Here is a 57,671-nt window from a genome sequence, read left to right as displayed (position 1 = left end):
ACTTCAGTTACACTAACATTAGCACTTTCCGATAATTTAAGGAATTGTAGTTTATTCTTAAGGCTATCCATAAAGTTTCTATAATCTAAATAGTACCTTACATCCGAAACATCAGGAGTTACCCATCCTGATGTGTATCCTACATGATACCAAGTAAACCCAGAAACTTTCTGACTTGCAATTAATGTAAGTTCTTTTCCGTTATTTACTTTCCCACCTGATAGATAATTCGTGCCGGGGCCTCTCCGCAAATTCCAGTTATCCCCTTTTATTGTACCTTTACCATTGCGAATACTCCCAAACGCATCTTCACGAATCCAAAGCTTGTATTGTTTATCAGTTTGTGGATTAACTTTCATTTGTAATTCTAGCATTTTATCTAGAGTTAATTCATAAGTTGTATAATTGGTAATTACTTCTTTTGTCTTTTTTAGATATGACTCATGAAACCATACTGTTTTTCCATCTAAGGTTCCACGATACCATATGTTATTTCCTACTTTTTCGGTTAAATTAACTTTAATTTCCTGACCTTTAAACTTTGAAACATCAGCATAGACCAGATCTTTGGATCCTCCCCATGCTTTACTGTAAGCACTTCCTGTACCAATTATCTTGAATAGTTTATCTTTAGAGTCCACGCCTACATGTTCATGTGTTGACATGTCTGATGACTTTACCCAACCAACTACTCCATCTACTCGGCTTGGTTTTTTACTAATTAAATAATAGATTTGATCATTTATTTTTGCTTGTTGCTTTATATAGTATACAGCGTTTGTATAATTACTCGTTTTAAGATTCGATGATTCATCACCGAGTGTTTTATAGATTTTTGCACTACTATGCAAATGACCTAATCTGCTTGTATGACTTTCTTCTTCTTTGGTTAAATAACTTTCATGCAACCAGATTGTTTTTCCGTTAAATTGACCACGGTACCACACATTATTTCCTACAGTTTCTGTCAAATGGACGCTAAATCGCTGACCTTTGTATTTTGACATATCCCGATAAACAAGATCTTTTGATCCACCCCATGCTTTCGTATAAGCACTACCTTTTCCGGTAAAGTAAAAGATTTTATCCTGTTTATCCAGACCCGAATGTTCATGCGTCGACAAGTCAGTCGCTTTTACCCAGCCAACTACTCCATCTACTCGGCTTGGAGCCAAACTAATTAAATAATATGTTTGTCTACTTACTTTTGCTTGTTGTTTAATGTAATACACTTGATTCGTATATTTTTCCCCAGCTGTAAACGCAGTTGATGATTTACCAATCGTTTTATAGATCTTTACTTTCGTATTTCGAATGTGCCCTAGTTTGCTAGTGTTACTTTCACTCTTACTAGTTAGGTAACTTTCATGTAGCCAGATTGTTTTTCCATTAAAATTTCCACGGTACCACGTATTGTTTCCTACCGTTTCGGTCAAATGTATATTAAATTGCTGGCCTTTGTACTTCGACATATCCTGGTAGACAAGATCCTTCGATCCGCCCCATGCTTTTGTATAAGCACTACCTTTTCCGGTAAAATAAAGGGTTTTATTCTTTTTATCTACACCATGATGCGCATGTAATGATAGGTCGTTTTCTTTAACCCAGCCGACTACTCCGTCTATTCGACTTGGCTTCAAACTTATTAAGTAATATGTTTGTCCACCTGCCATTGCTTGTTGCTTAATATAATACACCTGGTTCGTATATTTACTGCCTGCAGTAAAGGCAGTTGAACTATCACCAATAGTTTTATAGATTTTTACACCTGTGCTACGGATGTGGCCCAATTTGCTGGTATGACTTCTCACAATATTACTTGATTGTTTCTTCGTTACATAACTCTCATGCAGCCAGATTGTTTTTCCATTAAAATTACCACGATACCACGTATTATTTCCTACCTTTTCAGTCAAATGTACGTTAAATTTCTGACCTTTATATTTCGACATATCCTGGTAAACAAGATCTTTTGATCCGCCCCACGCTTTGGAGTAAGCACTGCCTTTTCCGGAAAAGTAAAAGGTCTTATCCTGTTTATCCAGACCCAAATGTTCATGCGTCGATAAATCAGTTGCTTTGACCCAACCAACCACTCCGTTCACACTGCCTGGCTCTTCACTTATTAAGTAATACCTTGTTCCATCAATATCAGCTTGTTTTTTAATGTAATAAACGGCATTTGTATATTTATCTCCTGCTGCAAACGAAACATCACTTCCAGGGATATCGTAGATTCGTACACTTGTACTTCTAATGTGTCCAAGTCTACTTGTTTTTACGCCAATATTAGCTGAACTTGTAGTAAGAGATCTTGCTTTCTTACTTTGAATGTCTGCATGTTGTTCCGAATTGTCTCCCTTATCGCTTGAATCTACCTCTTTTTCTGGATCCGAAACAGATGAATCCTTTTTGCCTTCATCATCCTCTTTGGAATCATTTGTTTTATTATCCAATTCAGATCCTGATAAGCTAGATGATTCATTTTCTGTTTCTTCTTTTGTTCCGTCTTCCGCATCAATAGGAGTATCATCATTTATCTTTTGTTCTGAATCATTTTCTGTTTCTTCTTTGATGATCGTTTCGTTATTATTTTCTTTTGACTTTTCCTGATCTGAAATAACATTTTCAACTTGTTGTTCATTTACATTGCTAATCGGTGCAGCTGCTGCAGGTAAACTGTACGATAAAAGCAAATTAAAAATTAAACAGGCTATTAAAAATATTGCTGTTTTTCTCATTTACTCCCTCCTGATGAAATCTACTACCAAGTTATAAAAACTTCTCTCGCCTCCCATTCTTATAAAATAGTTGCTTAAAATAAATTAGTGTTAAAGGCAAATAAATGAAAACCGGATTCATTATTAAATTTAGTTAACATACATATTAATGATCTATTACTATGTATAAAAATTTGCACTGTATAAAATTACTAATCTATTTTATGTTTGAACCTAGTTATTTACAGTTCCTTTTTACTAAGTTCAGTACTATTATACTAATAATAGTACATTTTGGAAATAATATTTCAGCAATTTCCAACACCTTTTTACAAAGATGGTTTATATTCTTTCGTTTTCATAGTATACTATCAGAGAGACTATTTAATTAATTGAAACCTGTTTGTTAAAACAATGTAAACGGAATATGTTATTATAAACAAATAACACACACGGAGGTACAGAAATGAAAAAAGTAATCACATACGGAACATTCGATTTACTTCATACAGGCCATATAAATATATTGCGTCGTGCCAAGGAATACGGTGACTACTTGATCGTTGCTATTTCCTCAGATGAATTTAATGCAATAAAAGGTAAAAAGGCATATTATTCATTTGAACAGCGTAAAGCCATCCTTGAAGCTATACGCTACGTCGATGAAGTTATCCCGGAACACAATTGGGAACAAAAAGTAGAAGACGTTCAAAAGCATCAAGTCGATACGTTTGTAATGGGAGATGACTGGGAAGGAAAATTTGACTTCTTGAAAGACTATTGTAAAGTTGTCTATTTACCACGCACAGTTGGAATATCAACCACAAAAATCAAAAAAGATTTGCAGCTATCGAACAATGGCTAGAGAACTGGTAGTTACGGTGTACCTTTTTGTTTTTCAGGTACTCTTTAATGCCTTTAAATTATTTCCCCAAAAGAAGAAAGCAATTTTTGTTGCTTCATTTGGGGATAATATTTTGTATACGTTAAATGAGTTAAAAAAGCATACAAATGATCCTGTTGTTATTCTCAAAACCTCCCAATGCAAGGTTGACTTTGAACACGATGATAACGTGCTGAATTTCGAACCTATGAATCTATTGCAATGGATTCAAGCGATCTATCATTTGGCTACTGCAGATAAAGTATTTGTCGATAACTATTTTGGCTTTTTAGCAGTGACAGATTTCAAGCCAAATGTTCAATGTGTTCAATTGTGGCATGCTGCAGGTGCCATAAAACGATTTGGGTTAAAAGATCCTTCTGTTGAAAATAGGTCTGAACGAGCTCTTGAGCGTTTTAAAAGCGTTTATCAGCGTTTTACTCATGTAGTTGTGGGCTCTGAAAAAATGGCAGCCATTTTCCGGCAAAGCTTTGGCCTGGCGAATGAAGCAATTTTGCGAAGTGGGATCCCTCGAAGTGATTTTTTCTTTAATATTCAGGAGAAAAAAAATGTTGAGCAGGAGTTGCGGCAAATTTATCCGGTAACGAATCGTAAAAAGGTCATTTTATATGCCCCTACTTATCGGGATGATCAACTAAACAAAGCTGAAATTGCACTTGAAATCGAAAAGCTTTATGAAAAGTTCCATGATGACTATGTTTTATTTCTACGATTGCATCCAGCAGTGAAACATGAATTCCGTAACCAACATTCTGACTTTGTATATGATGTTTCGGATATTTCGGATGTTAATCACTTACTAGTAATTACTGCTATTTTAATAACCGATTATTCCTCTATCCCATTTGAATTTTCTTTATTGGAGCGGCCAATGATTTTCTTTGCTTATGATTTGGATAAATATGAGCGTACAACGGGTTTTTGGGAGGACTATGAAACGCTTGTCCCGGGTCCGGTTGTAGGCAACACGGATGATTTAATTGATGTAATTGAAAATGGCTATTTTGATATGGAGCGTATTAAAAATTTTGCTGCCCAATGGAATCAGTATTCAAGAGGCCGTTCCAGTAAAACACTTATTAACGCGATTTATACAGATGAAGAGCAGTATCAGGTTGTGGATCAAAACTGAAGAAACAAGACATCGTTTATTCGATGTCTTGTTTTATTAAATAGGACAATGTCTTACATTAAAGGTATACCCTGCAAAAACCTAATCCCATTGATTTATCAAGGTCTCAGCATCATTCTTAAGGCTATTATAGGCCTTCTCAGATATCAGTTCATCCTTTAGTTGATGATCAAGTAATAGTTTAAAACTTTCCATGTGTTTAACGACTTTTTCCGCTGACCCCTTTTTCTCATATTGACTTACAGCGGTTAAATGAATAATTAAGGCATGTGCGGCACGATCGTTGGCAAATTCGCCATTATTTTTGAATTGTTCAACAGAATTCCTTATTAGATTCGCACTTTGTGTAATGGTTTCTTTAAAGGTAGCTAATTTATTTGTTAAGGCGGCTGTCAGCGTATAATAGGTCACCGCATTTTTATCTCCACTTATAAAATAGGTTTCTAGCTCATTTTTTGCAGAAATGAGTTCCACCCTTTCCTTTTCTCCACTCGATTCTTCTGGAGTTCTGTTTAATAATTGGTCCACTTCTTTTATGAGCCTTTTCCCTTCAGAAAAATTGTATACTTCCAATTCATATATACTATATCCATAATTTGTTATTCTTTGAGACATAGCGATTTTGATAAATTTAGCATTTAAGTCTTCCAAATTGATTATATCTACTAATTCTTTTCTATCGTCATTATCATAGGCGTAGACTTCTTCATAATCAACGCCATTGTTAGAAGCAAGTATCTTATACTTAGAGGCTCTGGCCGTTTCCCAGATAATCAGGATTGTATCCATATCAACCGTCTTATCTAGTACAAGTTCAACCCACTGATCATTTTTTTCAGCATCGGTCATATTTTTATAATTAGACGCCCATCTCGTACTTGTATCCCCATCTATCATAAAATGTGCTCCCTGTGACTCATTGTACTTCGTTGATGCAGTTGCCTTTTGTTGATAGGCAAGGTTTTCTGAGCCTTTTACTGTTTCTTTAAAGTCCTTTAATTTATCGATCAGTTTCCCTGCCAAAATATCATAGGTGAATATGTCAGGCTCCTCGTTTGATAGATAGACCTTTAATTCATCTTTTGCAGCAATAAGCTCTTTTCTTTCTTTTTCCCCACTTACATTTAGAGGAATTATATCCAATAAATCTTCCGCTTCATTCACAAGCTTATTACCATATTTAAAATCTGCTTTCCCGTAAACTTCCAATTCAAACATGCTGTAACCATATTTTGTAGATCGTTTAGACATCTCTACTTTTACGAATTTCGCATGAACATCCTTTAAATCAATGGTATCTGTTTGGCTCGTTTGTGATTTAGGATCATAATTATATACTTCTTCAAAGTTTTCTCCATCATATGAAGTAAGCAATTTATATTCTTCAGCTCTTGCCTTTTCCCAGTGAATTTTAACTGTGTCTAAATCATAAGAATCATCTAATTCAACCATAATCCACTGATTATCTTTTTCAGCTTCAGTCATGTCTTTGTACTGGGATCCCCATCTTGTACCAAAATTACCGTCTACAACATGATCAGCACTTTGTGTATTGTCATAAGCGGTAGAAGCAGTTACTTTCTGACCTGCTGCCAAGTTCTTTTGCAAACTGTTTTCCAGACCTTTGTTCATCAATTTAATATTATCTAATTTTCCTTTTATCCCTTTACCGATTTTCTCCAATGGCAGAACAAACGTTGATGAGTCACCGGTATGTCCTTCCAGTTTATTGATTTGTTTAGCTGTCGACACTTTCCTTCCGTCTACGAATAGGGTCGTCTCATTTTTATCACCTACAAGAATTACGTGTTGCCAATCATTTTCTTTCAGTTTATTTTCAAAGCTAAACTTATAGTTTTCAAATTTATGCTTACTTCCGGCAGACGTTTGTTCATTTCGTTCGAAGCCTAATTCTCCTGTTTGATCAATGTTTAAATACAGGCTTCCATCTTTCCCTGTAAATAGAGTCGCATCTCCAAGCGAATCTCTATCCAATTTTAAATCAAACGAAATACTATATGGATAGCCAATGCTTAAAACAGGTAATTCTAAATAGTTGCTTCCATCTAATTCCAAAGCATTTCCATCAAGACCATCCGTGATATTTCCCCCAATGATTTGAGCATTGTACCCGTTTTCCGATAAATCTTTAACCGTATCATTATCAACAGATTCAAAATCATAATTTAGAACCATTTCCGTTTTTGATTCGATATATCTTCCTGGATTGGACATAGGTATCTTATCTTGAACGGCTTCAACACGTTCCATAAATTGATCTGAGGTTTGTCCTTCTGTTTTCTCGCCATACCAGGTTTTTTCTGCCACTAACATGACAGCATCTTTGTAACGGTCAAAAATATCATAACTGGATAGACCGCCAGTGTACGCTGTTAAGTCATTCCATAGGGCAAACTCAGCACCTTTTGTCTGAGGGTGGGCATACGGCATGGTTGCACCGCCTTTTCCAGCTTGTCTATTTGCACACCAAAAGTCATTTACTTCCCAGGAGTCATATTTATCTTTTATGTCGAGTCTATCAGGAAATCCAGCATTACCTAAAGGGACAATATATAAATCCCCGCCACAAGTGTTTATAATATCGTAGCCAAGGTCGTACATTTCATTTACATCTGACCAATAACCTGCCCAAATATTCATTGTTGCTTCATTACTAACAGGTGTTTCACCATCAAATCCATTTTTACCAATGGATCCCCACAGCCTTGATTCATATCCCTTATTATTAACATATTTTATAAAATGGTCTGTATACGCTCTCATTTCTTCGGAATATTTTTTATCATATTCATCGGTACCAATGTGAAATTTATTGCTTTGTACTACCCTGTTTTTATCATCGGGTCCATCACCTAGAAATTCATCATATAAAGACTCGACAAATGGATATACCAATTCACGCTTTTCAGGTGTTGTAATATCTAAATAACCTTTCTTTAACATCATATCTGGATTAACAGCCCTGAAGCTTTCTGCATGATAGGGTGTATCTATTTCAGTTACTATATCAATTCCGTACTTCTGCATGTCCTTTTGATAAGCTATATATTCTTCTTGCGTATAATATCCGTCTTCCGCATTTATTTCTGGATATTTTTTACTCTCAACACGGAATCCGGAATAATTTGCACCCCCACGAAAATCATTAATATGCATTTGCATCTCACTCATCTTGAACCATGCCATATATTCAGTCATTTCTTCGACATATTCTAAAGGAATATACATTCTTCCGACATCCAGCATACCCGAACGGACCTCATACTTCGGATAGTCCCTGGCCATTCCTTTAGGTACTTCGTTTTGATTCTTGGATTGTGATAAAATTTGCGTAATTGATGTACCACCGTATAAGATTCCTTTTGATGAAGGGGCACTTATTACAATTTTATCTGTTATATCTAGCGTATAGCCTTCCTCACCTAAATATTGCTGCGACTTATTCTGCGTTAATAGAATGTCTCCGCTATTCGCATCAGAACCCTCAACAATAGCAATGTCTTTATCAATCATATTCTTAAAATAACCTTGAATTAACGAAGCAGTTTCTTTTAAGTTAGGTGAATCAACTATCAATCTTGTACCTTCGGATAGTTTATAACTTCCTGTGTATCCTTTCCACTCTCGTAGACCAGGCACTACATTTGGTACATCGTTATCTCCCTTTTCATGCTGATATTTTCCCTTCGCACTAACAGGAATGTCCTCTGAGGAGGTTGCATAATCTGAGCTATCATTTTTGTTCGTTACTTTATATAGAATGTTGATATTCATATTACTGATAGGTTGGTAATAATTTAGATCCATATCTATAATCTGTTTGTTGTCCGAACCATATAATGAAACCTCATAATTCGGATCAGGGGATTCTGGTAAAACAATTGATTTTCCATCACTGGATATCCTTGGCTTTTCATTATTAATATATTTAAGCACATCCTCGGCACTTTCATACGTTGTCTTATCACTTTCAGCCAAAACTTCAGAACCAGAAAATAAGTTAGTTACTAACAATAATATACTTAGCACACTAATGTAAATCTGTTTTTTCCTTCGCGTATTTTTCATTTGTGCATTCCTCCATAGAAAGTGTTTTTATAGCTTTTTAAATTTGAACACTGCTCATTAATTCGCCTCCCTACGATTGAATTTTATTTTGAAGGAAATAGTTGTCTTCTTACTTTACAACTTTTCCAAGAACACCGATGAATCCCAGTTAACGATTTTTATTATTTTGGTTAAAATGGATTAGACCCTTTAGTTATTAGCTCTAATAAAAAAAGGCATGGAGGAATGAGAGGATGTCAATTCCTCTACTTTACCACCATGCCTGATCTTATCAGTAACATTTGATGCATCATTTAGTTATCAGAAAAATTATAACACTCTTTCATTTACGAGTCAATAAGTGATCTTTTTTTACTTTATTTAAAGGAATTTCGGTTCTTATTTCCAATTTTGAAATCCCGAATTAAGAAGAACGTTTTTCGACATATATTGATTTTGTGATGGAAGCCCCTCTTAAAATTACCCATAAAGAGCTGTCTGATGAATAAATTATTCATCATTCTGCTTTCCTCTATCCCATTCGAAACGAGGGATGACTTTCCAAAAGGATTCACTTGTATTGTCTTGTTTTGTATATCTTTTTGTTTAACTAATGGCGCTGGATTGTCATTCAGATTGTCGTTCCTATTGTGGATCACTGTGTTATCCAGTATGTGATTCGCTTTGTGAGGTGCATTGCTAATCATCCTGTCATTCACATTGCGGAACACGGTATCAGCTCGCTCCTCGTTTTCTTTATCTAGCCTGTCTTCCTTTTTGTCATTCACATGATGAATCGGTTGGTAAACCAAATTTCCACCACCATTGTCGCGCGCATTTCCATTTTGCGTCTCCCTAACCTCCACGTCCGTATCCCGCTTTCTTGTATGCGAAGCAACCGCCTGATTGCCCGTCTGTTCGCCATCAGCCAAAGCCCCGTCAATATCATAATCCTGCAATTGAGAATTCATTGATAAACAGCGGCTTGATTCCCTCCTCGTGATGTTACCTGGATGAATCCCTTTTGCTGCAGCTCATCTCTTGCTCGTTTAAACGAACTTCCTTTCACACCGGACGTAAGCTCAAGCATCGTGGCAGGTACAGGAAATTGCTCTTTCCAGCCACAGCGATTGTTAAAATGCATCAGTGTATTCTATAGAGCAACTGCTGAACCGGAAAGTGAATGAAATACGATATGATGGTAAAATGCATTAAGTTCTTTTATGTAATTCATGTTCCTCTATCCCTTCTATCACCTTGTATAATTCATTTTCTATTACACTTTTTAATATAATCTTCTAGCCGCACTCACGTACACTACGTCTTTTTTGTCGATTTTTCGGGAATCTCGATCGATTTCGTGGCCATCTCGATCGGTTCTCCAGACTACTCGAGCGGTTTCATGCCTCTCTCGATCGGTTCGCCAAACTACTCGATCGGTTATGGACCCGACCAATTTTCCGCTCACTCCGTATGGAAAATAATGACAGGACAAAGGATCTGGCCCCCTGTCCCGCTAGCCGCATCTGTCCGGCTTTTCCTTCCTTATTCCAACAACTCCCTAATCCCAACCCTCTCCAGCCTCTTCTTGGCTGTCTTTCTCCAACTCTTCACTGCATCAACCGTTACTCCTTCCTGTTCTGCAATCTGCTTCAACGGCATGCCCTCGATAATGTGATACTTCACCCATTTCCATTGATTGTCCGTCAGCATGGCTCGCACTTTCTCCCAAAGCATATCATCCTGCAACTCAATCCCATTCATATCAGGAATAGGAAGATTGGTCCGGCAGTCACGATTGCCGTTATCCATTTTTTGTTTTTCATTCTGGATAAACGTTTCTTGATGTTGGTTTTCTCGGTTTTTCTTACGGAGCATATCGATTAAACGATTGCGGATGGTGAAGTTGAAGTAAGTGGACATGACTCCCTGATCAGGTCTGTATTTCTTATAGGCACACCACATGGCGTACAGGCCTTCTACATAAAATTCATTATGCGGATCCTGAATGTGCAGCTTATGGATGTGGTAATGAATACGCCGCTCATTCTGCCTGAAGATTTCCTCAAAGCTCGCCTTTTGTTCATTGCCATTTTCCTTATGCCCCCTTTTAATGTGATTCCTTTCCTCATGACGTTGTTCGTTACAGCTTTTTTCCTCATTACCCTTTTCCTCGTTACGCATCTCTCGCCTCTTTTCCCAAAAGCCAGCTTTCGCAATATGATGCAAAGTCAGATTATCTCCATGTTCATTAGCCGAATCATTCATAATTTGGAAACTAATAGCGGGACAGAGGCCTGCCCCATTTTTAGGTGGGCTAATTGCGTGGCGACAGGTGTGGGAACGATGGAGATAATCTTTAAGGGGATGATGTATGTATGGGAATCAACGATGAATGCAGTTTGCCAATGATACAGCTTATCAGCATTCGCTCCCTATTCCCAAAAGTGACTTTTGATCTATATTTTTAAACTCCTCCCCTACTACTATTATCGAATTAAGTAGTATAAAAGTAGCACGTTTTATTAAAAAAATATATATTTTTCAACAAATATTTATATAAATAAAAAGAGCCGGTTTCCATGATTAACCACATTCAAATAGGCTTATATGTAAGGTCCATTTGCGGAAATTACTTAAGCATATACTCCACACTTCCAATGGCCAAAGGGTTACCCGTCTTTGCAAACGTACGAACGGGCAACCCGTGTTTCCTACACCATCAACCGATCCAGCTTACTCCATCCCAGTCTACATAACGCTTCCATTTCCTCAATTCCTTCCTCAATCTCCGTTTTGCCGTTTTCGCCCAACTATGGACAGATGCAACGGAAACACCTTCCTGTTCTGCTATTTCCTGATTCGAAAGACCCATTAAAATATTAAACTTCAGCCATTTCCATTGATTGACAGTTAGCAGAGCTCGCACCTGCTGCCATAGTTTAGCTTCATTTAGCATAATCCTTGGATCATCATGAATCGGCATATTTACATTGCAACGGCGATTTCCGCTTACTTGTTTTTTCATTTCTTCTTGGTGAAACATCTCATCGTGACGTTGTTGGCATGCCTTCTTTCGTAGTAAATCGATTAAACGATTGTGAATCGCATTATGGAGGTGAGTGGAAAGTTGTGCTTTATCCGGTTGGTATGTCTTATACGCTTCCCATAAAGCACATAAACCTTCCTGGTAAAATTCCCGGTGCGGGTCAAAGATGTTTAACTTGTGGATGTGGTAATAAATTCTTCCCTCATGTTTTCGTAAAACTTCCTCAAAAGATTCCCCAGTAAGAATATTCATTACAGCCTCACTCTTTCCTCAAGGCCGGCCTTGCTATAATTGCGCGCTTACCTCTATTATGGCAGATCGTGTCAAGTCGTCCGAAAAACCGGAATGGCGCGCATTAATTGTCGAAAGCCCACGAAACAGTTATCAAAAATTGTCGAATTAACTTGAGTGATGGCATGTTTTGCTATTTGTGTCGAATTATGCTGCTAGAAAATACGGATTGATAATTGTGACAGATTTATGACATTATGGCAGGGCGCGGATGTGGATCTAATCCTTGGTACACTTCCAGATGAAATCAAAGGATCTCTAGCAAAATTTCTGTATGATAGGCGACATCTATCCCCACTTTTTAAGGAAATTCATGGATAATCAACGCGCGTGATTCAATTTATTTTACTTCTTCCATGCAAACTTAACTTATATTCCATACTACATAAAAAAAGCCATATAACATATGGATTAAAGGGTATACGAAAGTTGTGACCAATAATGTGACTATCCCTTCCTCAAGTCCTCAAATATTATCCCTATACTTTATCGTCAGCAGCTGTATCTTCATATCCTCCACCTGCTCGTTCAAATTGTTCACGGTTTTATTGATTTGCTGATCGACGTCCTCTGTCAAATTCTGATTGTGACCCTTAAATTTCTTCGTTTTCTCCAGCATCGCTTCAACGATTTTCCCTTTTTGGTCTTCGTTAACAATTATGGAATCAACTAAATTGAAAAAAGCTTTATCATAGTCGTTGATGCTGTTGGTATAATTCTTAAGAATTCCCTTCTTATCGGAAAGGTCTTCACTGTCCAGTATTTTTTCTGTAACGGTAATTGAATGCTCATCACCTTTCATTTTAAAGCCCTCCAACAACATCAAATAAATTTGCTATCTTTTCTTCTTCCTCAAATAAATCTTCTATTGCCGTTCGATAGTTTTCGAGATGGGTATATCCTTTTTCCACACTTTCATTTAAACTGTTTATCCTGTCATCGATGGCAGCATGATCAATCGGAAAAAATGCTTCATGCACATTGATGCCGATGATTGATTTATCCAAACGGGAAAAATAAACATGTTTTCTGAGAAGATATGTATACGTTCTCGGGTTTGATTCCATATCAAAGATTTTATTCATTACTGCTGTCCTTTTTTCTTTGTAGCATTGAACAATTTCTCTTTCGATCGCTACTTGCAGTCTCTTAATCTCCGATAATTTATCCTCCAGCACTCCTTTTCCCTCATCATACATACGTAAAGCGGCCGAAATATTTACCTGGATTTTCTCTTTCCCACTGGTAGTGAGGATCATATCTGTACCTAAATAAGATTTGTTTCCTTCTCCCATTGCCTCAAGGATCCCCTGTATTTGGTGCCCACTTCCAATCATTTTCAGCAACTTTTGAAATTCCTTATTGTTAAGCTTACTCAAGCTTTCCTTAATTGCCTCAGCACGATCCTTAATATTCAAATAAGTGCCAATATCCCCGCCAAGCTGTGCAGAAAAATTGTGCATATTGCGTATATCTACCAATGTCGAAATAGATTTTTGCATCCCATCCAGCTCTTTCTGAATGTTCATAAGTTCGGTGACGATTAAATTCTTTTGATCAACACTGATATATCTGGCATCTACAAATCGCTGAAAGATCACATCAGCATTCGTTGTGACCGTTTTTATTTGTGTGAGTAGTCCAGGAAGCTTATCGTTTACATCACGAATCATCGTATCAATCTCGGACTGGTTTGTCGCATATATCTTTGTCACACTCCAAATTCCATCAAATTGGTTAACGACATCCATGTTTACGCCTAACAAATCCTGAATAGCAGCATTTGCCCCACCATTTTGGGAAGAGACAGTGTATTGAATAGCAAGCTCCTGCAAATCCTTCACAACGTCATCCGGAATGTCATCCATGATGGAACGAAGCCCTGGATAGCCCGGAATAGTATCAATAGGTCTCACATCACCAAGAGTGAAGAATCCGCGTACACCGCTGACGGCGTATAGTGGATCATCTTCGGAAATAATTTGGTGGATGTTTTTGGCTTTGCCTTTGTAGTGATTTTCTGCGAATGCTCGTAGTTTTTCTGGATCGATGTTGTAAATAGCATCGGGGTCTGTAGTCGAAATAGAAAATTTCTCTTCTACTCTTTTTTTTAATTCGTTATCTGCATTAAAAAGCTGATAATAATTTGTCTGTGCTCCATTTACACTGTATACTTCATCGAAAGTATCGTATAGTAAATAGGCAGTTGTATTATTGTTATGCGCTAATGAATGTGATAAACCAATAATAGGCGTGGAATTTTCTTTTTTTTCTTTTTCAACTTCTTGAATATTAAAATGGTTCTTCACATCTTTTACAAATTCGTCAGTATCTTTAGCCTGACTAATGTTTTGTCCTGCTAACATCGCTTCCAAATTATATTTCCAATCCTCCATACCCTGGCTACCCTGGGATATAATATAAACTTCCTTAATATCATTTTCCCTGGAATTAAAATAAATTGCCGTGCCGTCATACCCCGAATCGTTACCTATTTTGGCTTCTTTTGATGTACGTACCTTAATATTTGCAGTCAACTCCTTTCCCGTTTCTTCTAAGTATATCCTCTTTACCTTCTCTTTAAATTCCTCTTCAGGTAAGTCCCCGTATTCTAACTGGATTAACCTTAACCTCATTTCAGGTGAATTTATAATTGCATCATTCATTAACCAGTCACTTCCTATCTTTATTCACGAACTGGATTGATTTCATCCATTTAATAACACGTTCTTTTTCCTTTTCTTTTCTTTCCGTACATTTTTCTTCGGAATCTATACATCTTGTATTATAAATAACTTCAATTCCGCCATTATTTACTTCATTTTGTACATAACCTGCAAAAGTATAAAATTCCCCATCCAAACCTGCATCAGTAAAATAGAGCAATTGCTTATCACCATCACTATTCATTTTTTTGAATTCAACATCTGTTCCCAGTCTATCTTCCAGCTGTTCTAAATGAATTTCTATATCATCTGCTTTAGGATGAGAATAATAGTTAATAGTAATCGAAGAACCAGTGCCATCTTCATTTTCAATACCAATTAGATATCCTTCTTTTTTCTCTTTTATTATTCCATACCCTTTTTCACCAACTATCCCACCAGCTGGAAAATCCATCTTATATGCCCCTGTCCCCGATAAAAACGGGTAATAGCCTGGTCTTGTTTCCTCCGTGGATTGTAAAAAGTCGCGGGTAAATTCGTCATTAAATGCTCTTACATCCGGCAGGTCTTCCGGATTCATTTCGGATGGTTTTGCATTTGGTTTATCATTATCCATTTGACAGCCTCCCAGCAGTATAATCGATATGGATAACAAGACATGGATCCAATATTTCACATTTTCAGCCTCCAATATCCTTCTCGTTGTCTAGCTATCATTTCTGCACATACTTGGTTTTAGTATACATAGTGGAGCGTCAGAAGTGTAGTTTCGGAGTGAATATTCATAAAAATAATTCTATTGTCATAGGTTTTTTGATCTAGGTGCAAATGAACCCCCGGTGATATATTCATTTACGAACGGATTGCTTTTATTCCTTACATCAATCGATACCGATCTATCATCATTTTTCTCAAGGGATCTACATGATTTACCGGAGGATCTTATTCAGTTAATTGATACGGTTAAAACCCTAAGTCCTGAAGCTCGATGAATTTAAATGAATTTCTTAAATTAGTAAAGGGCAGGTAAAAGATAAAGGATTATCTGGGGAATTATTGTGACGAATTGGGATGGTTTTGTTGGTTGGGTTTTTTTACGGTTCCTTTTCCACTGTTCGCATTCCGTCTATGCTAGTCATGATGTTTTTATTCAGGTTTAGCTCATTATTGGAACAACTGCTTCGGTCAAAGCGAAAGGCATAGCCTCTCACAGACTCTACCTTTCAAACCACTCCCCTCTTGAGAGCACATTCAGGAGGTTACAGGCACCTCCCTACTATTTTTTTGTCAAAAATTCACTTCCAGCAATACCCGGTGTAGTCATCTCACGCGGGTCCAAAATGATATCTAATTCTTTTTCTGGTAAAAGCTCATGCTTCGTGCAGATTTCTTTGATCGTCAATCCTGTTTCTGTTGCTTGCTTGACTACTTTTGCAGCTGCTTCGTATCCCAGATGTGGATTCAAAGCTGTAATGATGCCATAACTTTCTTCCACATATTCGCGACACCGCTCTACATTGGCTTCCATTCCATTAATAGCATAACGGGTAAATACATCCAAACCGTTGTTCATGATTTTTAATGATTGCAGCAAGTTAAAAATGATGACTGGTCCCATCACATTTAATTCAAATTGTCCTGCTTCAGAAGCCATGCAGATCGATTGATCATTGCCTGCGACTTGAAATGCGACCTGATTCACCACTTCAATCATGACCGGGTTTACTTTTCCTGGCATAATGGACGAGCCAGGCTGTTTGGCAGGAAGCTTGATTTCCCGAAGCCCAGTCATCGGACCGGACGCCATCATGCGAATATCATTGCAAATTTTAGACAAGTTCATTGCCGACACTTTTAATACCGCTGATAGAGTTGTATATCCATCCGTATTCTGTGTCCCGTCGACTAAATCCTTTGCCAAATGCAACTTTATACCAAGCTGTGCAGATAATTGTGTGACGGCCTTTTCTACATATTCGGGTTTGGCATTAAGGCCTGTCCCAACAGCAGTGGCGCCCAAATTAACCGACAGCATTTCCTCTGCAGCCTGCTTAATCCTGCGAATATCCCGACCGACGACCTCAGAATAGGCGCCGAATTCCTGGCTTAACCGGATAGGAACCGCATCCTGCAAGTGGGTCCGTCCCATTTTCAACACGCTCTGGAATTCTGCTTCTTTCTTCATCAGTTCTATTTTTAACGTCGTCATAGTCGTGATCAGTTCCTGCGCCATTCGGTAAGAAGCAATTTTTAAAGCCGTTGGTATTGTATCATTCGTAGATTGGGACATGTTGACATGCGTATTTGGAGAACAGAAATCATAATCTCCTTTCTCCCGTCCCAATTTTTCCAAGGCAATATTGGCCAAAACTTCATTCATATTCATATTAATGGAAGTACCTGCTCCACCCTGAATAGAATCAACGACAAATTGATCTGCATACTTCCCGTCAATTACTTCATCAGCGGCGCTTACAATGGCCTCACCAATCTTTTCCGGCAACATGCTTGTACACATATTAGCGAGTGCCGCCGCTTTTTTCACCTCGGCAAGCGCCAGAATCAACTCTTTATGAATGGGGATTTCGGTGATAGGAAAATTTTCAAGAGCACGTAAGGTTTGTGCTCCATAATAAACATCTTGAGAAACAGCTTTTTGACCTAAAGAATCTTTTTCAATTCTAAAATATGTTCTTTCCACTATATGCACTTCCTGTATAAATACTAATCTATTATTTTTATTACATTTTCAAAGACGAATTATCCCTACTCCATCCTCTATGTCCATATTTGTTCCGTATGGTTGGCTCAATTTCTGCAAGTTTTTTAAAATACGATTACTATTCTCATCCGAAAGTGCTGGCCAGCCTCTCTTATACCTTGGCAGGCCAAACCCAAGTTCTATTGGATGAAGACGAATACCCGTTATATTCTTCCCCTTCATATCCCATTCTGCAATAACAGATTCCCATACATAAGGATTAACCCCCAGACCTTTTGTATTATTATCGCTTCTTTGGTCAAGAGCATCAGCTACATTATGTTGATGGCTTAAATGATATTTTTCATAAAAATCCGCTGGAAGAGCTGATACTGCCTCATTATGAAAAATGAAATTCCCCAAGCTATAAAAAATAGGTTTCTCCCGGTATAGCTCAATTCCTCGCAATATATGTGGACCATGACCAATAACAGCGTCTGCGCCACTATCAATGCAATTCCTTGCTGCCATCTCTAAAAACTGCGCGGGCAATGCTTTATTTTCCTCTTTCATTTCATGTGAATGAATACTAACAATCACAACATCAGCCTGTCGACGTGCCTCAAGTATAGCGTTTTCTAATCGCTTCATATCAGATGGAAGAGGTTCCGTTTCTTTTCGTCGTGTTTCCCCTGTTTTAAAACGTAACGGACCAAACGAAAATTCATCTTCCTTCTCAACCTCAAACCCTTCTTTAACCGCCAAATTATGATCGGCATTGATGAACGTGCTATCCGCAATTTCTTGAAGTTGTTTCATCTCTGGTTTAGTAACAAAGTGTGTCGTGCTATATCGCAATGGATTAACTCCAGGTCTTCCAATCATATCAGGCCGCTGTTCTCCTGCCCGCCATGATTCGTGGAAGGTAGAAGTTGCACTAATTAAAGCAACTCTGCCAGAAAGGGTTTCAAGATATGCTGGTGAGCTGGCTTCTGCCAGATTTTCTCCGACCCCACCATGAACGAAGCCATGTTCATTTAAATACCTTTTGGTTGCCAACAAACCACCATGTGAATAATCCATCGTATGGTTATTTGCCCATGCATATAAATTAAACCCATATGCCTTCAAATCATGTAATACATCCGGCGATGCCATTGCCCAAGTTCCACCGCTTACAGCTGACGGATAACCTTCCATATGATGCGTTGTTATCTCAAGGTTTGTGAAACGCACATCTGCATGTTGCAGCAATCGAGAAATTCCTTGGAAAGAAAGCCCCGAATGCGAAGGTAACTTTCGAGTAATAAAGCTATCGCCAGTTGCTACAATCGTCATTTTTTCTTTTTCCAACACCATACACCTCTTTTCTTTTTCATAAACGCCCATGTATAAGAGCGGACAGAGGGTATCTATTTTCTGTATCCCTTTCCCTACAGTGGGCGTTTCCTGCGCGAATGTTAATCAATCGCCCTTGAACCTTCAATCAACCGGTTTAATCCATTGACCCTGGTGTTCATGAACAATTTCGCCATTTTTCATAACAGTTTTGCCGCGAACGATCGTCGCTAGCGGTTTCCCAAATCCCTGGAAACCATCAAACGCGGTAACTTTACTTTTACTATGCAAATGCTCTCTTTTTATTTCAAACGGCTGCTTAAGATCGACAATCGTTATATCGGCGTCTGAACCAATTTGAAGCGAACCCTTCTTTGGATAAATATCAAATTGTTTAGCAGGGTTCGTAGACAACAATGCTACCATTTGTTGAAGCGTAATTTTCCCTTCATTTACGGCATTTAGCATTAGCGGAACCGTCGTTTCCACCCCGCACATACCAGCCGGAATCGACCACAAATCACCATCTTTTTCTTCTTCTGTATGTGGTGCATGATCAGAGCAAACAATCGAAATAGTACCATCTTGAATGCGTTCCCAAAGTTTATCCTGGTCTGTTTTATACTTCACAGGCGGATAAACCTTCATCATCGGCCCAATAGCTTGATAGTCATCAGCATTCAAAAAGAGAAAATGGGGACAGGTCTCAGACGTAATATTTTCTCCCTTTTCCTGTGCGTCTTTAACCGCATCCACTCCCTTCTCAGATGTAATATGAAGTATATGCAATCGTGCTCCTGTATCTTTAGCAAAAGCAATTCCAGTTTGGATGGTGGTCAATTCAGCAAGGTCCGGTCTTCCCTCAACAAGTGCCTCATAATCTTTGCGCCCATCGTTTTGAACTTCATTGGTCAACTGATGAATTAATTCATTATTTTCTGCATGGATAGCCAAAACTTTGCCTGTTTTTGCAACCTCTCTAAATAGTTTATAAACCTCACCATCATCAAGCGGAGGAATAATGTCTTTCATGTCAGGACTATAATTATAAACCAATTCGTACGTATCCCGTTTGATAGCATACCCCCAGAAAAATTTAAATCCGATGACACCCGATTCATAAAGGGGCTGAATGCTATCTAAATTTAAGTCTCCTAAACAAATTCCCCAAACGCCAAAATCTACGTTTGCTTTTTTTGAAAGATTTTGAACTTGATTCTCCAAGTTTTCCACATTATTGATAGGGGGATTCGTATTAGGCATCTCAAATACGAGCGTGATGCCACCAGCAGCTGCTGCTAACGTAGAGTGGTGAAAGTCCTCCTTATGCGTTGATCCCGGATCCCTCGAATGAATATGCGTGTCCATTAATCCAGGCAATACATAACATCCGGCAGCATCCGTCGTTTCATCAGCCTCCCCAGGTAATTCCTCAGACGTAATTGCGGCAATTTTTCCATCCTTGATATAAATAGTACCATCGTAACATTCATCTGAAGTTGTAATTTTCCCATTTTTTATAATATGATCCCACTCTGCCATTCCTAATACCCTCTTTCTTTTTATTAGATATAATCCTCTTCCCATTGATTTGTAACAATCACTCCGCCAATAAGCTCACCGAGACTATTTAGTTGATGTTCTTCCATATAGGTTTGAATGCCCTCTATAATATCGATCATTGCTGTTGGGGATACGAAATTTGCTGTTCCTACTTGCACTGCTGATGCGCCAGCCAGCATCATTTCAATCGCATCTTCAGACGTCATGACACCGCCGCATCCGATAATGGGAAGCCGGGATACTTCACGAACCTGATATATTTGCCTGACAATGATCGGTTTAATCGCAGGTCCCGATAATCCACCCATAATATTTCCGATTTTGGGGCGACGGGTATGAATATCAATTGCCATTGCCAAAGGTGTATTTGCAACAACCAAGGAATTTGCTCCAGCACTTTCTGCAGCTAAAGCAATCGATTGAATATCCGTAACATTTGGCGTCAGTTTTACAAGCAGTGGTTTATCTGTTACCTCTCTCACCCTATCAACCAATTGATAGGTAACCTCATCACTCATTCCAAATGCCTGACCATTATTTTTTAAATTAGGACACGATATATTTAATTCAAGCGCGGCCACGCTTGGAATCGATGCAATAATGCTGGACATTTCAGCAAATTCACCAATGGACTCGGCAGAAATACTGGATATTAATGGTGCACTGTATTGTTCGTAATACGGAATTGTTTCTTCTAAATAGTAATTTAGCCCCTTGCTTTGAATACCAATCGAATTAATCATTCCACCCTTGGTTTCACATGCCCGAGGGTTTCTGTTACCCCTTTGCGGGTATTTTGTTATACTTTTAGGTATAAGTGCACCAAGGAGATTAAAATCAATAACTGTGTCCATCCCTTCGCCGAAAGCTCCCGAAGCAGGCATAACAGGATTTGCTATTTTCACTCCGCCAATATCTACTTCCATCTTCAACTCCTTTTTCATCATTGGAAAACCACCTCCTCAAGCGGAAAAACAGGGCCATCTTCACAAGATCTAACGGTATGTATCACGCCTTGCCTTTTCACGTCACACACACACGAGTAGCAAACCCCCATCCCGCATGCCATGTATTCCTCTAACGCAACCTGGCTGGTGATTCCATTTGCTTTTGTCATTTTCTGCAAGAGCATAGACAACCGTTTTGATCCACAGGTGTATGCTGCATCGATATGATGCGTCTCTATCAAGTCATGCATTATTTCACGCACATTTTCGACATCACTTGTTCCATCTTCCTCTGTGACACAATAAACGTTTTTACAATATTTCTCCATTGTCTTCGTGGCTAATAAGTCATCCTGCTTTCTTGCACTTAAAATCGCATATATGTCAATATTCATTTGAGCCGCTTTTTGAGAAAGCGCTGCAAGTGTGGCAATGCCTACACCCCTCGCTAAAAGCAACATCTTTTTGCAATCTTTTTTTATCGAGAAAGGAACCCCTGCCGGCCCGAGTATGTTGACTTTTTCGCCTGGCTGATACGTTGTTAACTGCTTCGTCCCAGCCCCTTCAACCTTATAAAGAAACTCTAACGCGTCATCATTGATCAAGTAAATGCTAAATGGCCTTCTTAGTAAAGGATAATACGTCTGATGAACAGTAGATTTTATATTAAAGAATTGACCCGGTTCTATGTCTTCCTCAATGATGGACGAATCTAATATCATATGCCAATAACGGCTGCTTACTTGTCGATTCGATAATACGGTTAAATTATAGTCCTTCATGCTATACCTCCACTATTTTGGAATTGCGTTTCGATTCGCTGACAGTGCCCATTTTAATACTTCTTTTTCCAATACATCACAAGCGATTCCAATGGCATCAAGCGAGGAAAATTCATCTTTGTGATGACTTAAACCATTCCGACAAGGAATAAAAATCAATCCTGTTGGACAAATCCTCGCCATATTCATCGCGTCATGGCCTGCCCCACTCGCCATTTCCCGATAGGAAACACTCAATTGTTCACATGTCTGCAAAATAGAAGAAGTAACATGTTGTTTTAATATGACGGGCTCATCGTTCGTCAATAATTCAGAATGTACCGAGAGCCCTCTTTTACGTTCTACATTTTTAATGGCATCCTTTACATATTTCATCACCTTTTGCTTGGATTCCATGTCAACGCTCCGTATATCAATTTTCATCTCCGCTGTATCCGGAACAACATTCATGGCACCGGGGGCAATGGTACAGTCTCCTACTGTAGCAACTGTTCCATTGTCCGCCTCCGCTTTCGCCGCTCTTTCCACAGCCAAGCCAATTTCGGAAGCGCCCAAAAACGCATCGTTTCGAAAATCCATAGGTGTAGTACCGGAATGTGACGCTTTTCCTTTGACTGTCACCTTTAAACGGGTTGGTGCTGCAATTCCTGTTACAACCCCAATATCCAATTGTTCCCTCTCTAATACAGGCCCTTGCTCAATATGAACTTCAAAAAATGCTTTAATCGTTTCATTTTTTCTAGATGCTTCTTCCACTTGACTTAAATTTAACCCCGCATGAAAAAAGGCATCTTCTAAATTTATGCCGTTTTTATCCTTTAAGTTTTCAACGTTACGGGGTTTAAAATTTCCAGCCATACTCTTACTTCCAATTGTAGCCAAACCAAACCTTGATGACTCTTCAGCAGCAAAACTAATGATCTCAATTGGATGATTGGTTTGTATTTGTTGCTCATTTAGACGACGGATTAATTCAATTGCAGCAACAACACCAACCGTCCCGTCATATTTTCCGCCATTGATAACAGTATCAAGATGTGAACCAGTCAAAACAGGGGGTAATGTTGGATTTACTCCTTCTCTTCGTGCAATCATATTTCCAGCATGATCCATTCGCACACGTAAATTTTCACTTTCACATAGTTCTTTAAAAAGTTCTTTCGCTTTACGTTCGCTCTTTGTATATGCCAACCGATTCATGCCATCTTCTGAGTAACCTATCTTGTTGAATTGATGTAGCGTTTGTTCAATCCGACGAATACTCATCGTGCATATCCCCCCAAAAATTACATATTCTTTTTATTGTTATACTTCATTTCTTACCTCCATTATATGAAAACGTTTTTAAAATTTCTTTGTCTTTTAGTACATGTTTTTTTTGATTTTATTGTCCGTAACAACAACTCTATATCGACAATTCATTTATTTTCAATCCTAGATACAACATCATTTTTCCGTCTGTATCATGCAATGAATATCCCGTTATAGAGGCGATTTTCTGAATTCTGTATTTTAGTGTATTCACGTGAATATATAGCGAACGAGACGTTTCTTTCAGGTTTTCATTATGTTTAAAATAAGCTTTCAATGTTTCCATGAGCTTTAAATGATGGGATTCATCGTATTTGATTAGTCTATCTACTGTTTTATTGAAAAAGTCGGTTAGCTCTTTACTTCCAATCAGCTCTCCAAGCAGTCGGTAAACACCTAAATCGTCATAGAAAGCAATCGTTACAGGGGTTATTAAATAACTTCCTAATTTCAGTGCGTGCTCTGCTTGAATAAAACTTTTACGTAATCCTGTTATTCCCGTGTGTGTTTGTCCAATACCCATATTAGCTACAAATCGCCGTTCCACATAAGCATCCAAATAATTACATAAGACGTTGCATTGATCCTTCCACTCGTTATCATTAACGGGAAAAATCACACATACATAGTCACGAATATTACCTATGATGGCATCAGGCCATTTTTGCCGAATAATATAGTCCACCCGGCTAATTTTTGTCGCATCTACTTCTTTGTTTCCTGTTTTCAATAGAATACAGGTGTACAATTTTTCATTATCAAATTGATATTTTTTCCCCTTTTCTATGATGTCCTGGAAGTTCATGGCGTTATTGAAAAGCAATTCCTGAATGAAGTCATTTTTATATTGTTGTTCCACATCATGTTTTACTTTAAGCCTTAAAAACTCAAGAGATAAAAACACAGACGCTTGTTCCAATATCGATAGATATAATTGTAGGTTTTCAGTTTGATATCCCCAGCTTGTGACGTAACCATACATCACGCCATCTAACAAGATGGGTGCAACAATACATGACACTTCTTTCCCATTACGCTGACGCTTTAAGCGAATAGGATGTTTGATTAGCTCCAGTTCTCTCGTTTCTTCTTCCATTATAGGCATTATCTCGAAATGTGGATTTGGAAGTTTTATAAAAGGTAACCAGCTTTCTATCGTAACCACACTTCTAGTAAGAAATTCTAATGCCTTAATAAAATCAGTGACTTTCCCACCATTTATGGAAACTTCTCGCAGAATCTTGTTCGCTTGTTCCATATCATCCTGAAGTAATGCTTTATCGTTAAAAATAGCACTCATAACGGGAGATAATATATCCAGATAACTAATCTTTTCAGGTATTTCTATGATTGGAAGACCATACTTCTCCGCTTCTTCCAATATAAATGCAGGAATTTCACCTAAAAAATGATATGGTTTGATTGCTAAAGCAGAGGTATTAACAGCAGAGAGTTGCTGGATAAACCGCCGTTGTTCAAATGGCTCATGTTTAGCAAAAAAACTGGTGATCAAGAGTTCTTTCCCCTTCAACCAGCGTGTGATATCAGGCACTTCCATAATCGTTACATTATCAATTGTCTTCGATAAACCTTCTTTCCCTGTTAAAATACGGCATTCTTTTAAACCACCTATTTTCATTGCACTTTCTAATGTTATTCCCATCTATTTCACCCCATTTTTATATACTTGGTTTTAAAGAACAAAGGCGCAAGCGCCCGGTTAGCGGCGTATATGCTGGACTGAGCCGTAGGAGATAAAGGAAACACGGTGAGCTGGAAGCGAACCGATGTTGACTTATCGTACGAAGGTGAAGGAAGCATACTAGCCGCTGGGCGCTGGAGCCGGACGTGGCCTACCCTGACATGAGTAGAATAGAGCCAGGATTTTTATACTTTCTTACCTTTTGAAGAAAGACGTTGTGTTATCCTAACGGTTTCATTTATGGTGAATGAAACCGTTGACAACAGATGATAAAGTAATAAGCATATCATATCGTATTATGTTTCTATAGACAATATTTCGACTTTTATTTTGTTTCTATCGACAATACTATTACGCATGATTTATGGTAAAATCAGTTTATCTTTTTACAGGTTCAAGAAAATTGGAAGCCCTTTCTATATTCTAAAAGATGGTAATCTAATGTTTTATTCCATAACTATAATCAGTAATAGGGTGCACCATTTTTATTCGAAAGGCGTTGGGGGAGGATGAATTACACATATTTATTTTTCATGAAATGATAGAGAAGGAACTCGTTCGGTAAATGTGTAGGAGCTCCCTCTGGTTCAGAATATAATTCAAAAGAGGAGGATTTTTATGTCGCTAGTGATGGAATCGCAAGAAACGCAAGATGTGCAGCCGGAATCTAAAAAGTACCAATGGCAGACGTTATGGGCATCTGGTGTCGGGTACATGCTTGATGGTTTGGATCTGATGGTTTTGTCTTTCACACTTCCGCTTATTATTGCCGGCCTATCTTTGAGTACGGTAGAGGGAGGAGCACTATCGACCATTACCATGCTTGGAGCGGTTGTTGGCGGGATTATTTTTGGTATATTAGCTGATATATATGGTAGAGTCAGAGTTTTTTCATGGACAGTTCTCATTTTTTCTATATTCACCGGTCTTTGTGCGCTGGCAGTTGGTTTTTGGGACTTTGCTGCCTATCGTTTTTTAGCGGGACTTGGTTTAGGAGGGGAATTCGGCATAGGCATGACTCTTGTTACCGAAACCTGGCCTAAGAAAAAACGATCTCGTGCAACTTCAGGTGTGGCAGTAGGGTATCAGGTAGGGATTATACTTGCGTCATTAGCTACGGCAATTATTGCTCCCTATTTTGGTTGGCGCGGCGTTTTTCTATTCGGGGTACTACCGGCAATATTTGCCTTCTGGGTCCGAAAAGGAATGAAGGAACCCGAATTGTGGAAGCAAAGTAAAGCAAAAAGAAAAGATACAGGCAATAAAGTACCCATAAAACAAATTTTCGATTCCCCTAAAAAAGTGAGTATCACAATTGGGCTTATCATTATTTGCGGCGTCCAAAACTTTGGCTTTTATGGGGTCATGACCTGGGTTCCAACTGCACTAGCGCAAGAGGTTGGTTTTTCGTTTAGCGGTACGACTATTTGGACAGTTGTAACCACCATTGGTATGGTTCTTGGTATATTGGTGTTCGGTGTTCTTGCTGATAAATTAGGACGCAAGCCCTCATTTATCCTATTTCAAGTTTGTAGTGCTCTTGGTATTTGGATTTACTTTCAATTTTCCGTTCCATTATTATTAATTCTGTTTGGTGCGCTGCTGGGGTTTCTTGTAAATGGTATGATGGGCGGTTATGGTGCGGTCATATCAGAGCATTATACAACAGAGGTTCGGTCTACAGCCCAAAACTTCGTATGGAATGTTGGACGTGCTTTAGGCGGACTTGGACCATTAGCCATTGGTGCCATGGCAATGCATGGTACCATAAGTTCCGCTTTAGGTTTGATTTCCGGGGTCTATATCATTGCTGCACTAGCCATGTTATTTTTAGTACCGGAAACGAAAGGTAAGGAAATAAGCTAAACAAGTTTATTTACCTTTATTTTTGCAATGTATTACAATGAAGTAAGCGCATAAAATCATATAACTTATTTAATATGCGTTATTCTTTTTATATGCCAGGCAGATGTATTTTGATGTAAATGTAAAATCACGAAGGCCTGTCTCCCCAAGTTTCTATCTCAAAGCCGTGAAAGCGGGAATGAGCTGGATGCCTGGGATAGACGAATATGTGCTTTCTCAAGGTAGTGAAATGAGAGCAAACTATACGTTACTTAAGGGGACATGAAAATGTTCCCTTAAGTATGAAGATACAGTTTACCAATGTATAAAGTAAGCTATAGAGGATACGAAAAATTACAGAGGGAGAAAGAGAATGACTTTATTTCTATCCGAGAAGAGCGTTGTATCATTATTACCAATGAAAAAGGCCATTGAAGCTGTAAAATATGGACTTATGGAGCTTGGCCTTAATCGAGCACAAAATCAGCCAAGAGCCCGTGTGGCAATTGAAAATACCACACTTAACACCATGTCAGCCTCCATACCTGAAGCAAATATTATGGGAGTTAAAAATTATACATTTACGACAATGGCTAAAGATCCCATTGCATATTTCCTCCTTTTTTCAGGTGAGGGAGATCTGCTATGCTTGATGGAAGCAGATGAATTAGGAAGAATTCGTACGGGTGCTGTAACTGGTTTGGCTACGGATTATTTAGCAGTTCCACATTCCAAGGTGGCCGCGTTACTTGGGACAGGCTTTCAAGCTGAAACGCAACTAAAAGCGATCTGCGAGGTAAGAGATTTAGATCGCGTCTATGTCTGGAGCCGTCATCCAAAATCAGTTAACGATTTCTGCCACAGACTCCAACCCCAGGTTAGTGCAGAATTAAAACCAGCAGAAAATATTGAACGTGCAGTAAAAGATGCAGATATTATTACAACGGCAACAAGTGCACCCCAACCTATTTTATCAGGAGATTTAATAAACAAAGGCGTGCATCTGAATGCAATAGGAAATAACAGAGTATATGAGCGTGAAATCGACGGTGAAGCCGTGAATCGAGCGGATCTCATTATAACAGATTCAATCGAACAGTCGAAAATGGAATCTGGTGATTTGGTTATTGCCAATAAAGAAGGCATTGCTGTATGGAATCGCGTGAGTGAACTGACAGATTTAATCGTTGGAAAATCCATTCAACGAACTTCCGCTAATCAAATCACGATGTTTAAATCAAACGGCCTAGCCATAGAGGATGTCGCTGCAGCTTATTTTGTGTATAAAGAAGCTTTGCGGCTAAATATCGGGATCGACGTGGATATATAATAAATGGAATGGTTCATGATTATGTATAAGAATTCGCTTTCATCCCAGTTTTTTTGAACACGAACAAAAAAGACTTTTATTACCATATTTTTACAATAATCCGATCTTCTCCCTCAGTTAGAGTAAGCCTTTCCTTAAACCACTTAATAAAAATTTAATATACTGCTACAGGGATTCCTTACCTCCTAGCAAAGGGTGTGCACACACTAACACACAAAAAAACGGAAAGGAGGTGTAATTTCCCTTCTTTCCGTTTTGCATTCTTCTATACTGGTATTCAATTGTACATCAATATAGAAGAAAATAAAGGAATTCAAGAAGTTCTGTCGAATGTTATTGGGTAGATAACTCAATACCCATTGAGGTGGACAAAATGAAAAATATTTTCCAAAAGGATAATCTGATCCCGAAATTCAAGCCGTCAAATCAGCCATGAAAGATACAAAAGATCTTAGGATGTTCAAACGGTATCAATCCATTTTATGCATTTGAAAGGTAAACTTATTCCAGATTCCGCGCGGGTACATTGTCCACAAGATTTTTCTGTGTTAGATGACAATATCCTTCCTTATTAGGTGTGAAATAATTTTGGGTTGTGGGGGTGGGCGCGGAATATGGATAGTAAATATTGATCCAGGTTTAACAGAAAAAATAAAAGAACCTTAACCTATCTTTAGATACGATAGCAAGGCCCTATTTTTAATATCAAAAGAATATATCCAATTATTTGATACAGCTATATTTTTCTAGCTAGTAATAAGTTCAACTAAATGTTTGTACCTTTTTATGTGAACCAATTTCATTGCCAATTCTAACACCTTCTGCAATCGCTTCATACATTGAACGAGGGGCGACACAATCCCCAATAGTATGAACGGGAATCTGAGTTTGTAAAGAATCTGCTATTTCGAATCTCGATGTTCGATAGCCAGCAAAAACACATATATCAAATTCGGAAATATAGCGGAATTCGTTTGACCAAACATCTTGGAGGACAATCTCCCCATTCTCGGTCCCAATTAGGCGTTGATTGGGTGTGCACAAAATATTGTACTCTCTTAATCGTTTATACATGCTAGGCTTATTCGTATTATCCACATCGTCAAGGACTGTCTCCCCAAGTGTCGAAAGTTCTACATGGTTAGCCCCCGCTTTTTTGACAATATTGGAGGTGTAACACCCACGCATGCCACTAGGATCATAAACAAAAACATCTTTATCAGTAAAAAAAGTGGGATTCGCATCTAATACTTCAACATCCGTAATGGACGGTACAGCAATTCCTGCCGCTTCACGGGGGACGATTGTTCGTGCACCAGTAGCTACTATGATACAGTCCGGGTGCATTTTCATGAAAATATCTTGAGTTGCTTCCACATTACAATAAACATTTACACCCAAGCGATGTAATTCAGATATCAGCCATTCCATGTGCAACCCAAAATGACCGCGATCAGGCTGTAACGCACCATATGCCGCCTGGCCTCCGAGCTTTGCTTCTGCCTCAAACAAGATGACCTCATGCCCTCGTTCCGCTGCAACCCGAGCTGCTTCCATTCCGGCTGGTCCACCACCTACAACAACGACACGCTGAAAGTACACCATTTCCGCATAGTCATGAAGATGATCATTGGCAACGCCTGGGTTGACTGTGCAACCGAGTGACAATCCTGCCGCGGTTCTTCCAATGCAGCCTTGATTCGTACCGATACATGGCCGAATTTGCTTATCTTTCCCTTCATAAGATAGAACAGGCATATTCGGATCTGCAATAATGGCCCTAGTCATTGCAACGAGATCACAATCCCCCTCTGTTAGTGACTGTTCTGCATGTATTGGTTTAACAATCCTTCCGGCTGCAAGAACAGGCACAGAAAGGTGGGGCCTCATTTTCTTAGCTAAATGATTGAAGCACCGCACCGGATAGGAATCAGGTGGGATTGTTTTATCTTGGGCACCCAAAATCGCTCCAGTTCCACCACTTATATTAAAAAGGTCAATACAATTGATAGCATCTAATCGTTGAGCAATTTCGAACATATCTTCTTGATCCAGACCTAGCACATCTGTCATCGGATCACCTGACATACGAAAACTAATGATAAAATTATCAGAAACGACTTTGCGGATAGCCTTTACAACTTCAACTGAAAATCGCATACGCCCGATAATATCCCTACCATACTCATCGTCACGTTGATTAAGGACTGGGCTCATGCAAAAAGAATAGAAAAGGTAAAAGCATTTCGCACGTATATTACGAACAACTGGGAGCGAATTTTCGACTGGCGAGAAGTAGTAGAAAATCCACCGAAGGACGCAGAAGCTTGGGAGCGATGGAATCCAATCAACGGCACATTTCTTTCCACATGAAAAAGAGAGGCATGCATTGGAGTTCAGAAGGAGGAGAAGCCATGGTTAAAGTGAAAACAAGGAATCCTAAACGAAACATTGCGGAACGTGTATGTAAAACATCAACACAGAAGTGCTAGAAAGCAACGAGAAGTGAAAAGGATGTACGTAATCCAACCCGTCCATTAGTGGGGGTTAAACAGGGCGCTATAGGCCTATATACGGCTCATTCTACAGCCATGGGTCATTTAGTTAAAAGCTTTAAATAAATAATACCCTGATTTTGTGGTAACGTTCTTGGGTTGTAGAACGTTACCACAAAATCAGGGCCAGCAAGCGACAGCGCGGTAGCCGAACAAAGTGTACAAAATGATGATGCCTGGAATATTGGTATGAAAGCAACGTCGAGAAAAGCTTGACACATGCTCGATCTGCAACATTTTTTGCAAATCTCATTTCATGCGTTACAATAACTATTGATCTTCCTTCCTTAGCCAAATCCTTAATAACATGCAATACCTCTCCTACTAGTTTAGGATCAAGGGCAGATGTTGGCCCGTCAAATAAAATGAGTTTTGGGTTCATTCCTAACGCCCTAGAAAATTGCAATCCGTTGTTGCTGTCCACCTGATAAAACTCCTGGGTGGGGATTGTTTTTATCGAGTAAACCGACTTTTTCCAGTAATGCCTCTCCTTCCTTTATCGCTCATAACGGAATAAAACCATTTGTGCTAGAGTGAGAACAACAGTAACACATTCGGCAAATTCAATAATCGAGATTAAACTTAGATACTGTTATTAGCCATCATAATCAGACTACGTATAAAACGATAAGCTTCTAAGATTGTTCCGGCCCTATATTCAATTGATAAAGGATCTTTCCTTTTTACGATAGGCAGAATCTCAGCTGCATCAGCCAAGCCAGAATGTAAAAATGACATTTCCACAAGAATTGGGCCATCCAAAGTAAAGGGTTCAATACTATTTTTTTCATTCAAACTTGCGCTGGTTTCCATTTTAATTAATTGATACACTAGCTCTTGGCTCTTATTTACAGCAGTTGTTCTATTTATTGTTTCTTTTACAACTGTTGTATGAATGTTTGGAATCAATTCAGCAGCTTCTTCGCTTAATCGATTACATCCACTAACCATGACAACGGGTACCCCAAAATAACCAGCTACTGCAGCATTCAAACCAAATTCTCCGTACGCTTTCCCGTTAATTTTTATATTTCGAACAACACGCCCATTGAATGTATGATTTAAGATACCATCTGAACCCATTCTGGTATGATAACCAATGAATATAGCAGCATCATATGTTTCGTCTAATCCTTCAACCATTGCAAACTTTTTTGGTGCACCACTAATCAACTCAGCTTTTGAATGTAGATGTTCCAGCAAAATATTTCTCATTGTTCCGTGGGAGTCATTGACTACTATGCTTGTAGCTCCGGCTTCTAAAGCTCCTTCAATACATGCATTCACTTCTTTGGTCATATACATTCTGGCTCGATCATGCTCCCTTCCATCCCGAGCAGTATGTTCGCTATGTACTACTCCTGAGACCCCTTCAATATCTGCAGAAATATATATTTTCAGCTTACTCCCTCCTTAATAATGTATGAATAGCACATATTATTTAATAGATATTTTTGAATCAGTGCTTGTCATTTTACTGTATCCTTCCAAGAACTTTTCGCCATCAAGTGAAATGGTAGAACCGGCTCTTCCTTGCCTTACCATAATTAAGCCCAACTCTTGAAGAATCTCTAACCTCATACGCAATTGTTGCTCCGATAGGGCTAATCCCATCTTTTCCAATTTACCTTTCAAAACTTTCCTCCCGAAGGACACACGCTGTTGCTTATCTCCGTAAAATGACCTAAGTATCGCTATACTTTCATCGAGATATCCGTGCATTTCTATTTTATCTATCACACTTTGAATCTCGTCAGCAGTTGCAAACAAGTTAAAATTTTCCTGTCCTACGTTGGAACGCAAAAAGATCGGAAGGTATGCACTATCAATATAATTACCGTTCAATGACACCATATATGTAATTAAGTTATAAAGTTCCCTTACGTTGCCTTTCCAATTATAACTTCTGAAAAACGCCAATACCTCATCCGCAATTTCAATATCCACTTTTTTGATTCTTTGTTTTATATTGTTAATTAAATAAGGTAAATCATCCATTCGCTCCGATAGTGAAGGAATATGAAGATCATAATCTGAAATTAAATGGTAAAAATCATCATTTAAATCTTCACTTTTAAATAGATCTTCACAGGAAACACTGCTGGTAAAAATAACACGACAATCAACTTTTATTTCACCGCCGTCTGTTGAACGGACAAAATATCCATTTTTCAACGAATGAAGGATTCTTTCTTTGACAGATGGATGCAAGCAATCAATTTTTTCAATACATAAAGTACCATTTTTAGCGATTTCAAATAAACCAAATGATATAGACCCTTCTGTCATGGAACCAAACAGCACTTTCTCAGCAACATTAAAATCAATTGACGAACAATCAATCGATATAAATGGCTGATCCCTAAAAATGGATTCATTATGGATTGCTTGGGCAAACATACTTTTTCCAGTCCCAGGCTTTCCTTCAATGTAAATATATTTTACACTAATATCTCTTGCGTACACCTTAGCACATCGAATAGCTTCTTTCATAGAACTGCTGACAGAAATGATATCCTCAAAACTATATTGTGCAATATTTCGGATATCCTTTCCTCCATGCATACTGTATTGCTCATATCCAGCCAATGATACACATGATTTGAAATAACGTTTGGATACATGCGCTTTCGAAAAATTGAGTTGCAATAAATCAATTATCTCTCCAAATGTACTAATGTCCAAAAGTCTCGGACCGATATCAATCACATTTGTCAATCCATTGGGTAGAAGATGTTTTTCTCCTGGAGTCACTATATAGTCTATTTTTTCAGGCAAACTCACTTCTGGTGTATATGCAATATATTCGTGCTCAAATATAATTTCCCTTAACGATTCAACTGTTTCACGCGCATTTAATGTATTATCGTTTACCACCAAAATTTTTTTACCAGGTGGAAGTTTTAATAATTTATGAGTATTTGTATAATTAATATCTCGTTTTGCCACAATGCACGTGCAATCATGTGGAATAAACCGTTCAACTAGACCCTTGATACGATTATTTGAAATAACAACTACATCTCCATGGTCGACTGTATTCTTTTGAAGATCCTTTACTGTTACGCAATGAATAGTAATTTTATCTCCTAAAACTTCTTTAACTTGGTTGGTAATAGTAGCTAGATATTCCTCTTGAATTGCAATGATTATTAATTTTCTTTCTAACATTCTATATTACTCCCTAGTAGACTATTTTAATTTATTCATTTATCAAATGGCATGCCGCATAATGTCCCACGCCTATCTTTGTAAACTCAGGTACACTTTTCTTACATATCTCCATTGCAAAAGGGCACCTTGTATGAAAAGTGCATCCATTAGGAGGGTTCGCCGGGCTCGGTATATCCCCTTTAAGAACGATACGCTCCCTTTTTAATTTTGGGTTAGGAATGGGAACTGCGGATAACAACGATTTTGTATATGGATGCTGAGGATTTTTATAAAGTTCTGTTTTATCAGCAATCTCCACAATTTTTCCTAAATACATAACCCCTACACGATCACTGATATGTTCAACTACGCTTAAATCGTGAGCGATAAATAAATACGTTAAATCAAATTCCTTTTGAAGTCGCTTTAATAAATTTAAAATCTGTGCTTGGATCGACACATCCAATGCTGAAACAGGTTCATCGGCAATAATCAATTTTGGATTAACTGCTAACGCTCGTGCAATGCCAATACGCTGGCGCTGACCACCACTAAATTCATGTGGATAGCGTTCAGCGTGATAAGAATTCAATCCAACTACCTCCAATAATTCCTTGACACGGCTCAAGCTCTTTTTTTTATCGTATCCATGAATGATTAAGGGTTCGTTAATAATATTTTTCACTTTCATTCTTGGATTCAATGAAGCATATGGATCCTGAAAAATCATTTGAAAATCTTTTCTTATCCGACGCAACTGCTCCTCATTCAACTCGGATAACTTATTGTTTTCAAAGTATATTTCACCGTCAGATGGCTCAAGCAACCGTGTTAACAATCTACCAGTGGTAGACTTTCCGCACCCACTTTCTCCAACTAAACCGAATGTTTCTCCTTTTTTAATAGAAAACGATACATCGTCAACGGCCTTGACAAATGATTTCTTCGTTCCCAATATACCTTTTTTCACCGGAAAATATTTTTTTAATTGTTTTATCTCTACCAATGGAGTGGTCATAATTCAACCTCCACTTGTTTATTTTGAAATAAAAGACACCTAACCAAGTGGTCATTTTCAGTTTCGATTAAATTTGGATCGATTTCCCAGCATTTTTCCATAGCGAATTTACAGCGCGGTGCAAACTTGCACCCATTTGGCATATTATATGGTGTAGGAACATTCCCGGGTATAGAATCTAATTCTTCAGCATTTTCACCTAATTTCGGTACAGAACCTATTAATCCTTTTGTATAGGGATGTTTCGGATCCTCAAACAAAGTAATAACATCGGTTTCCTCGACTACCTTTCCCGCATACATGACAACTACTCTATCACACATTTCTGCAACAACACCTAAGTCGTGAGTGATGAGCATAATTGCTGTTTCGCTTGTCTCCCTTAATTCTTGCATAAGCTCGAGAATTTGGGCTTGTATGGTTACATCAAGGGCAGTAGTTGGTTCATCGGCAATCAATAACTTTGGACTACAAGCCATAGCCATAGCGATCATGACTCGTTGTCGCATCCCGCCAGATAATTGATAAGGAAATTCATTCATCAGCTGTTTAGCTCGTGGAAGTCCAACAAGCTCTAACATCCTAATTGCATGTTTATGTGCTCTTTTTTTGTCGTATTTTAGGTGCAAGCGTATCGCCTCTTCCAATTGCTTTCCTATTTTATATACTGGATTTAAAGAGGTCATCGGCTCTTGAAAAATCATGGCTATATCATTTCCACGTATACCTCGCATTTCCTTTTCGCTAATTTCCAATATATTTTTATTCTCAAATTCAATGGATCCGCCTACTACCTGACCAGGGGTATCTTGTAACAATCGCATGATAGATAGAGAGGTTACACTTTTCCCACAGCCTGATTCACCAACAATTCCAACAGTTTCCCCTTTGTTAACGGTAATTGTCACACCATCAACTGCTATAACTACACCATCATCCCCGAAAAAATGCGTTTTTAAATCTGTGATTTTGAGTAACGGTTCGGTCATTAATATTCTCCTTTCTACTCGTAAATAAGGCAAGTCTAATTTTCACCTACATCTTCATTCCTTTATCTTTGGATCGAGTGCATCCCTTAAACCATCTCCTAAAAGGTTGAAAGCTAATACTGTTATAAAAATAGCTAACCCTGGAAATATAGTTACATGTGGAGCCGTATTCAAATAATCTCTTCCATTACTTAACATTGCTCCCCACTCCGGTGATGGAGGTTGTGCCCCTAAACCCAGAAAACTTAAACTTGCCGCCGTTAGAATAGCAGTACCTATTCTCATCGTAATATAAACAATAATACTGGAAACTGTACCTGGAAAAATATGTTTCCAAATAATCCTTGCATTTACCGCTCCAATAGACTTCGTAGCTTCTACATATACAGTTGATTTGATTGATATAGCACTACTCCGTACAATTCTCGCAAAAGAAGGGATATTAAAAATAGCTACAGCAATAATAACGTTTTCTAGTCCGGGACCTAATATGGCAATAATACCAATTGCAAGTAAAATTCCTGGAAAGGCAAACAATACATCGCATATCCTCATAATGATACTATCGAGCCATTTACCGTAAAATCCACTAATTAGGCCCAGGAATGTCCCCACAACAGCACCAAGAAACACTGATAAAAGGCCGACAAAAAGTGAAATTCTTGCTCCCCCAATGATTCTGCTAAATATATCTCTCCCATAGGTGTCTGTCCCAGCCAGATGTTCTAACGATGGTCCTTGCAAAACATTAGCATAATCAGGTTGATCAATTGTATAAGGCGCAATTGCTGGCCCGATAGCCGCAACACCCAGTAAAAGAACAATAAAAACTCCAGACACTAACGCAAGACGTTGCTTCCTAAATTTTCTCCAAAACCCCCTAAGCGGAGTGCTTTTTTTGACTTCCGGCGAGGACAAAGTCTGATCCGTAGTTAATTCTGCCGCTTGCGACATGATAATTCCTCCCTTTCTTAATCGTAACGAATTTGTGGATTAAGAAATCCGTAGAGTAGGTCCACAACTAGATTGATCACGATAAATTCCAAAGCGAACAACAACATTTCTGCTTGTATAACAGGATAATCTCGAAAGGCGACTGAATCGATTAGCAACCTGCCCAAGCCTGGCCAGCTAAAAACAGTTTCAATAACAATGGAACCTCCCAGCAGGAAACCGAATTGTAATCCAGTCATCGTAACTACTGGTATCATTGCATTCTTCAAACCATGGCCCCAAACGACTTTATTGTTTTTCAAACCCTTTGCTCTTCCCGTTCGAATGTAATCTTCTCTCAAGATGTCCATAAGGGAGGATCTTGTAAACCTGGCAATTACCGCCGCGACCCCTGCACCTAGTGTAACAGACGGTAATATGTAACTTTTCCAAGACTCCAATCCTCCCGTTGGAAGCCATCCCAACATAACAGCAAAGATTTGAATCAGAACCAAGCCTAACCAAAATGAAGGAACAGAAATCCCCGAAACAGCTCCAAACATCCCTAGGTAATCTTGCCATTTGTTTCGTTTTGTTGCCGAAATGACGCCAATCAATAAACCAAATATGATAGCAAACACCATACTCCAAACGGTCAACCAAAATGTAGGCATAAACCGCATGGCAATTTCATCATAAACGGGTCGGCTTGTTTTCAGAGAAACACCGAAATCCCCTTTAAAAATCCCGTCAACAAAGTTCAAATATTGTACATGAATCGGTTTATCAAGACCGAGCTGTTCACGAACATTCTCCACATCCTCTATGGTTGCATCTTGACCTGCAACCAATCTTGCTGGATCTCCGGGAATCATATGTACAAATAAAAAGATAAAAATAGATACGATAAACAGGATTGGAATGATTCCAATAACTCGTTTAATAAAGAACCTAAACATCAAACCCCTCCCCGAAAATAAAGTATTGGACGCCTTGTCACTTTACACAAAGCTTCACAGCGCCCAGAACAGATATTTATTGAACAATTTTCATGTTTTCAAGACTTAAAGAACCATCAGGCAATAGATAAATACCTTCTAAATAATTTTTCTTGCCAAAAATCGTATCATCCACAGCTAAAAATGCCCAAGGCACATCATCCCATAATTTTTTCTGAGCATCTGCATATGCCTGTTCTCTTTTTCCTTCATCTGCTGTAGCCAATGCATCTTCAATCAAATTATTTACTTCTTCTTCATCATAATAAGCGGTATTATATGAATTTGGTGGAAACGCACTCTTTCCCCCAAGAAGTGGGCGAATACCCCAGTCCGCATCACCAGTTGATGGAGACCATCCCCCGTAATACATCTCTAGCTTGGCATCATCTGGGTTTTCTACCGACCAAATGCTGTCTGATAACGTACCGGATTCCATAGGAACTACTTCAACCTTTATATTAATTTGATCAAGCTGTTGTTGGATAAATTCCATGGCCTTCGTACTTGCTGAGTTATTTCCTCCCCATAAAGTTGTTTCGAATCCTTCCTCATAACCAGCCTCTTTCATAAGTTTCTTTGCTTTTTCAAGATCAAATTTATACGGATCTTGCTTTGAATAAAATTTTGTGTTGGGAGCAATTACAGAATCCATTGGCTCCGCATATCCATTTACTACCACATTGATAAACGCTTCTTTGTTAATCGCATAGTTAATAGCCTGACGAACTTTAATATCGTTAAAAGGTTTTTTCATCGTGTTCATTGCCATGTATCTAGTAACGATAGATGGTGAATTTTCGACAACAATACCATCTTTGTTATTAATGCTTTTAGCCTGTTCGGTAGGAACCGGATAAATGAAATCGGCTTCTCCGGTTTGTAACATCGCAATTCGCGAACCATTTTCTGGAGTAGGTTTAAATGTGATAGAATCAACCTCATCACCACTTGTATTCCAGTATTCTTCATTTTTTGTAGCCGTTAAATAATCCCCCGGCTGCCATTCTTTGAACACGTATGGTCCGGTACCAACAGGATGTTGAGAAACATCGTTACCATACTCCTTAAGAGCCTTTGGGCTAATCATCATACCAGCCGGATGTGCAAAAGTATTAATCATTGCACCAAACGGTTCTGAGAGAGTAACCTTTACTGTATATTCATCAACTACCTTTGTTTCTTTGATGATTTGAAATAGGCTAGCACGAATTAATTTACTATCGGGATCTGAAAGCCGATCAAGATTAGCTTTGACAGCCTCTGCATTAAAAGGGGTTCCGTCATGGAACTTAACGCCTTCTTGTAGCTTAAATGTAAACTCTGTCGCTTCATCATTGGCCGAATACTCCTTTGCCAACACGGGAATTACATTCATATCCTTATCAAAACCAACTAAACCTTCCATCATGGTTTTTTGAGCAGAATAGGAAAGCGTGTCATTCGTATCATGAGGATCCATGCTGATAAAGTTATCAGCAACTGCAATCGTGATGTCCTTACCTTCCTTTTTTACTATTTTTTGCGATTTTCCATTGTCTTTTCCCGAATCCGTGTTACCAGAACTGGAGTTTGAACAACCAATCAATGCAATAGCCAAAATAAACAAGAACAGAACCAAAATTGTTTTCTTCATATTATTCCCTCCAAAGTTTAATTGATTTTGAGCTATTCTTAAGACAATTGATTTAGAGTTAACTATAAACCGATTATTCTCGATTACTAAACGTCAAAATATTAAGTTAATTACGGTTCTACGTATAGAACGAATTCTATTAAGCATTTACTGTCTTATTTAATTGGAATATAGGATTAAGTTCCCCAATCACTTCATCTCTTGTATTAAAAAGTTTTGGATAATGCCATTTTTTTAATTGGTCAAGCTGGTTATTGTTTAAAAGACCCAGTTGAGCTAGCACCTCTACAGCAGCAGGACTGGAGGCCCTCCCATTACCATCCAGCACCTTGACAGCAATCCCCAAACCAGTTTCCTTGTCACCGATACAATACACACCCTCTGCACCCGCTTTTCCAAAAAATCTTCCTTTTCCGGCACGCATAAAATCAGTACAGAATCGGTTTGTACCGCCAACCATTTCTGGTGCTGATACCATTGCATTAGTAATACACTCCACGGCATATTTCCGCTTATCGTCAAAAATGTTCGGTTTCGCCATTCGTGCGAATCCATATGCAAGGTTTTTTATTGGCAATGCATGGACTGGAACGCCACAACCATCTACTCCGATCGCTATTTCACTTTTGGGATAATCACACACTTCACTGATAACAGAGAGAATTCTTTGCTGTACCGGATGTTCCAATTCGTAATACTTTTCTGTAGATTCTCCCATGTATTTTGCTGTCACCAACATTCCCGAATGTTTTCCAGAACAGTTGTTGTACAGCGATGTAATTTCTTTGCCCTCAAGAATTAATTTTCTATATGTATCTTCCCAACGCGGATTATGTATTCCACACCTTAAATATGAATCGTCAAGGCCCGCTCTTTTTAATATGGAAATAACCCGATCAGTATGCATAGGTTCCCCATTATGAGAGGCAGTACAGAGTGCCAAATCTGCATCACTAAAATAATAGTAATCTGCAGCACCTGTTTCAACCAATGGTATGGCTTGAAGTGGTTTCATAGATGAGCGTGCGTAAATTTTATGTTCTGGATCTCCCAAGTGATATAACAGATCACCCTTAGAATCAACGACTGCAATATTCATATGATGGTAACTTTCGACTTCTTTCCCTCTTTTTGCTTCAATTAGATCTCTATTTTCCATTTCTTCTCTCCCTTTTTAATTTTTTGATAATAACAAAATAATAAACTATATTGGAACCAATTTCAACCTATTAATTCAAAAAACTATTAAAAATAAATAAATAGGTTGAAATACGCGAGATTATTCGTATGTTTCAACCTGAAAGTTTAATGGTTAGATGGACTTTCGTTTATATTGATTGAAAAAACTAATAATAATAAAGTGTTTTACAGTAACACTAGTCATATCGAAACAATAATGGAATGATCACGATTCGCAAAAGTTCTAAAAAAGATGTACAAGCATATGAAACTATTAGGTGTATAGATATGAACGAATGCGATGAGCTAATTGAAAGGGTTGAAAGACATTACGCAAAATATAATACAGTTAGAATAAGCAATGATTGAAAGTATTTTTAACCAGAGAATAGAAATGTTAATTGATCTTAGGGATGTGTTTGTCGCTACTATAATTAGCAACCTATCCCATGCATGTCACCAATTACGCATAGTAAGTCACCCTTCAATGTCACTATATTTTTGAATGAATGGAAAAAGACCTACAGTTTATTAAGTAGTTGATTAACTGTAGGTTTCTTGTTCGTAATTCATATATTCAGCAATTTTGAAAGCGTTAGTTTTTCAGTGTCTTCTACCAGTCCACGTGTACTACCAAGATAAAGAAATGGATTGCATCCATAATACTAGTGAGCCACTATTGAATTATGATTGTGGCTCACTCCTGTCTCAATTGGATTCTTTTCCTGTCCGGAAGCGGATTAAAAAGCCGGCATAGGTGGGTCTAACCTATGATTTTTCAGCGGGTACACTGTGGCGGAGAAGCCTGTGCCTGTTACTGCTATTTTAGTCAAATTAACTTAGTATTAAGCTGACCTTCAATCCTACTGCCACCATACTAAATTTTATTAATAGGGAATAAATTTGTGGGAGCACTTCACCCTAATTTAGACTCAACAAATGACTTTGCCAAAACCTCTAATTCTTCCCATTTATTTTGGTTAATTAATTCAGATTGGACTAACGAGCCCCCAACTCCTACTGCAATAGAGCCTGTCTCAAAAAAACTTTTAATATTATTTAGCGAGATACCACCTGTTGGCATAACTTGTATTTCACCTAGTGGACCTTTAATATCCTTAATGAATTTTGGACCTAATACACTGGCCGGGAAGACTTTAATAATATCAGCTCCCCAAATATAACCTTGATAGATTTCAGTTGGCGTAAACGCACCTGGGATCATAATTTTCCCCTCACGTTTGGTATATTCAATTGTATCTCTATCTAAAGTCGGGGCAAAAATGAAATCTGCTCCGGCCACAATTGCTTCTTTCGCCTGCTTTTGATTTAATACTGTCCCGGCACCTACTACAGTTTGCTCTCCATATTTACTTTTTAACTCACTTATTTTCTCCAATGAATTCTTAGAATTCATTGTTATCTCTATACCTGTAACACCACCCGCCACCAATGAATCAACTAATGGTGTCACCTTATCTGGGTCTATCTTTCTAACCACAGCCACAATTCCTGAAGAAACCAATTTATTTAGAGTAGAATTAGCCATTTTATACCTACTTTCCCGAAAATCTATTGTTGACTCTAGTAACTAACGAGTTACCTTTTTTTCTGAATTACCAGGATCTATCTCTTCCCAGTATGGATAGCCTTCAAAGTCCCCCTCTACATTTAAAGCACATGCACCAACATTGTTACCTAATCTAACGGAATCATAGCAATTCCAACCTCTTAACAATCCGGAAATAAAACCAGCAGCAAAGCCGTCTCCAGCTCCAACCGTGTCCACAACGTTCTCCACGGTATACCCTGGCACATAACCGCTATCTTTTTTAGTTGAAAAATAGGCACCCTTTGATCCTAATTTGACAACTACTACACTTGTTCCTCGTTCTAGAAAAAATTGAGCAATCTTTTCCGGGCTTTCATACCCAGTTAACAATTTACCTTCTTCAATACCCGGCATTACAATGTCACAATCCTTTGCAATATCAACTAACTCTCTTATTGCTTCTTCTTCAGTCCATAGCTTCAAACGGATATTCGGATCAAACACCACGCATTGTTCATTGTTATTCTTAGCTGAGTTTATAGCTCTTTTAACTGCCGCTTTACCCGAAAAGCTTAATGCTGCAGTGATACCTGTTAGGTGAATGAACTTAGCCTGCCGAAAATATGAAGTGTTTACATCGTCTGGACCCAACGTACTGGCCGCAGAGTTTTGTCGATAATAATAAATATTAGGATCTTTTCCAACTGTTCTTTCTTTAAAAAATACTCCAGTGGGATTATCATCAACAAATACGACTTGTGAAGTATCTACTCCTTCTCCACGAATCACATTTCGAACATATAATCCAAATTCATCATTTCCCAATTTACTTACCCAACCAACTTGATGACCTAGTCTTGATAATGCTACTGCAACATTTGATTCGGCCCCACCAATCATTTTATTAAAGCGATTTATATAGCGTAGAGGGCCATAAGAATCTGGTGAAAGCAACACCATACTTTCCCCTAACGTTATTACATCCATATTTAATCCCTCAATCCTCTTTTATTAAACATCTGTAAATAAGTCAGCCATGAAACGACCATCAAGTGTCGGGGGATTTTTGATACCTAATAAATTAGCAATCGTTCTTCCTACATCACTCATCAAGTAGGGTCCTGCTGTATTTGAACTTCGTTTATAACCTGCCTTGCTTGTTGCTCCAGTTATTACAAAAATCCCTGAGTTAGAGGAATGTGCTGTTCTAGCGCTTGGAATTTGCGGACCATGGTTAGCTCCTGGACTCGAAACCTTAGCAACAACGTCTTTTTTGTTGGTTCCCCACACAAAGCCCTGACTATATGCAAATATAACGTCTCCCATGTCAGATCCCCAATAGCCTATAATGGATGCGTGTTGTTTTTTCAATGTTAATGCACTGACATGTTGTCGATATCCATTTTCTTCATAGATCCATGTAGAAAGCGCCTCAAAAATAGCATTCTGTACTGACTCATACTCTTTTCTTGGAACTGCCCCTGTTGAATCTCTCCCCTCGAGGTTCACAAAAATTTCTAAACCACCTCTTTCATCTTTAAGGTAAGCCTTTGATTTCTCCAATATTGGATTACCACTTTCATCTAGTTCACAAAGACCACATTCTGCCAAGCGTAAATATACATCACAGAAATACTTATTTGGTACATCTCCATGATCAGATGCTAAAATTAATGTTGTATCATCATTTTTTTCCTTCATTAACCTTCCAATTGTACTATCTAAAATAATGTAACTCTTCCTCATATTTTCCTCATATAACTTCGAATCCTCTTCCTTATAAAACGACGAAGCCGGATCATATTGTCCTAGGCTTGTATGATGAGTTTCATCATTTAAACGAAAGACAGTTGCAAATAAATCAAATTCATTATTATTTAATAGCTCCAAAGCAGTATCTGCTAACCATTTCGCTTGATATTCTGCTTCTTCAAAGCTTGTCTCATGATATAGCTCTTCTGGAGATGCCTTGATTGTCCATGATTGAATGAATGGCCCGTAGGTATCTATTAAATGTTTTTCCAAATTCGCATCATTAGACAGATTTGCAGTTTGTAGAATTTGAGTTTGAATAATATCCAATTCTCTACGTTCAAAATCATAATTTACTAACTTGAATCTAACCGATCCTTCTACACTATCGCTTAAACGTACTGTAACCCAATTGGTCCACTCATCAACCATCAAATCGACTTTTGTAGCACCATCTACAGTTAATATGACTTGCTTATCATCTACTAGGTCAATAGAAACCATTTTTTCTGATCCATTTTTTAACTGAATAGCAAAGGTTAACTTTTCATCATTTTTATTGATAGGCGATCGATTATTTTTTTCATGATGTGCTAAAGAAGAAGTTGGCGGCCACCCTAATGACTCCTTGACTTCCTTTACCGGCCATTTATCTAATTTCGTGCTAAACACCCTTGGTGAGGCTATTTCAAAAGGTGCTGATTCTTTACCTCCATAAAATGGCGCAAAATTAAAATGGTCAGTTCCTCCAGTTGAAACAGACTGGGGGAAATGTACTAACGCACACTTTTTGTTCATGGAATCAGCAATACCTAATAAATTATTCTTATTACTCTTTGGAAAAGATTGCCCCTTCCAAGCGTTACCTGGTGACTGCCCTGTCAGGAACGACACCCAATTCACGTCTCCCCATGTTGATATATAAGGTAATAATTCTGTTGCCGCCCCTTCCTCCATCATTTTGGAAATATTCGGCAGGCACCCTTCTTCTGCAAATTTATATACCAGTTCTGGGATTAGACCATCCACCCCAAAAACAAGTACTTTTTGATCATTCATTTTATAGCCTCCTATTTAAATACATTGATCTCATATTCTTCAATGACATCCCTATTAATATCTACCCCGATACCGGGTTTTTGGGGAATATGTACCTTTCCATTCTCCATATGAATTGCGTTAAATATTAGTTCTTCTCGGAATGGATGATCTGATTGGTCATATTCAAGATATAACCCAGCAGGATTTAGCGACAGTGGTGTCGGCGGCAACGTTGCGATATATTGCATGGAGGCAGCCAACCCAATACCGGAACCCCATACGTGTGGGATCACCTCTGTATTCCATGCCTGTGCCATAGAAGCAATTTTTTTACATTCCGTAAACCCACCAGATGAACATAGATCCGGTTGTAAAATGTCCAGTACCTTTTGAGAGACCCAATGACGATAGCCCATTTTTCCAAAAATGTTTTCTCCGGCAGCAATAAAGGTACTAGTTAAATTTTTAATCTCTTTATATCCTTCAATATCCTCCGGTGCCAAGGGTTCTTCAAAAAAGTTAATATTTGCATCCTCTAGTTCAAATAATAGTCTTCTGGCTTGTGACGAATTATAAGCACAATTTGCATCGAGCATCATCTTTGGCTCATTACCTACAGCCTCTCGAATCGCGTAAATATATTCTAAATCGTCTTCCACTCCAAATCCTGTTTTTAATTTGAAAGCATTAAACCCTTTTGAAAGGTGCATTTTCGCTTCTTTGATTCCTGCCTCGGGATAATTCAAATTTTCTTTTCGGTAAAAACCAGTAGCATAAGGTGTAATTTCATCACGGAAGTTCCCACCTAATAATTTGCTTACCGGTTTGTTTAAAGATCTTCCAATTACATCCCATAAGGCAATGTCTACACCACTAATTGCATTAACAGCAGAACCGCCCCCAAATGGTCTCGTTAAATTGTACATTTCTTCCCAAAGCACTTCTACATCAAAAGGATCTCGCCCTAGCAAATGCGGTTTAAAACAACGGTCTACAAAGGAAGCCGCTATTTCAGGGGGCTGCAGCCCATGACAGAGGGATTCTCCCCATCCCACTACCCCTTCATCTGTAACGATCTCAACGATCATTGCGCTCCTTTTCTTAACCCAGCCTTGTGAGAAAGCAAAAGGTTCTTCCAAGGGTTTACTTAATACATGAGTAAAAACATCTGTGATTTTCATTAATTACTCCCCCGATTATTTTTGTTTACGTATTTTCGAAAAATACGGTTTTATAATAGGTAAAAGGATAGAAATTACCGCTATCAAAATAAATACTAGAGCAATAGGTTTTGTTAAAAAGATCATATAACTGCCATCTGAAATAGCAAGTGACTGTCTAAATGAAGTCTCAGCAATTGGCCCTAACACTATCCCTAATAACATTGGTGTAATAGGAAATCCAAACTTCGGTAAAATGAAGCCGATCAAACCAAATACCAACATCACTTTCACGTCAAACATTGTATTGTTTACGGCAAAAGAGCCTATAAAGCAAAGAATTATTAAGATCGGAAGCAATAAATTGATTGGGACAAGCTTAATTTTCGCAAAAACTTTTGTTGCAAAAGTCCCCTGTATAAACATGAAAATATTAACTAGTATTAACCCAAACATAATTGTGTACATTACGTCAGCATAGTTAACAAATAATTCTGGTCCTGGAGCTAATCCTTGCATCATAAGCGCACCTAACATAACTGCCGTTACAGTATCACCTGGTATCCCTAAAGTGAGCAATGGGATTAAAGTAGCTCCAGTTACACCGTTATTTCCAGCTTCAGAAGCGGCAATGCCATCTAGCGACCCTTTCCCAAATTCATCCTTGTTTTTAGATGCTCTTCTAGCCTCATTGTAGCTTAAAAAAGCGGCAATAGCTGGCCCCGTACCAGGAATGGCGCCAATAAAAGTACCGATTGCACTTGATTTAAGCATTGTCTTCTTGAATCTTCTGATAAGGGTTTTAAAAGAAGTAACTGTTTTCTCTACATTACTTATTTGATCCTTTTTGTTGATATGAGCAGTTTGTGATTTTTTAATAATTTCAGATATCGCAAACAGTCCAATTAATGCAGGTATTAAATTGATACCCCCCATTAAATAATTATTACCAAATGAAAAGCGCGGGAGACCACCAATTGGATCCAGTCCAATAGTCGAAATAAGAATCCCTAGGATACCCATAATGACACCTTTTCTCAGGTTGTTACTACTTACACTAATGATCATAGTTAATCCAAAAAGTGCCAATGCAAAGAACTCTGGGGGTCCAAATTCTAAAGCAACTTTAGACAACTGTGGCGCAATTAAAAGTAGCGCCAGCGCACTAAATATCCCTCCAACAACCGATGCAAGCAATGCCATCCTTAATGCTACAGATGCCTTTCCTTGTTCAGCAAGCGCATACCCATCAATAACTGTAGCTGCAGAGGCTGGAGTCCCAGGTGTATTGATCAAGATTGCTGAAGCGGAACCACCATAGGTTCCCGCACAATAAATACCTAATAAAAATAGCATTGCTGTTGTGGGCTCCAACGCATAAGTAACTGGTAGCATTAAAGCAACCCCCATCGTGGCAGTCAATCCAGGTAAAGAACCAAAGATAAACCCTAAAAATACTCCTAGTATAATAAATAGTAGGTTTTGAAATTCAAATATAGCTAAAAAACTATTCAATAACACATCTCCCATATTGCTCACCCCTTTTATGTCTTATCTATGGTAGATTAATATACATAATATCCTCAAAAATAAATTTAACTAGAAAAATCAACCCTAACATGACTAAATACAAATACCATTTTCTTACGGAGAGTATCCACATAATCAGAAACATACAAATTATCGATGCTGGTATAAAATGAATGATATCAATGATATAAGCGTAGACTATCGTTATTGCAAAGACTAAGATACTCGCCAATATCTTCCCGGGCTCACCTGTTGTCTTGGTCACTTCAGCATCTTTTTTAATAAAAGTTCCAATAAAAGAAAGCCCACTGACTAGAATAATGACAATTGCCAGCATATTAGGGAAAAGCTCAGGTCCAAAGTTTGTGGAATTTTGACTTGTCTGTATTTGTGTAGGAATAATGACTTTCCATAACAAAATACCTCCGATTAGAAATACCAACCATGTATATCTTTCTCTTTGATTTTTAGTTGCCATATTCAAATCACCCATTTTATTCAGTATGTAGAGGGTGCTAGTGTCTTTACACCCCCTAAAAATTTTTTATTTCTTATTTCTTTGAAAGTCCCATTTTGTCAATTACATCACCATGTTCTTTATATTGCTTCTCTAACCTTTCCGATATTTCCTCTCCACTAATTTCCTCAGGGGTTAAATTAGCGGTTTTGAGGAAATCTTTATATTTTTGGCTTTCCATTGCTTTTTCAACAATTTCTGTTAATTTATTCAACTCCTTATCAGAAGTTTCTTTTGATACAAGTAAAAATTTCCAAACACTCATATCAATTGGAAACCCTTTTTCTTTAAAAGTAGGTACGTCAGGTAGGTCCTCATAACGTTCTGGTGAGAAGACACCTAAAATGCGCAAGTCGCCTGAATCAACATGTTGCATAATTGCGCCTGGGTGAGCTGCTACAGTATCAACATGTCCACCGAGTAGAGCGCTTACAGCAGGGTTTTGTCCCTCATACGCAACACTTTCCGCCTCAATTCCTGCTTGATCGAGAAATGCAGCTTGAGCTAAATCTGGCAGTCCACCAGCACCTGAGTGTGCATAAGTAATCCTTTCACCTTTATCCGCAATTAAATCATCCAAAGTCTCCCAAGGCGAATCGGAATTTACTAATAATACAATTGGTTCATAAGTTAAACCCTTAACTGGACGGAAATCGTCAATAGAATACTGTACATCTTGCATATGAGGTTGGGTAGTGAAAACACCTACTGCATCAAACAGAATCTTGTGAGCATCAGGTTGCTGTGTCGCCATCTCTGATGTTGCAATTGTTCCACCCGCTCCTTCCTTATTAACCACCACTACATTCTGATCAGTAACATCACTCATAGCTTCTGCTAAGGCCCTTGCAGTTTGGTCACTACTACCACCAGCAGACCACGGAACTGTGATTTCAATAGTCTTTGATGGAAAGTCATCATTACTGCTAGAAGAATTTGAACTACAACCAAATAATGAAATAATTAAAACAACTAAAAGTAGAATAAATTTCTTATTCATCCCTAAAACCTCCATTTTTTTTATTGTAATGAGTCATTTTATTTTCGGATCAAATTTACTATTAAAAAGATTAGTCTTATTTTTACTGAACCACCACCTTAATGTGTTCCTCATTAAGGAACACTGTTCCGAATAACAAGCAAAAAAATAAATTTGTAACTGCCCGATATTTTTCTAAGTCTGTCCTTCTATTGGCATCGCTTTCAGTTGAAAGTAAGGAAACTTCCCAATGACTCTGATATTTTTTGTGAATAAGCTAAAACTTCACTAATTATATAATTAAATTTATTGGAGTCTAACCTCATTATTGGGGTAGATACACTAATTGCCGCTATTATAGTGCCTCTACTATCCATAATTGGGGCTGCAGCACATTTTACTCCTAATTCATGCTCTTGATCATCTATTGCATATCCTCTATTTCGTATGATGTCCAGTTGAGCATAGAGATCTTCCTTTGTAATTAAAGTATTCTCTGTAAACTTGCGCATCGATTTTTCAGTTATTATTTTTTCAACTTCATCAATTGGTAAATGAGCTAAAAACACCTTACCTACTCCAGTACAATGCATAGGCGCCCTTTTTCCAACCCTTGAATACATCCGAATAGTTTCAGGGCTTTCCACCTTATCAATATAGACCATTTCATTAAGTTCCATTACCACCAAATGTACAGTTTCCCCAGTCTTGAAAGAAAGTTCATTTAATAGCGGGGAAGCATTTTTTCGAACATCTAAATTTTCACTAACCACATCACCAAGTTCCAAACACTTTAATCCTAATTGATACTTATCCGTTAACGGATCTTGTTTCACGAAACCAGCCTTAAACAATGACATTAGCAACCTATGTACGGTGCTTTTAGACACCCCTAAGGTTACAGATAGTTCAGTTATCCCTAGTCCATTTGGGTTCTCTTTCAATTTTTCTAATATATATATCGCGCGATCAACAGATTGAACTGTTGTGACATTGGACATAGTCAACATTACCCCCAGTCAAATAATAATTTTAAGAGCAAAATATATAAATAATGATTTATATGAAATATTCTTTGATTTTAAAATTAACACTATTTGCTGTAAAATAAAAGTAACGAATAGTTATAAGGTATAACTAAATATTATATTCTTTTTTTAATTTTGTTCGTATTAAATACAACCAAGGGAGAGAATAACAACATGAACATAGAAACCTTAAGAATGTTTTGTTTGGTAGTAGACATAGGCAGTATTAGCCAAGCTGCTAAACTATCTTACCTTTCCCAACCTGCAGTTACAAAGCAAATCCGTCAATTGGAAGCTATATATGGGGCGACATTATTTAATAGAAAAGAAGGGCGACTATCCTTAAATGAAAATGGCGAAACACTATATCCTATTGCGAAGTCTATTGTATCCGATTTCAAACATTCAAAAGAAGCTGTTTTAGATAACATTAGAAATTCAGATTTACAATTAAAAGTGGGAGCTAGTTTTACCATCGGTGAATACCTACTACCTAAGTTATTAGGTAAATTCAAAAAACTACACACGGATACAAAAATTACACTTATTGTTGAAAATACCCCAAATGTATTAGAGGCTTTATCTAATGATGTAATAGACCTTGCACTAGTAGAAGGCATTGTAGGAAACAATAATTTCAATGTAGAACCTATTGAAGAGGATCAATTAGTTCTCATACACCCGCTAGACCATAAATGGACAACCAGAACAGAAATTGACATAAATGAATTATCACAGGAAAAAATGATTTGGCGAGAGCCTACATCAGGCACAAGGCTGATCATAGAAAACCTATTAAAAGGACAAGGGATCTTGGATAAAATAGAAAACTATATGGAATTAGGAAGTACCCAAGCAATCAAAAGTGCGGTCGAGGCTGGGCTTGGAATTAGTATTGTTTCAAGACTTGCTGTGGAAAGGGATTTAGATCAGAACATATTTCGTGAAATTAAAATTAAGGATACGTACTTCAAAAGAAATTTATGGCTAGTTAGAAAGAATAGCAGATTTTGTAGAAAAAGCGTAGAAGATTTCATATCCCTGCTAAAAAATATAGAAACAACCTAACTAGGTTGAACGTATACCTTTTGGTTATAACCTATCACTAAAATTCAATATGCAAGCTTTTAAAGTTTTGTTAATTTGGGATTATATGAATTTTAGTGGAGGTATTAACTATGGAAATAACAACGGGACTTTTACTTCTTTTAATTGGGCTTTTTGCTGGTGGATATGGAACAATCGTAGGTGCAGGTGGAGGGTTTATTTTTGTACCTGCACTATTAATTATTTTAAGTATAGATCCATTAACAGCTGCTGCATCAGGCTTGGTAATCGTATTTATCAACACATTAACTGGGGTTTTTGGATATGGAAAACAAAAGATCATAAATTATAAAGTTGGAATTAATATTGTAATCGGAGCAGTACCCGGTTCCCTTTTTGGTGTATGGTTTCTTCAATACATTTCTACTGATTCCATTGTATTTTATTGGGTTTTTGCAAGCTTATTAGTAGTGTTTGGTTTGATATTATTCTTTAAAGACTCATCATCAAATAATAAAAAAACTACTAATAAAAATGGATTTTCTTTAAAACCAGAAGCAAAGTGGTTAATTCCGTTAGGCCTAATTATGGGGATCATCTCGAGCTTCCTAGGCATTGGCGGAGGGTGGCTGTTAGTACCTATTCTCATATTCACATTTAAAGTACCAACCCATGAAGCAACTGCAACATCCATATTTTCATTAAGTATTTACTCGTCTGTTGGCGTTGCCTCACACATCTTTTATCATAATGTTGAATGGTCTATTGTTTATTGGGGCGGAGTTGGTGTCATACTTGGAGCACAATTAGGTGTACTAGTGGCGAAAAGATTGCCAGATAAGGTGATTATTAGGATGTTATCTATTTTATTATGTATTGTAGGGTTGAGAATGTATTTTGGTTAGAAGGTTGAAATTTAATACAACTCTATTTGCTAGGCATGATAGACATAACTAATCACCCTATTTACTATTCCATTTCTACTTGATAACCCTTACTTTTTACAGTTGGAGAAATGGTCAATACTTGGCTATAACGATATTTCGGAGTTGAGTAATCATTTTGATTGGGTCGTACATAAAAGCAAAGATAAATTGAAAAACCTGCGTTATTTGTAAACATTGCAGGTTTTTCTATTTTTAGCACGGGAAAGCTAGTAGTAAAAAATAGAGGCGGTAGGTGCCTGTCCCCTCGTCTCTACGAATGGGATATGCTAGTCATCTGAATCGGTCAATTGATGACGGGAGACTTTCACTCCATTGTATTTCTTGCTTTGACGGCTGCTCCAGACAAGTTCCTGTCCCTATGTCCCCCACAATACTGGCAACTGTACATAGGATAGGTGGTTCACTTGATGATAAATCCGTTGTGTTGCCTTAACCACTTCCACATCCCCTGCAGGATCTTCTCCCGTATTTGTGTTAGGAAAAATAAAATTCTCTGCGCTAGATGTAATGGTTAAACGTATCCGATGTCCCTTTTCAAAGGTGTTGGCAATCTTCGACGTGCGAATAACGTATTTCTCTATTTTATTCGGCTCAAGCATGACCTCCTTATCAAAACCTCGACGATAACGAGCTCGCAAAACACCTTCAACAAGTTTCACAGAATTACCGGCAGGATCAACATCTGTTAAACGAACGATCCAATCCTTATCCTTGGCAGAACTGGACGCATAAAAATTCACTAAAACATCTCCGGCAATTGTTATCGGGGCATCCAGTGGCTGGGAATCATAAATAATGACATCCTCTCGCTTTTCCACCTCACGATAATTCGCAGGAACACCGATTTCATTTTCTGACATATCGATTAAATGAGGAGCTGGGTTCATGGGATCGTATATATATTCATCATAGCCATCCGTAATATTGGGATCAAACAGTAACTCGCCATCCCCATTCGCACTGTTAGCATTACCATTGCTGCTTAGATAAGCATGGAGCCAGTCAACATTTTCAGGTGACCATTGTTTAGCGGTTGCCCATTGATTTTCGCCGGTAATATAGTATTCAATCGGGGATGCAGTGTCTATGCCATTATCCATTGACTTCAACTTTCGATCAAACCATTGCTGAAAGTAGTAGTCCATATCATAACGCAATGCATTATCTCCAAATGCAACACCTTGAATATCACGGGTTGTGTTTGCTTTGTGCATCCATGGCCCAAGAATAACTTTTTTGTCTTGATACCCATAATCAGAAACGGTATCCAACGCTTCAGTCGTTCCCATTCCATTATCATCGTACCAGCCTGATACAATCATGGCAGGTACATGAATGCTCTTATTATGCCGATGCCAATCTTGTCTTTTCCAAAAATCATCATTCACTGCATGGGACATCCATTCATTCCAAAATGACACATCTTTTCCTAATGCTCTTTTCGGAATATCCTTTAATGGCCGTATTTTTAATACTTCATCCCAATCGGAACGTACCATCTTTTCTGGTTTAAATTCTTTTCCCACCATAGCAAAGGACCAAGCCAGCATACCGGAAACAACGATCCCCCTTTTCTTGGAATATCAATAAACGGGCTGCCAGCGGTAACGATACTGATCAAAGCCTTTAAATGAGGGTTGCCACTAGCTGCAGCTGCCCACTGAACATAACCACCATAGGAGGCACCGATCATTCCGATATTTCCGTTACACCAAAGCTGATCAGCCATCCAATTTAAAGTATCATCCCCATCCTCTATTTCCGAATACATAGGAATCCATTCGCCTTCCGAATCCTGTCTTCCCCGTGTATCCTGAATAACAACTGCATACCCACGTTGGATAAAATGGACATAGGAATTTGCAAATTCCATCCTTCCATATGGTGTCCGTACTAAAATAGCCGGTTTGGATTCTTTGCCTTCTATCGGCAGCCAAACATCGGTAGCCAGTTTAACCCCATCCCGCATTGCTACCCTATAATGACCGTGATGAACTACATTATATTCTGCTTTTGCTATTTTTTCATTTCCCCAAAGCTTCACAGGGGTATAAGCCTCGTATCCTTCCTTAACCTTTTGAAACCATTTTGACCGGGCGGCAATGGCTGGAAATGCAAACATGATAATTAATGTTGGGGCTCCGATAACATAATCCGCGGCATTGGCAGCAGCAAAAGTTGTTGGAGCAGCATTTAACTCATATCCGATAGCCGTTAAATTGGCACTTCCGCCAGTATACGTACCGATAAAACATACCGGCAATTTTCCATCCCTCGTCTACTTTAAGGGTTCAGGGCATTGAACAAAAACATTGATTTTAAAGGATTTTCAAGAAATATGAATAACTATAATCTATCAAAAAAAATTAAAAAAATGCAATTTCAATGCAATAAATGCAAATCATTTTATAAAGTTATTACTATAAAAATTTGATATCTCTTGAAAAGACGTTTCAATCGAAGCGTCTTTTTTATGGGAAAATGGAAACTAATTATATAGGAGCTCTTTGCTTATCATCCATAAAATATACTTCATGTAATCTAGGCGTCATCTAACCGATAGATGGCGTTTTTTTTACGTGTAAAATTAGAGGTGGGAAAATGATTGAAGAAAAATATGATACAAGTTTAAAAATTGGAAGTCTCTTTGATGGTATAGGGGTCTTCCCTCTCGCAGCTTCCAGTTATGGAATTACACCTATATGGGCAAGTGAAGTTGAAAAAGCACCTATCTCCATTACCAAACGGCATTTCCCTAATATGTTTCATCTCGGTGACATTACAAAAATAGATGGCGGGAAAATTCCTCCTGTCCATGTTATTACGTTCGGTTCCCCTTGTCAGAACTTATCCAATATCGGAAAACGTGAAGGCCTCGCAGGAAAACAATCCAGTTTATTTTACCAAGCCCTACGAATCATTGAAGAAATGAGGTGCGCAACTAATGGATTATATCCAGTTATCGCTGTTTGGGAAAACGTCATGGGAGCTTTTTCATCAAATAACCGGATGGATTTTAAAGCCGTGCTGGAATCTTTCACAAATACCGAAATTCCAATGCCTGCTTCTGGAGTATGGGCAAACGCAGGAATGGTCCGAGGGAACAACATTGATATGTGCTGGCGATTGTTGGACGCCCGATATTGGGGAAGGCCCCCTCTCGCTCAAAGAAGAAGACGTATCTTCCTCGTGGCAGATTTTAGAGGAAAACGTGCCAGAGAAATATTATTTAAAGCCCGCAATCTGCAATCGATTCCTGCGTCTGGCGGAAAAGACAGGCTGTCCTCCCCCATCACCAGTGGAATACCTGTTAAAGAAACAAGGAGGAACATACCCATCATCCACCCCTTTCAAGAAAGACGTATGCGAAGTGCCGCAAAAGATAAAAACGAAACAGGATTCATTGGAAGTTTCGGAAAGACAGGAGACCCTTTTCCAACTTTGCTTGCAGGAACCGTAAATTACTTTTCTTTTTGGTATGAAGGAAAAGAAAAAGAAGGTCTTATCCGTCAGCTTACACCATTGGAATGTGAACGTCTGATGGGATTACCTGAAGGATGGACAGCTTATGGAGATCAAGATAAAGCGATTAGTGATTATGCAAGATATAAAGCAATTGGAAATTCGATTGCTGTACCATGTGCCGAATATATTATGGCTGGTATTGCAGATAGTTTATAGGAAATCATTCTCTTTGTTTGTTGGATTATTCTTATCTGACAAGCTTTTTTTAATGGTGTAAAAGCAGGAAAGGAGAAAGGTTTATGATGTCTCTGAAGGAACAAGAAATATATGAAGAAAAGGTAATGGAGTGGATTGATGACCATTTTGTGCTGAATGAGGTTGAGATTGAAGAGTATCCGTTTTTTCTTCATGGGAAATTAGTGCGTGATAAAAGAGGGGAATCCATGATTGTTTTTTGGTGTGTAATATACGGACGTGTTGATTATCGTTTTTAATTATAAAAGGAGAATGATTATGAATGTCACAACTTTTATTTGTTTACTTGATGATAATGTAAAGGCAGAAATAGAAAAGGATTTAAGAGCAGCAGGTCATTCAGAAGAAGATGTACAAAGAGGGTTGGATAGCCGTCTTTGCGATTTAGAAGATACAATAGATATTCAAAAATACAAGGAAATGCTTCAAAATAGTTAATCTATGTAGCTTAAGGATTCTTTTATAGAATCCTTTCTTTCTGTATAAAAGAATATAGAGAACAAGTAATAAGTAATTGGTTAAGAAAGTGAAGGTAAAGGAGGTCATTTAACATGATTATTTATTATTCACGTTCTCCTCCGCTTGTATAGTTTTTGTTATGTATTTAAGAAATAAACTAATAAAGAAAAGAGGTAAACATTATGGAATTAAAATATGTGATTCCGAATATGGAAAAAACATTTGGTAATTTAGAGTATGCAGGAGAAGGAAAAGTTGAACAACGACGGATTAATGGACGGATGACCACATTATCTCGAAGCTATAATCTGTATTCAGATATTCAGCGGGCAGATGATATTGAGGTTGTTCTACCGAATGAAGCTGGAGAAAAATTCTTTGAACACGAAGATAAAGTCAAATTAGTTAATGCACGTATTACTGCAGAAGGCTATAAAATCGGGGATCGTGGTTTTACAAACTATATACTACATGCTGACAACATCGTTAAGGCTTAACATGGTTAAAATATAAGGAGGAATATCACATGAGATTAGCACAAGGCATTGTGATTGATAAAGAAAAAACATTTGGATTATTAAAGTTTTCTGCATTACGACGGGAAGTATTTTTACAAAATGAAGATGGTACCGTATCAACGGAGGTAAAGGAACGCACCTATGATTTAAAGTCCAGGGAACAAGGGCGCATGATCCAAGTAAGTCTTCCTGCTTCTGTTCCATTAAAGAAATTTGACTATAATGCAGAAGTAGAAATTATGAACCCTATTGCTGATACGGTCGCCAACGCTACTTTTCGTGGTGCGGATGTCGATTGGTATATAAAAGCCGATGACATCGTGTTAAAAGGAAAAGCAACTTCAACTATTGGAGAAAAGCCATCAAAAGCACCAGCTATTAAGGATAAATAAGAATGAAACCTTTCAAAAAACGAGGGAAACGTATTAGAGAAAAAGACGCTTCTCTCGTTTTTCAATTTGTGTTTATATCGCTGGTTGGTATATGGCTTCTATTCTTTCTCCCTTTTCACTTATCCTCCCTCAATAAATTTCGGTTTTCTTAAAATATCGCTGTTTTTCTCCGATTTTCTCCTACTAATGTTGAAGCATTTTGATAAAGTCAGGAGTATA

At 38.0% G+C, this 57,671-nt stretch carries 44 protein-coding genes and 3 pseudogenes (1 of these 47 running past the window's edge); 12 read left to right on the top strand and 35 right to left on the bottom strand.

Going from position 1 to position 57,671, the window contains the following annotated elements; translation table 11 throughout:
- On the bottom strand, nt 1–2,741 hold the 5' portion of the coding sequence (locus IEX12_RS03485) for an N-acetylglucosaminidase (protein ID WP_188724664.1). It extends 496 nt beyond the left edge of the window; 2,741 of the gene's 3,237 nt are visible here — the first part of the coding sequence; the start codon lies at nt 2,739–2,741; its stop codon lies off the left edge, out of view.
- 445 nt (nt 2,742–3,186) lie between these two features.
- Here IEX12_RS03485 and tagD point away from each other — a divergent pair, with 445 nt between their 5' ends.
- Both tagD and IEX12_RS03475 read left to right on the top strand, forming a co-directional pair.
- Complete coding sequence (gene tagD, locus IEX12_RS03480) at nt 3,187–3,585, top strand: glycerol-3-phosphate cytidylyltransferase (RefSeq protein WP_188724663.1); 399 nt, start codon at nt 3,187–3,189, stop codon at nt 3,583–3,585.
- The gene (locus IEX12_RS03475) at nt 3,578–4,756 is read left to right on the top strand and encodes a CDP-glycerol glycerophosphotransferase family protein (protein WP_188724662.1); all 1,179 of its coding nucleotides are present in this window, start codon (nt 3,578–3,580) and stop codon (nt 4,754–4,756) included. The genes tagD and IEX12_RS03475 overlap by 8 nt, the downstream gene beginning before the upstream one ends.
- An 81-nt stretch (nt 4,757–4,837) precedes the next feature.
- Here the strand turns inward: IEX12_RS03475 and IEX12_RS03470 are convergent, their stop codons facing one another.
- The 15 genes from IEX12_RS03470 to IEX12_RS03400 form a co-directional block, all read right to left on the bottom strand.
- Entirely contained in the window at nt 4,838–8,845 is a 4,008-nt protein-coding gene (locus tag IEX12_RS03470) for a discoidin domain-containing protein (protein ID WP_188724661.1), read from the bottom strand.
- A 356-nt stretch (nt 8,846–9,201) separates the two neighbouring features.
- Nucleotides 9,202–9,795 carry a hypothetical protein gene (locus IEX12_RS03465; protein WP_155555593.1) on the bottom strand — a complete coding sequence of 198 codons (594 nt, stop codon included), beginning with the start codon at nt 9,793–9,795 and terminating at the stop codon, nt 9,202–9,204.
- The gene (locus tag IEX12_RS03460; protein WP_155555592.1) at nt 9,792–9,968 is read right to left on the bottom strand and encodes a hypothetical protein; all 177 of its coding nucleotides are present in this window, start codon (nt 9,966–9,968) and stop codon (nt 9,792–9,794) included. Before IEX12_RS03460 ends, IEX12_RS03465 begins: the two co-directional genes overlap by 4 nt.
- A gap of 401 nt (nt 9,969–10,369) precedes the next feature.
- Nucleotides 10,370–11,008, bottom strand: a complete 639-nt coding sequence (locus IEX12_RS03455; protein WP_188724660.1) for a sigma-70 family RNA polymerase sigma factor — start codon at nt 11,006–11,008, stop codon at nt 10,370–10,372.
- A 538-nt stretch (nt 11,009–11,546) separates the two neighbouring features.
- The gene (locus tag IEX12_RS03450) at nt 11,547–12,125 is read right to left on the bottom strand and encodes a sigma-70 family RNA polymerase sigma factor (RefSeq protein WP_188724659.1); all 579 of its coding nucleotides are present in this window, start codon (nt 12,123–12,125) and stop codon (nt 11,547–11,549) included.
- A gap of 505 nt (nt 12,126–12,630) precedes the next feature.
- On the bottom strand, nt 12,631–12,966 hold the full coding sequence (locus tag IEX12_RS03445; RefSeq protein WP_102414550.1) for a hypothetical protein: 336 nt from the start codon (nt 12,964–12,966) through the stop codon (nt 12,631–12,633).
- 1 nt (nt 12,967) lies between these two features.
- The gene (locus IEX12_RS03440; RefSeq protein WP_102414549.1) at nt 12,968–14,830 is read right to left on the bottom strand and encodes a DUF6792 domain-containing protein; all 1,863 of its coding nucleotides are present in this window, start codon (nt 14,828–14,830) and stop codon (nt 12,968–12,970) included.
- A 7-nt stretch (nt 14,831–14,837) separates the two neighbouring features.
- A complete protein-coding gene (locus IEX12_RS03435) occupies nt 14,838–15,446 on the bottom strand; it encodes a YvcA-related protein (protein WP_102414548.1) in 609 nt (202 codons plus the stop codon).
- 660 nt (nt 15,447–16,106) lie between these two features.
- Nucleotides 16,107–17,531, bottom strand: a complete 1,425-nt coding sequence (locus tag IEX12_RS03430; protein ID WP_102414547.1) for an aspartate ammonia-lyase — start codon at nt 17,529–17,531, stop codon at nt 16,107–16,109.
- Between the two features lie 48 nt (nt 17,532–17,579).
- The gene (locus IEX12_RS03425; protein ID WP_188724719.1) at nt 17,580–18,869 is read right to left on the bottom strand and encodes a CapA family protein; all 1,290 of its coding nucleotides are present in this window, start codon (nt 18,867–18,869) and stop codon (nt 17,580–17,582) included.
- A 144-nt stretch (nt 18,870–19,013) separates the two neighbouring features.
- Nucleotides 19,014–20,411 carry an allantoinase AllB gene (gene allB / locus IEX12_RS03420; protein ID WP_188724658.1) on the bottom strand — a complete coding sequence of 466 codons (1,398 nt, stop codon included), beginning with the start codon at nt 20,409–20,411 and terminating at the stop codon, nt 19,014–19,016.
- Nucleotides 20,412–20,434: 23 nt separating this feature from the next.
- Complete coding sequence (locus IEX12_RS03415; RefSeq protein WP_188724657.1) at nt 20,435–21,379, bottom strand: dihydroorotate dehydrogenase; 945 nt, start codon at nt 21,377–21,379, stop codon at nt 20,435–20,437.
- Nucleotides 21,376–22,161: a dihydroorotate dehydrogenase electron transfer subunit gene (locus IEX12_RS03410; protein ID WP_188724656.1), complete on the bottom strand. Its 786-nt coding sequence runs from the start codon at nt 22,159–22,161 to the stop codon at nt 21,376–21,378. The genes IEX12_RS03415 and IEX12_RS03410 overlap by 4 nt, the downstream gene beginning before the upstream one ends.
- 12 nt (nt 22,162–22,173) lie before the next feature.
- Complete coding sequence (locus tag IEX12_RS03405) at nt 22,174–23,427, bottom strand: M20 family metallo-hydrolase (RefSeq protein ID WP_188724655.1); 1,254 nt, start codon at nt 23,425–23,427, stop codon at nt 22,174–22,176.
- A gap of 139 nt (nt 23,428–23,566) precedes the next feature.
- Nucleotides 23,567–25,135, bottom strand: coding sequence for a PucR family transcriptional regulator (locus tag IEX12_RS03400; protein ID WP_188724654.1), 1,569 nt, complete (start codon nt 25,133–25,135; stop codon nt 23,567–23,569).
- A gap of 657 nt (nt 25,136–25,792) precedes the next feature.
- Between IEX12_RS03400 and IEX12_RS03395 the strand changes: the two genes are divergently transcribed.
- The gene (locus IEX12_RS03395) at nt 25,793–27,040 is read left to right on the top strand and encodes an MFS transporter (RefSeq protein WP_155555173.1); all 1,248 of its coding nucleotides are present in this window, start codon (nt 25,793–25,795) and stop codon (nt 27,038–27,040) included.
- 352 nt (nt 27,041–27,392) lie between these two features.
- Complete coding sequence (locus tag IEX12_RS03390; protein WP_188724653.1) at nt 27,393–28,349, top strand: ornithine cyclodeaminase family protein; 957 nt, start codon at nt 27,393–27,395, stop codon at nt 28,347–28,349.
- A gap of 762 nt (nt 28,350–29,111) precedes the next feature.
- On the opposite strand, the gene IEX12_RS03385 is transcribed toward IEX12_RS03390, so the two are convergent.
- Nucleotides 29,112–30,566, bottom strand: a complete 1,455-nt coding sequence (locus tag IEX12_RS03385; protein WP_155555175.1) for an oxidoreductase — start codon at nt 30,564–30,566, stop codon at nt 29,112–29,114.
- Between the two features lie 3 nt (nt 30,567–30,569).
- On the opposite strand from IEX12_RS03385, the pseudogene IEX12_RS23250 reads away from it, so the two are divergent.
- Nucleotides 30,570–30,863: pseudogene (locus IEX12_RS23250) on the top strand (UPF0236 family transposase-like protein); the annotation flags it as partial.
- A 264-nt stretch (nt 30,864–31,127) separates the two neighbouring features.
- Here IEX12_RS23250 and IEX12_RS03380 read toward each other — a convergent pair.
- The 17 genes and pseudogenes from IEX12_RS03380 to IEX12_RS03300 all read right to left on the bottom strand — a co-directional run.
- Nucleotides 31,128–31,395, bottom strand: a pseudogene (locus IEX12_RS03380) (ATP-binding cassette domain-containing protein); the annotation flags it as partial.
- Nucleotides 31,396–31,486: 91 nt separating this feature from the next.
- Complete coding sequence (locus IEX12_RS03375; RefSeq protein WP_371871265.1) at nt 31,487–32,281, bottom strand: M55 family metallopeptidase; 795 nt, start codon at nt 32,279–32,281, stop codon at nt 31,487–31,489.
- Between the two features lie 60 nt (nt 32,282–32,341).
- Complete coding sequence (locus tag IEX12_RS03370; RefSeq protein ID WP_155555177.1) at nt 32,342–34,075, bottom strand: sigma 54-interacting transcriptional regulator; 1,734 nt, start codon at nt 34,073–34,075, stop codon at nt 32,342–32,344.
- A 31-nt stretch (nt 34,076–34,106) separates the two neighbouring features.
- Nucleotides 34,107–35,075, bottom strand: a complete 969-nt coding sequence (locus IEX12_RS03365; protein ID WP_155555178.1) for an ABC transporter ATP-binding protein — start codon at nt 35,073–35,075, stop codon at nt 34,107–34,109.
- Nucleotides 35,072–36,064, bottom strand: coding sequence for an ABC transporter ATP-binding protein (locus tag IEX12_RS03360; protein WP_188724652.1), 993 nt, complete (start codon nt 36,062–36,064; stop codon nt 35,072–35,074). The genes IEX12_RS03365 and IEX12_RS03360 overlap by 4 nt, the downstream gene beginning before the upstream one ends.
- Nucleotides 36,065–36,118: 54 nt before the next feature.
- A complete protein-coding gene (locus IEX12_RS03355) occupies nt 36,119–37,018 on the bottom strand; it encodes an ABC transporter permease subunit (RefSeq protein WP_155555180.1) in 900 nt (299 codons plus the stop codon).
- 17 nt (nt 37,019–37,035) lie between these two features.
- Nucleotides 37,036–37,956: a glutathione ABC transporter permease GsiC gene (gene gsiC / locus IEX12_RS03350; protein WP_155555181.1), complete on the bottom strand. Its 921-nt coding sequence runs from the start codon at nt 37,954–37,956 to the stop codon at nt 37,036–37,038.
- A 76-nt stretch (nt 37,957–38,032) separates the two neighbouring features.
- Entirely contained in the window at nt 38,033–39,631 is a 1,599-nt protein-coding gene (locus IEX12_RS03345) for a glutathione ABC transporter substrate-binding protein (RefSeq protein WP_155555182.1), read from the bottom strand.
- Between the two features lie 139 nt (nt 39,632–39,770).
- Nucleotides 39,771–40,790, bottom strand: a complete 1,020-nt coding sequence (locus IEX12_RS03340) for an asparaginase (RefSeq protein ID WP_155555183.1) — start codon at nt 40,788–40,790, stop codon at nt 39,771–39,773.
- 936 nt (nt 40,791–41,726) lie between these two features.
- Nucleotides 41,727–42,359: a bifunctional 4-hydroxy-2-oxoglutarate aldolase/2-dehydro-3-deoxy-phosphogluconate aldolase gene (locus tag IEX12_RS03335; RefSeq protein ID WP_155555184.1), complete on the bottom strand. Its 633-nt coding sequence runs from the start codon at nt 42,357–42,359 to the stop codon at nt 41,727–41,729.
- Nucleotides 42,360–42,401: 42 nt separating this feature from the next.
- Entirely contained in the window at nt 42,402–43,349 is a 948-nt protein-coding gene (locus tag IEX12_RS03330) for a sugar kinase (RefSeq protein WP_155555185.1), read from the bottom strand.
- A 24-nt stretch (nt 43,350–43,373) separates the two neighbouring features.
- Complete coding sequence (locus IEX12_RS03325) at nt 43,374–45,173, bottom strand: alkaline phosphatase family protein (RefSeq protein ID WP_155555186.1); 1,800 nt, start codon at nt 45,171–45,173, stop codon at nt 43,374–43,376.
- An 11-nt stretch (nt 45,174–45,184) separates the two neighbouring features.
- The gene (locus IEX12_RS03320) at nt 45,185–46,336 is read right to left on the bottom strand and encodes a mandelate racemase/muconate lactonizing enzyme family protein (protein ID WP_155555187.1); all 1,152 of its coding nucleotides are present in this window, start codon (nt 46,334–46,336) and stop codon (nt 45,185–45,187) included.
- A gap of 15 nt (nt 46,337–46,351) precedes the next feature.
- Nucleotides 46,352–47,845, bottom strand: a complete 1,494-nt coding sequence (locus tag IEX12_RS03315) for a tripartite tricarboxylate transporter permease (protein ID WP_155555188.1) — start codon at nt 47,843–47,845, stop codon at nt 46,352–46,354.
- 25 nt (nt 47,846–47,870) lie between these two features.
- Nucleotides 47,871–48,323, bottom strand: coding sequence for a tripartite tricarboxylate transporter TctB family protein (locus IEX12_RS03310; RefSeq protein WP_188724651.1), 453 nt, complete (start codon nt 48,321–48,323; stop codon nt 47,871–47,873).
- 73 nt (nt 48,324–48,396) lie between these two features.
- Nucleotides 48,397–49,362 carry a tripartite tricarboxylate transporter substrate binding protein gene (locus IEX12_RS03305; RefSeq protein WP_188724650.1) on the bottom strand — a complete coding sequence of 322 codons (966 nt, stop codon included), beginning with the start codon at nt 49,360–49,362 and terminating at the stop codon, nt 48,397–48,399.
- 203 nt (nt 49,363–49,565) lie between these two features.
- Complete coding sequence (locus IEX12_RS03300) at nt 49,566–50,342, bottom strand: IclR family transcriptional regulator (protein WP_155555191.1); 777 nt, start codon at nt 50,340–50,342, stop codon at nt 49,566–49,568.
- 201 nt (nt 50,343–50,543) lie between these two features.
- On the opposite strand from IEX12_RS03300, the gene IEX12_RS03295 reads away from it, so the two are divergent.
- On the top strand, nt 50,544–51,437 hold the full coding sequence (locus IEX12_RS03295; protein WP_155555192.1) for a LysR family transcriptional regulator: 894 nt from the start codon (nt 50,544–50,546) through the stop codon (nt 51,435–51,437).
- 110 nt (nt 51,438–51,547) lie between these two features.
- Nucleotides 51,548–52,321, top strand: a complete 774-nt coding sequence (locus IEX12_RS03290) for a sulfite exporter TauE/SafE family protein (RefSeq protein WP_155555193.1) — start codon at nt 51,548–51,550, stop codon at nt 52,319–52,321.
- A gap of 401 nt (nt 52,322–52,722) precedes the next feature.
- On the opposite strand, the pseudogene IEX12_RS23245 reads toward IEX12_RS03290, so the two are convergent.
- Nucleotides 52,723–54,326, bottom strand: a pseudogene (locus tag IEX12_RS23245) (CocE/NonD family hydrolase); the annotation flags it as partial.
- 638 nt (nt 54,327–54,964) lie between these two features.
- On the opposite strand from IEX12_RS23245, the gene IEX12_RS03275 reads away from it, so the two are divergent.
- The 5 genes from IEX12_RS03275 to IEX12_RS03255 all read left to right on the top strand — a co-directional run bounded on the left by IEX12_RS03275 (nt 54,965) and on the right by IEX12_RS03255 (nt 57,452).
- Nucleotides 54,965–56,044 carry a DNA cytosine methyltransferase gene (locus tag IEX12_RS03275; protein WP_188724648.1) on the top strand — a complete coding sequence of 360 codons (1,080 nt, stop codon included), beginning with the start codon at nt 54,965–54,967 and terminating at the stop codon, nt 56,042–56,044.
- Between the two features lie 83 nt (nt 56,045–56,127).
- Entirely contained in the window at nt 56,128–56,322 is a 195-nt protein-coding gene (locus IEX12_RS03270; protein WP_188724647.1) for a hypothetical protein, read from the top strand.
- Between the two features lie 19 nt (nt 56,323–56,341).
- Nucleotides 56,342–56,521, top strand: a complete 180-nt coding sequence (locus IEX12_RS03265) for a hypothetical protein (protein WP_188724646.1) — start codon at nt 56,342–56,344, stop codon at nt 56,519–56,521.
- A 203-nt stretch (nt 56,522–56,724) separates the two neighbouring features.
- Nucleotides 56,725–57,039: a YdcP family protein gene (locus tag IEX12_RS03260; protein ID WP_066186233.1), complete on the top strand. Its 315-nt coding sequence runs from the start codon at nt 56,725–56,727 to the stop codon at nt 57,037–57,039.
- 29 nt (nt 57,040–57,068) lie between these two features.
- On the top strand, nt 57,069–57,452 hold the full coding sequence (locus tag IEX12_RS03255) for a YdcP family protein (RefSeq protein ID WP_188724645.1): 384 nt from the start codon (nt 57,069–57,071) through the stop codon (nt 57,450–57,452).
- Nucleotides 57,453–57,671: the final 219 nt, after the last annotated feature.

It is taken from the genome of Lentibacillus populi, from assembly GCA_014642895.1.
In the GTDB taxonomy this organism is placed as follows: Bacteria; Bacillota; Bacilli; order Bacillales; family Amphibacillaceae; genus Lentibacillus_C; species Lentibacillus_C populi.
This window is presented reverse-complemented; position numbering and strand designations above follow the sequence as displayed.

What these genes read in the sequence shown, in the direction of transcription:
- IEX12_RS03425 (WP_188724719.1), bottom strand. Translation starts at nt 18,869, where the DNA reads ATGACGATTGTAGCAACTGGCGATAGCTTTATTACTCGAAAGTTACCT.
- IEX12_RS03290 (WP_155555193.1), top strand. Translation starts at nt 51,548, where the DNA reads ATGGAAATAACAACGGGACTTTTACTTCTTTTAATTGGGCTTTTTGCT.
- IEX12_RS03400 (WP_188724654.1), bottom strand. Translation starts at nt 25,135, where the DNA reads ATGGGAATAACATTAGAAAGTGCAATGAAAATAGGTGGTTTAAAAGAA.
- IEX12_RS03325 (WP_155555186.1), bottom strand. Translation starts at nt 45,173, where the DNA reads ATGAATGATCAAAAAGTACTTGTTTTTGGGGTGGATGGTCTAATCCCA.
- IEX12_RS03335 (WP_155555184.1), bottom strand. Translation starts at nt 42,359, where the DNA reads ATGGCTAATTCTACTCTAAATAAATTGGTTTCTTCAGGAATTGTGGCT.
- IEX12_RS03310 (WP_188724651.1), bottom strand. Translation starts at nt 48,323, where the DNA reads ATGGCAACTAAAAATCAAAGAGAAAGATATACATGGTTGGTATTTCTA.
- allB (WP_188724658.1), bottom strand. Translation starts at nt 20,411, where the DNA reads ATGGCAGAGTGGGATCATATTATAAAAAATGGGAAAATTACAACTTCA.
- IEX12_RS03265 (WP_188724646.1), top strand. Translation starts at nt 56,342, where the DNA reads ATGAATGTCACAACTTTTATTTGTTTACTTGATGATAATGTAAAGGCA.
- IEX12_RS03370 (WP_155555177.1), bottom strand. Translation starts at nt 34,075, where the DNA reads ATGTTAGAAAGAAAATTAATAATCATTGCAATTCAAGAGGAATATCTA.
- IEX12_RS03460 (WP_155555592.1), bottom strand. Translation starts at nt 9,968, where the DNA reads ATGCATTTTAACAATCGCTGTGGCTGGAAAGAGCAATTTCCTGTACCT.
- IEX12_RS03360 (WP_188724652.1), bottom strand. Translation starts at nt 36,064, where the DNA reads ATGACCGAACCGTTACTCAAAATCACAGATTTAAAAACGCATTTTTTC.
- IEX12_RS03415 (WP_188724657.1), bottom strand. Translation starts at nt 21,379, where the DNA reads ATGATGAAAAAGGAGTTGAAGATGGAAGTAGATATTGGCGGAGTGAAA.
- IEX12_RS03445 (WP_102414550.1), bottom strand. Translation starts at nt 12,966, where the DNA reads ATGAAAGGTGATGAGCATTCAATTACCGTTACAGAAAAAATACTGGAC.
- IEX12_RS03405 (WP_188724655.1), bottom strand. Translation starts at nt 23,427, where the DNA reads ATGAGTATTCGTCGGATTGAACAAACGCTACATCAATTCAACAAGATA.
- IEX12_RS03435 (WP_102414548.1), bottom strand. Translation starts at nt 15,446, where the DNA reads ATGGATAATGATAAACCAAATGCAAAACCATCCGAAATGAATCCGGAA.
- IEX12_RS03450 (WP_188724659.1), bottom strand. Translation starts at nt 12,125, where the DNA reads ATGAATATTCTTACTGGGGAATCTTTTGAGGAAGTTTTACGAAAACAT.
- tagD (WP_188724663.1), top strand. Translation starts at nt 3,187, where the DNA reads ATGAAAAAAGTAATCACATACGGAACATTCGATTTACTTCATACAGGC.
- IEX12_RS03345 (WP_155555182.1), bottom strand. Translation starts at nt 39,631, where the DNA reads ATGAAGAAAACAATTTTGGTTCTGTTCTTGTTTATTTTGGCTATTGCA.
- IEX12_RS03340 (WP_155555183.1), bottom strand. Translation starts at nt 40,790, where the DNA reads ATGGAAAATAGAGATCTAATTGAAGCAAAAAGAGGGAAAGAAGTCGAA.
- IEX12_RS03275 (WP_188724648.1), top strand. Translation starts at nt 54,965, where the DNA reads ATGATTGAAGAAAAATATGATACAAGTTTAAAAATTGGAAGTCTCTTT.
- IEX12_RS03315 (WP_155555188.1), bottom strand. Translation starts at nt 47,845, where the DNA reads ATGGGAGATGTGTTATTGAATAGTTTTTTAGCTATATTTGAATTTCAA.
- IEX12_RS03455 (WP_188724660.1), bottom strand. Translation starts at nt 11,008, where the DNA reads ATGCGTAACGAGGAAAAGGGTAATGAGGAAAAAAGCTGTAACGAACAA.
- IEX12_RS03465 (WP_155555593.1), bottom strand. Translation starts at nt 9,795, where the DNA reads ATGAATTCTCAATTGCAGGATTATGATATTGACGGGGCTTTGGCTGAT.
- IEX12_RS03365 (WP_155555178.1), bottom strand. Translation starts at nt 35,075, where the DNA reads ATGACCACTCCATTGGTAGAGATAAAACAATTAAAAAAATATTTTCCG.
- IEX12_RS03300 (WP_155555191.1), bottom strand. Translation starts at nt 50,342, where the DNA reads ATGTCCAATGTCACAACAGTTCAATCTGTTGATCGCGCGATATATATA.
- IEX12_RS03270 (WP_188724647.1), top strand. Translation starts at nt 56,128, where the DNA reads ATGATGTCTCTGAAGGAACAAGAAATATATGAAGAAAAGGTAATGGAG.
- IEX12_RS03395 (WP_155555173.1), top strand. Translation starts at nt 25,793, where the DNA reads ATGTCGCTAGTGATGGAATCGCAAGAAACGCAAGATGTGCAGCCGGAA.
- IEX12_RS03470 (WP_188724661.1), bottom strand. Translation starts at nt 8,845, where the DNA reads ATGAAAAATACGCGAAGGAAAAAACAGATTTACATTAGTGTGCTAAGT.
- IEX12_RS03260 (WP_066186233.1), top strand. Translation starts at nt 56,725, where the DNA reads ATGGAATTAAAATATGTGATTCCGAATATGGAAAAAACATTTGGTAAT.
- IEX12_RS03355 (WP_155555180.1), bottom strand. Translation starts at nt 37,018, where the DNA reads ATGTCGCAAGCGGCAGAATTAACTACGGATCAGACTTTGTCCTCGCCG.
- IEX12_RS03305 (WP_188724650.1), bottom strand. Translation starts at nt 49,362, where the DNA reads ATGAATAAGAAATTTATTCTACTTTTAGTTGTTTTAATTATTTCATTA.
- IEX12_RS03295 (WP_155555192.1), top strand. Translation starts at nt 50,544, where the DNA reads ATGAACATAGAAACCTTAAGAATGTTTTGTTTGGTAGTAGACATAGGC.
- IEX12_RS03440 (WP_102414549.1), bottom strand. Translation starts at nt 14,830, where the DNA reads ATGAATGATGCAATTATAAATTCACCTGAAATGAGGTTAAGGTTAATC.
- IEX12_RS03330 (WP_155555185.1), bottom strand. Translation starts at nt 43,349, where the DNA reads ATGGATGTAATAACGTTAGGGGAAAGTATGGTGTTGCTTTCACCAGAT.
- IEX12_RS03320 (WP_155555187.1), bottom strand. Translation starts at nt 46,336, where the DNA reads ATGAAAATCACAGATGTTTTTACTCATGTATTAAGTAAACCCTTGGAA.
- IEX12_RS03410 (WP_188724656.1), bottom strand. Translation starts at nt 22,161, where the DNA reads ATGAAGGACTATAATTTAACCGTATTATCGAATCGACAAGTAAGCAGC.
- IEX12_RS03475 (WP_188724662.1), top strand. Translation starts at nt 3,578, where the DNA reads ATGGCTAGAGAACTGGTAGTTACGGTGTACCTTTTTGTTTTTCAGGTA.
- IEX12_RS03255 (WP_188724645.1), top strand. Translation starts at nt 57,069, where the DNA reads ATGAGATTAGCACAAGGCATTGTGATTGATAAAGAAAAAACATTTGGA.
- gsiC (WP_155555181.1), bottom strand. Translation starts at nt 37,956, where the DNA reads ATGTTTAGGTTCTTTATTAAACGAGTTATTGGAATCATTCCAATCCTG.
- IEX12_RS03390 (WP_188724653.1), top strand. Translation starts at nt 27,393, where the DNA reads ATGACTTTATTTCTATCCGAGAAGAGCGTTGTATCATTATTACCAATG.
- IEX12_RS03385 (WP_155555175.1), bottom strand. Translation starts at nt 30,566, where the DNA reads ATGAGCCCAGTCCTTAATCAACGTGACGATGAGTATGGTAGGGATATT.